Genomic DNA, 56,477 nt, shown 5'->3' with positions numbered 1-56,477 from the left:
CCCACCACCGACACCGTCCGGGAGCAGGCCGCCCGGGCGGCGGCGGTGCTCCGGGTCACCGTTCGCGAACAGGCCCTCCTGTCCGACGGTGTCACCACGACCCGTGGCCTGGTCGCCCGGGTCGACGACGCCATCGCGGGAAGCGCCCCCGAGCGGGCGGCGATCTGGCCCGGCGTCGACACACCGAGCGGCGACGAACTGCTCAGCCGGGAGACGAGCCTGGTGGTCTTCGTGACACCGCACGAACGGCAGACCACGATCGACGGTACGACGATCGTCGGCTACGACATCTCGGGCCCCAACGGCCTGCTCGCGCGTGTCCCCGACGGGCTCGTCCGCGTGTGTAAAGCGGGACAGAGCAGCCCCGCCGATGAATCCGTCCTCGACGGCATCGGCTCATGACGGTGGTCGCCCCTCGGCATCCCGGCGGGCGTTCCGGAGCCACGGGTGACCGTGGCGGTGTGGTTGACTCACCGCCGTGGATCAGCCAATCACCACCCCGATCGCCGACTCGGACGTCGTGGCGTCCCTGTCCGAGCTGCCCGGCCTGGTCGGCGCGTTCGTCGCCCCCGACTCCCCGGGAGTGTCTCGGGTGCCCGAGCCGTGGCAGCCCATCGCCCGGTCGAGCGACCCGGCGAGCCGGTGCGCCACCGCGCTGGCCCGGTGGAACGCGGAGTTCTGCGACAAGGTGCCGACGTTCATGGCCGCGTTCCGCGCCCAGTTGGCCGACGTCCGGGTGTGGCTGACCGACCGGGGCGAGCACCTGCTGGTGTACGTGGTCCGGGACGGCGACTGGCAGGCGTGCTGGATCGGTTGGGACCCGTGGTCGGCCGGGCCGAAGCCGCGCTTCTGGGAGCATTTCCCGGGGTGGTTGCGGGCCTTCCTGGACGAGGTGCACGGCGGGTTCACCCAGCCGTGGGGCAACAGCGGGCCGCTGTCGCGGGAGGACATGCTGACCCTTGCCGAGATCGCGGATGAGCCCGACGGGATCCCGGGTTGGCTGGACGCGTGGGACGACCCGGCCGGCCGCATCTGTTCGACGCGGCTGGTCCGGATCGCCACCAACGGCGGCAACCTGGACTACTGCCTGTCCCCGGACCTCACCCCCGAGCAGGTCGCCCTGGTCTACGAGGGCGACATCGACCCGCAGGACCTCGCATCCGAGCTGGACGACCTGATGTCGCGGGACCTGGACCCGGAGCGGCGGGTCGAACCGATGCGAGCGCTGACACCCGACGAGGCGCGGGCCCGGCAGGAGCAGTGGGACGAACTGCGGGCGTTGATGGACAACATGCCGGAGGCGAGGTACGCCGAGGCGGTGTACGTCACCGACGAGGACGACCGGCGGTAGGTGGTCACACCAGCAGCGTCTCCCGCAGCCTCGCGCCCAGGTTGATCCCGCCGACCATCCGGTGACCGGTCGGGTCGTACACGCCGATGGTGTTGTTGCGACGCATCAGCTCGCGGACCGCGGGCGGCAGCCGCGGCGGATCGTCCATCGCGGCGAGGACCCTTCCGGTCGACGAGACCAGCCGGTCGGCCAGCGTCGCGGCGTCGGTGTCCACCGGCACCCGGCCGTACTCCCAGCCGGCGGCGGTGAGGTCGAACACCTCGAACAGGCGGGTCGCCAGCGGGTCGGGGTCGGTCACCCGGTCGAGCCGGTCGGCCCGGTCGCCGATCACCACGACGGCGGCGGCGAGCTGCGCGTACGGGTGGAAGCCGCACGGCAGCGTGAACAGCGGCCACCGCAGCGCCGGCCCGGCCTCCTTCCACAGCGGCCGGTAGTTGCGGCGGTGGACGATGAGCCGGCGACCGGTGCGCCGGTGCACGTCCTGCGCCTGGGCCTGGAGGTCCGCGTGCGCCTCGTCGGCGACCTCGGCCACGATCCGGGTCGCCACGCACAGGCCGTCGTCACCGTCCAGCACCCGGACGATCGCGTCGACCTGGTCGGGGAACCGGACCTGGACGCGGGCCCCGAACCGGTGCCGGACGTCCCGCAGCAGCGCCTCCTGCCGGCCGGGATCGAGTTGGACCCGCCCGCCACCCAGCAGTTTCCGGAGCCACCGCATCTCGCCTCGATTCCGTCGCCGTTGCGAAACGCGGCTAAGGCTAGTGCGTCGGACGTTCCGCATAGGCTGGTGGGGTGGATGAACGATCTCTGACCTTGATGGCGGTGCACGCGCACCCCGACGACGAGGCGACGAGCACCGGGGGCATCCTGGCCCGGTACGCGGCGGAAGGCGTCACGACGGTTCTCGTGACCTGTACGGACGGTCGGTGTGGCGACGGGCCGGGCGGGGTGAAGCCCGGTGACCCGGCGCACGACCCGGATGCCGTGGTGGCGATGCGTCAGGCCGAGCTGGACGCCAGTTGCAAGGCGTTGCGGGTCACTCACCTGGAGACCCTCGGCTACCACGACTCCGGGATGATGGGCTGGGCGACGAACGACCTGCCCGGCGCGTTCTGGAACACACCGGTCGCGGAGGCGGCCGACCGGTTGGCGGAGCTGATCCGGCGATACCGGCCGGACGTCGTGGTCACCTACGACGAGAACGGTTTCTACGGGCACCCGGATCACATCCAGGCGCACCGGATCACCATGGCCGCTGTCGAGCGGACCGGTATTCCCGCGAAGGTGTACTGGACGACCGTGCCGCGGTCGGCGTTCCAGGAGTTCGGCCGGGTGATGAAGGAGATCGGGGTGGAGTTTCCCGAGCCGGCGGAGTCGGCGGAGATGCCGCAGCTCGGCCTGCCGGACGAGGAGATCACCACCTGGGTGGATACCCGTGACTACGGGGTGCAGAAGTTCGAGTCGCTGGCCGCGCACGCCAGCCAGGCCGAGAACATCTTCTTCCTGCAGCTGGGCCAGGACCGGTTCACCGAGCTGATGGGCACCGAGACGTTCGTGCGGGTCCGGGACACCACCGACGCGGCGACGCCGGAGGACGACCTGTTCGCCGGTCTGCGCTGAGCGGGTCGCGGTTCCGCTTCCCCACCGCGGCCGGGGAGCGCCCGGCCGGGTTCCCACCCGCTCGGCGATGAGTTTCCGGCCGGGCCACCGTCGTATCGGTGGGGGTGGCCGGTGGTCGCCGTGGTCGAGAGCGGAGGTAGGGGCGTGAGCGGGCCGGGTGCGGGGCGGTGCGAGGATCCGGCGGTGGTCGACGCGGTCCGCGCCGGTGACGAGGCGGTGTTCGCCGAGCTGACCGAACGCTACCGGCGGGAGTTGCACGTGCACTGCTACCGGATGCTCGGCTCGTTCGACGACGCCGAGGATCTGGTGCAGGAGACGTTCCTGCGCGGCTGGCGCCGACGCGAGACGTTCCAGGGACGCTCGACCCTGCGGGCCTGGTTGTACCGCATCGCCACCAACGCCTGCCTGGACTTCGCCGAGCGCCACCCGCGCCGGCCGCGCGGCACTCCGACGTCCGACGCGGGGGCGGCGCCGGCCCGGTTTCCGCAGGTGGAGATCCCGTGGCTGCGGCCGTACCCGGACCGGTTGCTGGAGCCGGTGGCCCCCGCCGAGGCGGAGCCCGACACGGCGGTGGTGGCGAAGGAGACCATCGAGCTGGCCTTCCTGGCGGCGATCCAGCACCTGCCGCCCAAGCAGCGGGCGGTGCTCATCCTGCGGGACGTGCTGGGCTGGCCGGCCAGCGACACGGCGGCGCTGCTGAACGGCACCGTGCCGGCGGTCAACAGCGCGCTGCAACGGGCCAGGGTGACGTTGAAGCGGCACCTGCCGAGGCGCCGCAGCGACTGGACCCCGGCGACCGACCCGAACGAGGAGGAACGCGCCGTCCTGCAGCGGTACGTGCGGGCCACCGAGGACGCCGACCTGGCCGGCCTGGCCGAACTGCTGCGGGAGGACGCGCGGTTCACCATGCCGCCCACACCCACCTGGTACGTGGGACGCGCGGCGATCATCGAGGCGTGGACTCCGGTGCTGGTGGGCCCGGACGCCTGGCGTGACTGGCGGCACGTGCCGACCCGGGCCAACCGGCAACCCGCGGTGGCCTGTTACGTCCGCCCGGCGGGCGCGGACCGCTACCAGGCGCTCGGGCTGGACGTGCTGCGGATCGAGGACGGGGCGGTCGCGGAGGTCACGGCGTTCCCAGCGGAGGTCTTCCCCGCGTTCGGTCTGCCGCTCGTCACCGGATGATGGACGACCCGCTGTCCCTCGGGGCCCTGTCCCCCGCGTTCCGGGTGCTGCGGGTGGAGTTGGAGCCCGGCTGCCTGACCACGGTGGACGAGGCGGCGTGGCGGGCGGCGATCGTGGTGGTGGAGCAGGGTGTGATCGAGGCCGACTATCCCGGCGGGGGACGGTTGGTGTTCCGGGGCGGGGATCTGTTGTGGTTCGACGGGGCACCGCCGCTGGCCGTCCGGAACCCGGGTCCCGAGCCGGTGCGGCTCGTCGCGATCTCGCGCCGGGACACCGGCTGAGCGGGTCCGGCCGCGGGCGATGACTTTCCCGGCGGTCCGCCGTCACATGGTCGGTGATGCCGTCCGGCATCCGCCCACGACCGCACGATCGTCGTCCGCGAAGGATTCCCATGGAAAGCACCACCGCAGCGGTGGATCCGCTGCGCGCCACCCGCCGAGAATGGCTCGGGCTCGCCGTTCTCGCGCTGCCCACCCTGCTGCTGTCGGTCGACCTCAGCGCGCTGCACCTGGCGCTGTCCCGGCTCAGCGGCGACCTCGGCGCCAGCAGCGTCGAACAGCTCTGGATCATCGACATCTACGGTTTCATGATCGCCGGTTTCCTGATCACCATGGGTGGCCTCGGGGACCGGATCGGCCGCCGCCGGCTGCTGCTCGTCGGCGCGGCGTGTTTCGCCGTCGCGTCGGTGGCGGCGGCGTTGTCCAGCACACCGGAGCAGCTGATCGTCACCCGGGCGCTGCTCGGCATCGCCGGGGCGACGCTGATGCCGTCCACCCTGGCGCTGATCAGCACCATGTTCCAGGATCCGGCGCAGCGCGGCTCCGCGATCGGCGTGTGGGTCGCCTGTTTCATGGGCGGGATGGTGCTCGGGCCACTGGTCGGCGGCGCCCTGCTCCAGTTCTTCTGGTGGGGCTCAGTGTTCCTGCTCGCCGTACCAGTGATGGCGCTGCTGCTGGTGGCCGGGCCGCTGCTGCTGCCGGAGGCCCGGGACCCGGCCGCCGCACGGCGGTTGGACCCGCTCAGCGTGCTGCTGTCGCTGGCCGCGATCCTGCCGGCCGTCTGGGGCGTCAAGGAGCTGGCGGCCGTCGGGATGGACGTCGTGCCGGTCGTGGCCGTCGCGGTCGGGCTGGTGGCCGGGGTGGTGTTCGTCGTCCGGCAACGTCGCCTCGCCGAGCCGTTGCTTGACGTGCGGCTGTTCGGCGACCGGTCGTTCAGCGGCGCCCTGGTGATCGCGCTGGTCGGTGCGGCCGTCGGCGGCGGCACCATCCTGGTCGTCAACATCTACCTGCAGATGGTGGCGGGCCTCAGTCCGCTGCGCGCCGGCCTGCTGATGTTGCCGTCCGGGGTCGCCCTGGTCGTCGCCGCGATAGTGGCGCCCGCCGTCGCGCGGACGGTGCGGCCGGCGTACGTCATCGCGGGCGGCATGGTCGTCGCCGCTCTCGGCTACCTGCTGCTCACCCAGGTCGACCCGGGTGGTGGGCTGGCGCTCATCGTGGCGGCGGCGGTGCTGACCAGCGCCGGCAGCGGTCCGCAGGCGGCGCTCGGCACCGAGTTGGTGCTGCGGGCCGCGCCGCCAGAGAAGGCCGGGTCGGCGGCGTCGATGTCGGAGACCAGCGGCGAGTTGGGCATGGCGCTGGGGGTGGCCGTCCTGGGCAGCGTCGCCACCGCGGTCTACGGCGCCGGCATCGACGACACCATTCCGGCCGGTACGCCCGAGGAGATCGCCGGCCCGGCCCGGCAGAGCGTCATCGGCGCGGTGACGGCCGGCCAGGATCTCGCGGGGACCGTCGGCGGGCAGCTCGTCGACGCGGCCCGTACCGCGTTCACCGGCGGGCTGCACACGGTCGCCGGGATCAGCGCGGCGCTCCTGGTCCTTCTCGCTGTCGTGGCCGTCGCCTCACTGCGCGGCGCGCCACCTACCGGCGCGGCGGCCGCTGAGCCCCCGGCACCGGCGTCGCCGGACCTGCCGACCGGATCGGATCAGCCGGTGGTGGCGTCGTCGAGTTCGGCGCGACCGTCGGTGGTGGCGTCGTCGAGTTCGGCGATGCCGGCGACGCGGCAGGCAGCCACGGTGGAGGATCACTGACCATGGCAACCTATGCGCTTGTCCCCCCGGCCGGCAGCGGCCCCTGGTACTGGCATCTGCTCACCGCGGAACTGGTGAGCCGGGGCCACGAGGTCATCGCCGTCGACCTGCCGTGCGACGACGATTCGGCCGGTCTCGCCGAGTACGCGGACGTCGCGTTCCGGACCATCGGCCGGGCCCGCGACCTCGTCGTGGTCGGCCAGTCGCTGGGCGCCTTCACCGCCCCGCTGGTGTGTGACCGGCTGCCGGTCGACCTGCTGGTGCTGCTCACCCCCATGGTGCCGAAACCGGGCGAGTCGGCGGGTGAGTGGTGGGCGGCGACCGGACACGCGCAGGCCCGCCGGGCGCAGGCGCAGCGGCAGGGCTGGACGGCCGAGCAGGACCAGGACCCGTCGGTGATCTTCTTCCACGAGCTGCCGCCGGCTCTGGTGGCGGAGGTCGCGGAGCACAGTCGGGACCAGTCCGGTCGGCCGTTCGCCGACCCGTGGCCGTTGGCGGCGTGGCCCGACGTGCCGACCCGGGCGCTGATCTGCGCCGACGACCGGTTCTTCCCGGCCGACTTCGCCCGCCGGCTGGTCCGCGAGCGGCTGGGTATCGAGCCGGACGAGATGGGTGGCGGGCATCCGGTGGCGCTGAGCCGGCCGAAGGAACTCGCCGACCGGCTGGAGGAGATCCGGGCCGGCGGGTAGCGAGCATGGGAGCGAGGACGGCCCCCTTGTCGGCGGCTTGCCGCGCCGGCAAGGGGCCGCCCTCTCCCTAGCCGAGACCCTGCTCCCGGGCCTCCTCGATAATCATCTGGTTGAACCGCTCGTCGCGCTCCCCCTCGGGACGGCGGGCGGTGAAGACGAGGGGATAGCCGTCCGGATCGGTCGTCTTCAGATCCCGGGTGTTCCACGGCGTGTCGTACGGCCCCTCCACCGTGCCGCCACCGTGGGCACGGGCCCGCGCGGCCAGCGCGTCGAGTTCCTCGGCGACCGCCATCACGCTGACCGACCAGCCCTGACCCGGCGGAGTGCCATCCTGACCCGGCGGGATGCCGGGGCGGACCAGGATGTCCTGGTATCGCCAGCGCCGCAGATGCACCACCGCCGGTTGTCCCCCGGGTCCGGGCAGGGTGAACAGGTTGATAAAGCCCAGGCCGTCGACGTACCAGTCGACGGTGCGGGTCACGTCCGCGACGACAAGCGTCACGAACGTGGGCATCGGATAGATGTCCCGGGTGATCTCGGGCGCGATGACGTCCATGGCGACGAACGGTAGAGGCTGACGATACGTGAGGATCAAATGTCTCGACGGCCGGGCCGTCGCATCGACACTCGCCATACCATCTCGGGCTGCCGGGCCGGTACCATCGGCGGAGAACCGGACGGTTCGTGCGCGCCCGTAGCTCAGTGGATAGAGCGGCGGCCCTCGGAGTCGCAGGCGGGTGTTCGACTCACTCCCGGGCGCACGGCGCGGACGGGTGGGCGGGGTGACCCGCCCACCCGGAACCCGTGACCGCTCACCGGCGAAGCAGCAGCCTCAACAGGTTCATCGCCCGTCTGCGGCGCCCGGCGTCAGCCGACCACAGATGCACGGTGACGAGCCCGATGACGGTCAGGCTCAGCGGGAGAAAGCCGATGATCAGAGATCGCATGTGGCCATGCTGGCTGTCAGGCATCGCGGGCCGAAACATCTGTCACCAAGGTCTGACGGTTGACACCATTGTCTGACAACCCGTTCCCTACCGCCGCTGGGACGGTCCTGCAATCCTGTTCGTATGTCTCTCCCCCCGCCTGATCCGCCGTCCGACGGAACCGCCGCGCTGGGAGAACTGCGGCAATGTCTGGAGGATTTGCGCGTCAATTATCGCGGCGGGCGGACGTCGTTGCGGGCCATCGCCCAACGCACCCCGGGCCGGATCAGTTACACCACGGTGGGCGACGTGCTGCGGTGCGACAAGCCGCCGCAGTGGGAGACGCTGAAAGAGGTGGTGATCGCGCTCGATGGTGCGGTGCGGACGTTCCACGCCCTGCACGCGGCCGTCATCCGATCGGGCCGGCCCGAGGCGGCACCGCCGACGATCGGCGCACACCTCCGGATCCCGACCCGTGCGTGGCTTCCCCTGCTGGAACTCGACGGGGTGTCCGAAGGGTTGCTTCGTGGGCGGCCCGCCGCGCAGGTCACCCCCGGTCTCGCCGCCCTGGACGAGTACCTCACCCGGTCGCTGCCGGGAATCAGGGTCGAGGTGGAGGCCGACTTCCGGTCCCGGACGTTCCGCGTCGACTCGGTACGCCAGTTCTGGATCGTCATGCTCGTCGACTCGGTCCTCCACGCCGAGTCGCCCGGCCTCCGGCGCTGGCTGCTCAGCCACACCGACCTGATCCTGCACAAGGAACGGCCGTTCGAGCCGCACCTGTCCGAGGTGTGGCAGTGGATGTTCGACACGTACCTCACGTCCGCCGTGGATTCCGGCCTGTTCGAGACCATCGCGAGTGAGGCGGTGACGGAGGCGGTGACGGCGAACGACCACAACCGTCTCTACCGCACCATCGCCTTTCTGCTCGGCATCGCCGCGGACGACCCGCCGTCGATACGGCTCATCCTGGAGGCGCTGGAGAAACACGACCGGCACCTGCGAAACGTGGGTGGGAGTCCCGCCATGCTGGGCAAGGTGCGGGTCCTGATCGCCGAGGCCGACCACGCGTTGGGCGGCCACGCACCGGGCACCCTGCGGTTCCAGGACGAGGTCGTTCGGTTCCCCGCCGACCCGGGGCGCCGGCCCGGCCGTCTCCTTCCCGCCGGACGCGCGTACGAATTCCGGGCGATGAAGTATCCGCTGACGGTGGGCGATGTCGACGCGATCCTGCACCGACCGCCGAGTCCGGACCGGGCCAAGCCGTTCGTGCTGACCCAGGACCGCACCGACGGCACCGCGTTCGGTGGCCTGTGGCGGGAACTCACCCAGGTCGTCAACTCGGTGCCCCGGTACGTGGACGGCGAGATCTGGCGTTGGGACATCCCCACCGTGGCGGAGTGGCTCGTCCTGTCCGGGTGCCTGGACCAGCCGTACCCGTGGGGCCACGAACCACCGACGCCGGAGCGCGCCAACCTCAAGTTCGACGTCACGAGCCGGCTCAGCCCGGTCGGTACGTTCCTCTCCGGCCGCACGACCACCGATGTGTACGACTGCTGCGGCGGCGTACACGAGATCGTCCGCGAGTTGCCGCACGACCGGTTCGTGTCCGATCTGCGGTTCGAGGGTGCCTTCCGGCTCGCCGGCGGCTCGTACTGGAGCCCGCCGCAGGGCGTCACCTGCCAGCGGTTCCGGCATCTGACCGCGCGCGACCGCGGCGGCAGACCCAGCACGGTCGGCATCCGGCTCGTCGTCTACCGGGAGTCCGACGAGGAGCGACGGTGGGCGGCCCAGCGGACACTACGGCCCCGCAGGCGGAGGTGATCCCGAGCGGCCGTTCGTCGACCACACCTCGTGCGTGGAGTTCCACAAGGTCTCTGGTGCCGACCCCGCCGACGGCACCGTGGAGGCGGCACCAGCTGGCGGCGTCCGACGGGAGGTCGTCGCTGGCGAGGTCATCGACCCGGCACCTGGTCGGGGTGCCGTCGCAGTGTGGATCAAATCGGGAGACATCAAAGCGTCCAATATTCGGACGCCGATGCAACTGATGATTGTCAGTCAGCCTGCGGCGTGATAAGAAGTTTCCACCGGAAACGGTGTCACCACAAAGTTCAATTCACGGGGAGGAATGAGAACATTGGCCACTCGGCAATTAAAGCGAACACTGGGATTGGCGGCGGCATCAGCTACGCTGGCAGCGTCATTCGTCGCCTTTGCGGCCGCTCCTGCCGCCGCGGCCCCGACAGGTTGCAGCACCACCAAATTGTGGGGCCCTCCGGGAGCGGTGTCTGTCTACTGCAGCGGCGGCACAGGTTACTACCGGTCGGTCGCATACTGCTCCCAGACACCCGCGAGCACCTGGGGCGTCTACTACTTCGGTGCGTGGCGCGGGGCCCGGTCAGGTCTGTATTCGCTCGTAGTGTGCGGCAGTAGTTACCCCTACCTGGTTGACGGGACCCGCGAGACCCGATGAGCCAATCCGGGTGTTCGCGAAGCGGTGACACCGTGCGGTTGCGAGCAAGTGCCTTCCGAATTGGGCAGTTGGCCCCCAACGGTCTCACCACCAGTTCGGAAGGCACTTTACCGCGATCCGCCACCACGTCGCCCACCGTGGTGCTGGCCAAGCGAATCCGCGAGCGTACCGGAGCGCCCAGCTCGCCGTGCGACCCGAACTACAGTCCCTGCGTCCCCGTCGCCAGCGACGTCGACTGTGCCGGCGGCAGCAGCAAAGGCCCGGCGTACGTCAAGGGCCCCGTTCGGGTCATCGGCAGTGACATCTACAAACTGGACCGCGACGGTGATGGCATCGGCTGTGACGACTGAGCGGGCACCTGGCCCGCTGTCTGTTCGGGATAATCCGTGTTGCCGCGAACAGATAGAGTCACGGCGCGCGATCGCGTTGGGGAAGGGATCGGGGCATGCCGCTCGAGCCGAGGTTTCGGCGGGTCGCCGCACTGCGCAGGCGCTTCGTCAACCGGGAGTCGATCCTCGCGGCGTACGACGAGGAGCTTGCCCGATCTGGCGAGGGCGTGCGAGTGCTCAACATCGTCGGTGTGGGTGGCATCGGCAAGTCCCGGTTGATTCGCGAACTACGGGACAGGGTGGTCGGCACGCACCGTACCGCGACCCTGGACCTGCAGGTGCCGGCCATGCGGCAGCAGGAGGACGCACTGGCGGTGTTGCGGGTGGAACTGGGCCGGCAGGGTGTGCGGTTCGACCGGTTCGACATCGGCTACGCCGTATTCTGGCAGCGCCTGCATCCGCACCTGCGGCTCTCCCCGAGAGAACTGCCGTTCATCGAGGAGAGCGACGCCCTGTCGTCGATCCTCGGGGACGCTTCGGGTCTTCCGGTGTTCGGCACCGCGGTCGGCCTGGTCAAGCTCGCTGACAGAGCAACGACCGGCGTCCGGCGTTGGCGGCGGGTCAGGGTTGACGACACACTGCAGTCCCTGGACGAGCTGTCCAACGTGGATCTCGCTGACGCCATCACCTATCTGTTCGCCCAGGATCTGCGGGAGGCGAGCAGCGACCACCCATACGTTGTCTTCATCGACGCCTACGAGGCGTTGGTGTCGGCGTCGATCCGGGCCGGTCGATCCTCGATGGTCGACGCCTGGCTCCGGGACCTGGTGGCCCAACTCGACCGTGGCCTCGTGGTGATCGCGAGTCGCGAGCCGCTGGGTTGGCAGGCGTACGACCAGGGTTGGGTGGAGGTGATCCGGCCCTGTCAGGTGAGCGGTCTGCCGATGGAGGCGCGGCTGGAGTTGCTGACCGAGAGCGGGATCACCGATCAGGTGGAGCAGACGGCTATCGCCCAGGCCAGCACCGGCCTGCCGTTCTATCTCCATCTGGCCATCGACACTCGGACCGCCACGGGTGATCCGGGTAGCGCGGTGTCCCCCGAGGAGATCGTGCAACGCTTCGTGCAGCATGTCAGCGGCCAGGAGATCCGCACACTGGAACTGCTGAGCGTGCCGCGGATCTTCGACTTCGAGATCTTCCAGGCGCTCGCCGACGCGTTCGACCTGCCTCCACACCGGCCGGCTTGGGAGTCGCTCACGGCGTACTCGTTCGTCTATCCGGCTGGATTGTCCGCACACCGTCTGCACCAGCTCATGCGCGCGGCGCTGGCCACCCGCGTCTCTCCGGCCACCACCCGTGACGTCCACCGGATCCTGCGCCGCATCTGGGAGAACCGGTCCGGGCAGGCACAACGCACCGAGGACGGGGTGGCGACCAGGGCCCGGGCCATCCGGGAGGCGGCGTACTGCGCGCTGCACGCCGGCGTCGTCGACGGCGAGGGCATCCTCGGGTACGCGGACCGCGCGTTGAACTGCGGCGGCAAGCAGGCGGTCGACGGTGTCCGGCGCGACCTCCAGGAGTTCCTGGACGATTCGGCGGACGATCCCGACCTCGTGGCCACGGCCCGATGCATGGAGGCCGAGGCGGCGATCGTGCTCGGGGACGCGCCGACAGCCATGGCCCTGACTCCGGTGACGGACTGGTCGATGGCGGACGTGGCGGGTGCCCGACTGGCGATTGCCGCCGCGCACGGGCGACGCATCGCCGGAGCGACGGAGGCCGCCCGGGTGTTGTACGCGAAGGTGTGGGAGACGCACACGGGTCCCGTGCGCCACCGCGCCGGTTTCTGCCTCGCCGACATCGAGATGTGGCAGGGCCGGATGCGCGGTGCCTTCGCCATGTCCGGGGAGATCCTCGACGGCTGCCCGCCCGAGGACGCGTTGCTGCGCGGCGACGTCGTCCGGCTGCTGCATCTGGCGCACCGCTTCGTCCTGGACTTCGATGCCTCCTGGCGCGAGTGGCACCGGGCCCGCGAACTGTACGAGCAGGCGGACACCGTCGTGGGGCTGGCCAACCTCAAGACCAACCGAGCCGAGTTGCTGGCCTGGACGGCTCCGGTCGAGGCCGTCGACGCCGCGGCGGAGGCCGTCGAGACGCAGCGTACGATGGGCGCCCAGCACGAGCTTGGCAAGACCTTCACAGCGCTCGCCATCGCGCAGCTCCGGCTGGGTCGCTACGAGGAGTCTGCCGGCTCGTTCCAGGCCGCGGCGACCGCATTGGAGGCCGCCGGCTACCGGTCAGGGCGAGCCCGCGCGGAGCTGTTCCGTGCCTTCCTGTACGCCCGGCAGGGGCGCCGTGACGCCGCTGTGGGCGCCGCCCGGTGGGCGGTGTCGGAGTTCATCGCGGCAGAGGTCTACCCGATGCTGATCGTCCTTGCCGAGCAGTTCCTCGACGTGCTCGGAGCCGAGGACCGGTACGTCAGCGAAGCGGCCCAAGAGGCGCGGACCCGGATCGACGCCCTGGACCCGCTGCCGGCGTTAGAGGAACGTGGCGGTCGGCTGGTGACGACGCTCCTGGAGGAACGGGCATGACGTGGTTGGCGATCTACGAGCAGGCCCGGTCGCGGCTGGACGCCGCGGCCGGCTACTACAACCACAACATCCGGGTCGAGGTTGCGGACGGTCCGGTGATCGTCCGCATCCCGATCCACGGCGCCGACGTGATGGATCTGCGTCTCTGGCGTGAGGAGGAGGTGCTGCCGGCCATCGCGCCGTACGTGAGCCAGGCACCCCGGTTGCTGTTCCTCAGCGAGGAGCCTGCGTTCCAGATCCACCAGTTCATTTGCGGTGCGGTGCTCAACGACATCGCGCCGCGCGGCACCGCCTGCCCGCCGCACGTGCCCGGTGACGTGGCCCGGTTGTTCCGGCAACTCGTCGACGTACCGCGGGACAAGCTGCCGTCGATCCCGGGCGACTGGCCGGCGGACGGCGACAGCGCGGGCTTTGGGCGGCGGCTCACCCGGCTCACCCAGTGGATCTATGACACGTTCGTGGACGACTACCGGCCGTTGTTCGACCGGTTCGGCATCCCGGATCGACCCCTCGCCGGGCTGGCAGACGTCTGGCCCACCCTGACCGACCGGCCGTTCGTGTGCGTGCACGCCGACGTGCACCGTAAGAACATCATCGTGGACGACGGGCGCAGTGTCTTCCTCGACTGGGAGTTGGCCCTGTGGGGCGACCCGGTCTATGACCTGGCCGTCCACCTGCACAAGATGGCCTACCTGCCGGCCGAGGAGGCGGATCTGCTCGACCGCTGGCGGGCGGGCATGCCGGCCGCGCATATGGCCGGCTGGGAGCCGGATCTCGACGCGTACCTCGGCCACGAGCGGATCAAGTCAGCGATCGTGGACACGGTTCGATACTCGCAGCTCTTCGTCGCCGGCGGGCCGTACCCGTACCCGGAATACGACATGGTCGCCTCGATGACCGGCAAGCTTAACGCGGCCCGGCCCCGCTGGGGCGTGACGACGGCCGTCACCCGGGACGAGGTACGCGCCTGCTTCGCCGACTGGGTTGCCGACCGCCGACCGCTCTAGCCTCCCAGTCGTGCCCGCAACGCCTCGGACGCGCCGGGCCGGGGCGCCAGGACCACCACCGCGGTTTCGGATGACCGCCGTGCGGCGTAGCCATCCAGGTTCTTGTCGATCGCACGCCAGCGGGCCCACAGCCGCGACCGTTCGTCGCCCGTCGCGGCATGACCACGCACCTGCCGCGGCCCGTCGACCAGGTCGACGGGTCGCGTCCGGGTGCGCCTGCAGATTGAGCCACCAGGCCGGCTCGGGCTCCCCCACCCGTTCATGGCCAGCGAGACCAGATTGGCGCCGTCCTCGAAGTACCCGAGGATCACGCTGCGCTGCTGACCGGTGCGACGCCCGACGGTGGTCAGGCGCAGCATCCCGTACCGGTTACCGCGCGGACGCGACAGTCCGAGCCGGCCGCCGGAACACCCCCCGATGAGCCGCCCAGAACAGCCGAATGAACCATCGGGGCGGCAACCACGGCTTCTGGACACGGCGCGGATCCGACTCGGTCACTCCCGCATCGTATTGGCCGCTGTCACGCACGAACGTGAGGTGGTGCGTGCGGCGATGGCCGCGTACCTGCGGTCCGGACGATTCCGGGGACTGTTGTCGCAGGCGCTGGAGTCGCGGTCCGTGCCATAACGCCGCTGGCGGACGTCGGCCGCTGCCCGGCACGGCCGCCGGGCGTTCAGCTCGCCCAGGTCAGGTAGTCGAAGCTGACGTCCCTGAATGCCGGCGCGCCTCTTTCCTCCACGGTGCGCACTCTGCTGAGTGTGAGGACACCCAGCCGTTGGCCACTTGTCCGATAACAGACGCTCGATCCGGTCGTCACCTCTGAGGCACGCACGGCGGTGCCGCCACTCTGCTCGATCAATTCACGACAGATATCCTTCGAATGGACCTGGGTACGGTCCAGCACCGCGAGCCGTGTTCCTCCCGATGCTTCGATGGCTTCTTTCGTCAGGCTGATGTCCTCGATGGAGTCGCCGCCACCGTCGGCTCCCAACTCTCCATCGAGATCGTGGCCCCTCGCTGCGACGACGTTGAGGATGTAGGAGGAGTCGGCCCAGACAGGGGCGCTGGAGGCAGGATTGGACGGGTCGTCTCGGGGTGCCGGTCGCGTGGGTGATGCTGCTCCAGCCGATGACGCTTCCGGCGAGCCGGCCGCCCCCGTCGCGCCCGGGCCCGGAGGTCTCTTCTCGGAATCGTCCATGAGGAGCGGCAGCACCGCTGCCACAAGTGTCGCCACGGCCGCTATCGCGGCCACAGTTATCGGCACCACCCACTTGGATAGATCCCGTTCCGGCGGGGAGGTCATTCGGTCATTGTGCACCACCATGACGAATGTCGACCCCGGCGGAAACGGGCACGCCGGTGAATCGGGACGTGGAACGGGTGGCGGTACGCCAAGACCACGCGCCGGCCCCGTCGACGGGGCACGGGTGTCCCGGGCGAACCCGATCGCGGGTTCGCGTGCCGGCATGCGATCGTGGCGGGATGCCTCAACCGATCTTGCGTACCGACCGGCTGCTGCTGGTCCCCCTGGCCGACCGGCATGTCGACCTGGAGATCCGGCTCGACTCCGACGCGGAGGTGCTCCGGTACGTCTTCGGCCGGGCGCGGTCCCGGGACGAGGTGATGGCGTCGCACGCGCAGCGGATGGCCCTGGGCCGCAAGGTGGACGGCCTCGGCTACTGGATGGCGTTCGGCCGTGACGGCGGCGCGCGTGGTTCGACGGCGCCGGAGGGCGAGGACGACGGCGAGTTCCTCGGTCTCATGATGCTGCCGCCGGCGCACGGCCCCGACCAGCCCGACGACCCGACCGTCGCGGAGCTGGGTTACCGCCTGGCCCGCCCGTACTGGCGGCGGGGGCTGGCCAGTGAGGCGTCGCGGGCGCTGCTGCGGCACGCGTTCGACTCCGTCGGGCAGGCCCGGGTGATCGCCCAGACGATGACCGTGAACGTCGGGTCCCGCGGCGTGATGGAGGCGGTCGGTATGCGGTACGTGAGGACCTATTTTCCGCGATGGGATGATCCGCTGCCCGATGCCGAGCAGGGTGAGGTCGAGTACGAGATGACCCGGGAGATGTGGGCGGCGGGCTCCGGGACCCCGTGAGGCCGGCCAGGACCACGAAAGGCGGCGCTGGTCGCTAAGGTCATGCGCCGTGAGCCTGATCGGATTACGCCGAGCCGCCCGCGTCTGCCTCATCGTCATGGCCGTGGCGGCCTTCGCCGCCTTCCTGACCCCCTGGCTCACCCGCCCCAACGGCGACGTGATCTTCGGTGTCGACATCGGCAATCTGGCGTACGGGCTGCGCGAGTATCCGGTGACGCAGCTGTTCACGGAGGTCGCCATCCTGCCGGCGTTCCTCGCGGTGCTCCTGGCCCCGGGGGTCGCGGTGCGGTCCCGGTGGGGACGGTTTGTCGCGGTTGTTCCCGCCGTGCTCGCCGCCGCACTTACCGGGTTCGCGGCGTACGGGTTCCTCGCCGAGATCGAGGACTACTGGGAGCCGCAACGCGTCACGAACTACCAGCTCTTCGCCGCCACGACGGCCGCGGTCGCGGTGCTGGTTCTCGGGCTGGCCGTGGTCCTGGCCGTGGGCCATCTCCGGGCGGGGCTTCGCCGGTTCTATCCGGTGGCGGTCGCGCTGCTGCTGATCGGCGCCGCCGCGTTCCATCTGTACGCGATCGTGACCATCACGTCGCTGGCGTCGGTCGACGTGGAGGTGAGTGTACTGGCCTGGGCGCCGCTTCCGGCGTACCTGCTGGCGGCGCTCAGCGCGGCGGTCGCCGGGTACGCCGACGCGAACGCCACTGGCGACGCGGACGTGCGCGCGGGTGGCGTTGGCGGGGCGGCGAGCGTGGGGCGGCCGACCCTATGATCGCCGACGTGGATTCGCCGGATCACCGACCCGAACCGTCCATGGCCGCTCCCGGTACGACCCGTCGTTCGTTCCTCGGTGTGCCGGTGGAGGGCGACGTGCCGCCCGGGGAGGTGCGCCCCGTTCAGCGTCCGTTGTCCGATCTGGAGCCGCTGCTGCGGGCGATCCTGGACGATGACGGCATCGTCTCGTTCGGCTGGCAGCAGTACACCCCCTACTTCAACGACGGCGATCGGTGCGTATTCGAGGTGGACGAGCCCTGGTTTCGCACGACCGCCGACCCGACGCTCGCCGACGGCGAAGTCGAAGACGAAGACGGCGAGACCGAGGACGAGTTTCTGGCGCTCCGCATCCATCCGACGCTGTCCGGGAAGCGGTACGATCGTTCGGCGGCCGAGTTCGTGCCGGTCGAGCGGGATTCCGAAACGATCCAGCGGTGGACACGATGCCAGGCCCTCGCCGACGCGTTTGCCTCAGGTGCGTTCGACGACGTGTTGCTCGACGCGTTCGGGGACCACGTCCATGTGCGGATCAGCCGCTCGGGGATCATCGTCGATTCGTACGAGCACGACTGATGAACAGCTGGAACCACGCGCAGAGCGCGGCCCGCAAGTGGGGCGGGACGCCGGATCATTACATCGACATCGAGGAGTTCATCGACTCCTCGAAGAAGATCATCGGTGATGTTCGGCACCGGTCGGTGTATCACCACACCGAGGGTGTGTGGTTGTGCCAGCGCGTCTTCGGCCGGGTGCTGGAGATCCCGCGTGCCAGCGGCGAGGGCACGGTCCAGGTGCCGGTGCGGCTGGTCGCCGAGCGGCACATCCTGGAGGATCTCGGCTGGCTGCCCAGCCCCGCCGACTATCTCGAAGGCATGCCGATCAAGACTTGGATGTCCGGCGCGCGGCGCACCGAACTGCCGCTGTCCCATCTCCTCGGTGACAAAGGGCCCTGACGTGAGCGACGACGATCGGTTCTTCCTCGGCCTGCCGGTCACCGGCGAGGAGGCGGACGACGACATTCGATACATCCGCCCCCGCCCGCTGTCCGAGCTGGAGCCGCTGTTCCGGGCGGTCCTCGACGACAAGGGCGTGGCCGAGTTCGGGTGGACGCAGGCCGACGCCTGGGACCGGGTTCGAGCCGGCGAGGAGTACGACCCGTTCGACGCGTACGTGTCGGACGTGTGGTTCCGCGTCGCGACCGACGCTGAGGGTCACCCGCTGGACGAGCACCCCTCGATCGGACCGGGTGACCGGTACGACCGGTGTGCCGCACTCGCCAAGGCGCTGGGGTCCGGCGGGTTCGACGACGAACTGCGGGCGGCACACGGCGACTGGTGCGACGTCCGGGTGAACCGCACAGTCATCACCGTGAGCGAACCAGTTAACGGCTGAACAGGACGAACTGATCTCCCGTCGTGGCGATCGTTCCCGAGGTCCGCTTCAGATCGTGATGACGATCTTTCCGGCGGGATGGCCGTCCCTCAGGTGCCGGATCGCGTCGGCCGCCTCGGCGAGGGGGTAGGTGCGGTCGACCGCCGGGATGAGCGCGCTGGACTCGATGAGCTTTCCCAGTTCGTCCAGGTCCTCGGCCCGCTCCACGGCGCTGACGCTGCGCAGCCGTTGGCCGACGAACAGGGACAGCAGCGGCGCGCGGACGATCTGCCGGTCGTAGCCGCTGAGCACCGGGCCCTTGGTGTACGCGCCGCCGACCAGCGCCAGCGTCCCGCGTGGGGTGAGGGCGCGGCGCAGCAACGAGAAGGGCCGGTCGCCGCCGGTGTCGATGACCACGTCGTAGACCGGGCCGTCGCGGTCGACCTCCTCCCTGGTGTAGTCGAGGACGTCGTCGGCGCCGAGGGAACGTACGAAATCCGTCCGGGTCGGCGCGCAGACGGCGGTGACCGTCGCCCCGTACGCCTTGGCGATCTGCACGGCGTGGGACCCGACCCCGCCGGACGCGCCGATGACCAGGACCCGGTGCCCGGCGCGGACCTGGCCGCGGTCGCGGACCGCCCGCAGCGCGGTGAGCCCGGAGACCGGGGCCGCGGCGGCCTGTGCGAATGACAGGTTGGCCGGCTTGTGGGCCAGTCGCCGCTGCGGCGCGCTGGCGCATTCGGCGTACGAGCCGCGCAGGCAGGTGCCGTAGACCTCGTCGCCCGGCCGGAACCGGGTCACCCGGGTGCCGACGGTGGTCACCACGCCGGCCAGGTCCCGGCCGAGCACCGGCACCCGGGGCTTACGCAAGCCGCTGGCCAGTCGCGCCAGGTAGGGGCGGCCGGTCATGAAGATCCATACTCCGGGGTCGACCGCGGCGGCGCGGACCTGGACCAGGACGTCGTCGTCGCCGACGGTCGGCTTGTCGATGTCGCGGAGCTGGAGCAGGTTGGCCGGGCCGTAGGTGTCGTGGACGATCGCCTTCACGGTGCTGCCTCCTCGGGGTACTGGAACACGTCGTCGAGCCGTGCGTCGAACACGCGGGCGATGCGGAAGGCCATCTCCAGCGAGGGCGAGTAGCGGCCCTGTTCGATGGCGATGACGGTCTGCCGGGTCACGCCGATCCGCTCGGCCAGGTCGGCCTGGGTCATTTCGTCATGCGCGAAGCGCAGCGCGCGGATGTTATTGGTGACGCGGGTCGGCTTCACCACCGCGGGACACCCCTGCGGTAGACGATCACCTTCGCCAGGGAGCCGACCACCGCCGACAGGACGAAGCACAGGTAGATGACGTTGGCGATCCAGAACCAGTCCCACTCGGCCAGTGCCATGAGTAGCGCCGACACGGCGCCGATGACGACGAACGCCTGGCCGATGTGGTCGCCGAGCCGTCCGATCTCCCGGTCGCGGACGTCCTTGACCCGGGACGCCCGGGGGTTCACGACGCTCATGGCGATCTCGGCGACAATGCTCGCCACGATGGCGCCGCCGATCGTCCACAGCAGAACGCCGACGTAGGGGGTGGCGGCGAGTGGCTCGCCGTCGACCCGGCTCAGCACGACGGCCGCGTAGACGGCGTAGCCGACGGCGCTGACCACCAGCATGATCCAGGAGCGTTTCTCCTCGTGCGTCATGACGGACTCCCCATGTAAAGGATTCTTGACATGACTAGAGTAAGACATCCTTGACAGCATGTCGAGAAAACTTTACATCGGTGGGCTGCTCGCTTCAGTGGCGCAGCCGGCGGGCGCAGTCGCCGTCGTGGCCGTGCCGCAGCACGCACCGCCGGCCACCGGGCAGCCGGGCGTCACAGAACACCCAGTGTCGTACGTGTTGAGCGTCCTCCTCGGACACCGTCGTGCCGCCCGGCTCCACCTGCGACAGCCGGGCCACCCAACGGGCCAGCACCCGCGCGAACCGCACCGCGGCCGGCAGGTCCGATGCGGTGAACGGCAGATGCACCACGTACCGCCGGGTCATCGCCAACCCCGCTCGTCGCGGCGGCCCGCGTGCTCGACCGCCCGGTGCCGCGCCGGCCGCGCACCCCGGCTGCGCGCCACCTCGACGATGCGCGCGTTCTCCTGCCGGGCAGCGGCCAGGGCGTTGTAGGCGGCGGCCAGGTCACCGGCGACCCGGTCGAGAAACGCAGCGACATCCTCGGGGTCCAGGCCGCGACGCCCGAACCGGGCGGCCTTGAAGCGACGCTCCCGCACCTGCCACGGCAGCAGCCAGGTGTACGCGGTGGAGCGGTCCTGGCGCATCGCTGGCTCCCGCCTGTCGGTCGTGGATGGGGTGGGCCGTCCGCTGGGGACGGCCCACCCCGGCCCTGGCACCGCAGCCTCACCCCTGCGGTACGGCACCAGAGCGGCTCAATCGGTCGGTGCGGCGTCGTGGCGCGGCGGCCGAGCCGGGGGGGGTTCCGACCGCCGCACCGGGACCATCCTGTGCCGTTGACCAGCGGAGACTCAACGATTCCGGTGGACAACGTTGGCACGGGTACGGCCTTTCTTCGCCGCAACATTCCGGTGTTCCACGGTGTGACGCCGCCAGCGGACGGCGGCGCCCGCGTTCCGCCACCACCGGCTACCCGGACGCAACCACCATCGGTTAGGCGGACCCACCCCGGGCGGCGACATGGCCGGTTCGACGCAGGTCCGCGACCGGTCGGTGACCGTCGTTCAATACGGTGGCCGGATGCGACGTACCGGGGTCCGGGTGGTGATCTGCGCCTTGGTGGTGTTCGGGCTTTCCGGGTGCCAACCCGCGACTGAGGGTGTCCTCGGCGTACGGCTTGACGCGCAGGGCCGACTGGTCGGGGTGTTCGACTGGTGTGACGGCAAGGCTGGAGCCAGGATCATCGTCCTCCACCTCAGCGGCGACGACGGTGGGGCCACCGATGAGGTGGTCCGGCTCGATCGGGTTCCAGGTCGTCGCGCCCGCGCCGCCGAGGAGGTTGTGATCCTCGATCCGTCCGACGACTGGCGTTCCACGCTGACACCGACCGCACTGGGCGATGATCGGACCTACAACCTGGACGCGTGGAACAAGGACGACGGGATGGCGCACGGCTTCCCGTTCGAGATCGGTGAGCTACGCGCCCGGGCCGACTCCGGGGCGATCCTCACCAAGCAGTGGCGGCACCAGGAAGGCCGCTACATCGCCACGTTCCACACGCCGGAGAGCTTCGCCCGCCATGCCGACGCGGTGTGCCGCGACGGATGAGGCCACACATGGTTATCCCGGGAGCCGGCGGCGAAGCTGAGACGGCCAGGCTATGCAGGCGGAAGCGGGTCGTTCGTGGCCATCAGGGCGGATCACGACCTCTGTCGTGCTACGTGTTGATGGTCACGAATCGCGTGGGCATTGCGAGAACGGTGCTACTGCCGGCGAAGTCGGCGAGCCGGGCCGCGATGGTCGCCACTGCCAGTCGTTCCGGCAGGGCAGCGCTGAATTTCAGGCCGCGGACAGCGCGTTCGTTGACCTCGGGGAGGCAGAGTCGTTGGGCTGCGTCGCTGGTGAGCGTCCGCCATTCGTCGGGGGTCAGGTCGGCGCGGAGCCGGACGGCGAAGTCGTCGAATCGCTGCGCCGGGTCCACCACCTCTCCCAGGGTGGCGGTGAGGGTGGCGTTGGCACGTAACCCGGCCCAGGTCCACCAGCGGAGGTCGCCTTTGGCGTCGCGGACGATGACACTGCCGCCGGGGTGAATCAGCGACATCCACTCCTCACGCCGTTGCCGCAGCCGCTCGCTTGCCCGGCCGGTAAGCCGGACCGGTGGGTCGGCACCGAGCAGCACCTCCCGCATCGCCTGCACAAGTTCGAATCCGAAGCCCGACCAGCCGCCGGTGGTCCAGCGGGCGCGTCCGCCGGCGTCGGCCGGCTCCACGAAACATCGACGTCGGCGCCAGTCGACGTAGGTGACACGCCAACTGCGGCCGCCGAGCAGCAGGAGCCGGGGGCCCCGCACCTTCTCGGTCAGCAGGTCGGGGCTGATTCGCCCCAGTTCGGCCCGGCCGTGCAGGGTGGTGAACTCCGGTGGTCCGGTGAAGACGGCGGTGAGTTCCATGAAGTGTCGTCGCCCGAACTGCCGCTCTGCCTCGCTGCCGATGAACAGCAGGCCACCGTCGTGGTCGAGGTAGCCGTGTTCGGTGAGGTGCCGGAGGATCGGTTCGGCGCCTCGCCCGAAGGGGCTCAGGTCGTTCCACCAGTGCTCCCACAGTCGGTCGCCGACTGCACGTTCCTGCAGGCACAGCGCCATGATCTGCTGGGCCACGATGTGTCGCGGCTCGGGCGGCGGCTGGACGGGTTCGACCCAGCCGCTCCCCCACCGGTGCAGCAGGCCGGCGGCGGCGACCAGCGTGTCGGCGGTGCGGCACAGGAAGAGGCAGTTGCGGGTGCTGCTGGCGCGGCGGCCGGTGCGGCCGAGTCGTTGCAGGAACGACGCCACGGTCAGTGGCGTGTCGATCTGGATGACCCGGTCGAGATCGCCGACGTCGATGCCGAGTTCCAGCGTGCTGGTGGAGACGATGACGCAGTCCCGGGCCTCGGCGAACGCCTGCTCTGATCGTCGCCGTTCGGCGGGGGCGAGCGAGGCGTGGGACAGGAACGTCGTCACGCCCTTCTCCCGCAGGAGCTGACCGAGTTCCTCGACCGTTTGCCGGGATTCGCAGAAGACCAGGCGTTTCTCGCCGGCGTGCAGGGCGGCGATGACGGTGGCCGCGTTTGCCAGCGATCCGACGTAGTCGAGTTCGATGTCACCGGGCGGGGACGCAACGGCAACCGACTGCACCCCCGTCGTGGGCGCGGTGGTCGATTCGGGAGCGACCACGCGCGCAGGTCGGCTGCCAGCCCCCGACCCCTGTAGCCACCGCAGCAGGTGGTCCGGATTGCCGACGGTCGCGGACAGCCCGACGCGTTGCACCGGGCGGCCGATCGCGTGGGTGAGCCGTTCCAGAACGGCGAGCAGATGCCAGCCCCGGTCGTCACCGGCGAAGGCGTGGATTTCGTCCACCACGATCGCCCGCAGTCCGGCGAAGAACTGCCGGTGATCCACCTTGGTGCTGACCAGCATGGATTCCAGTGACTCCGGGGTGGTGAGCAGGATGTCGGGGCGCTGCCAGAGGATCGCCTGGCGGGTGGAGGCGGTCACGTCTCCGTGCCAGAGCGCCGCCGTGCGGCCCAGCCAGCCGGCGTACCGCTCCAGCCGGGGGTGCAGGTTGTTCAGTAGGGCCTTGAGCGGGCAAAGGTAAAGCAGGGAGGTGCCGGTCCAGCCGTCGCGGGACATCCGGGACAGCAGGGGGAAGACCGCGGCCTCGGTCTTCCCGCCGGCCGTGGGCGCCAGCAGCAGGGCGTCCTCCCCGGTGAGGAGGGGGTCGATAGCGTCGCGTTGCAGCGGCCGCAGGTCCGGCCAGCCGAGGCTGTTGACGACGTGGTGCAGCACCACCGGATCGAGCGTGGCCTCTTCGTTCACATCGGCAGCTCGATTTCGTCGGCGGAACCGGGCACGGCAGCCGCCACACCGCCGGCAGCCGTCCCGCCCGGAGCGGCCGAGCGAGCTGCCGCGTTGCGTTCGACCTGGGTCAGCTCGTCGGCCCGCAGGGTCGGTTGGTACTGCCGACGGGGGTCCCAGTCGTCGAACTGGTCCACCCGGTCGAACACGTCGGCCACCAGCTTCTTGAGATAGAGCCGGGGGGCCACCCCGACCTGTCCGCCGAGCCGGCCGGCCACGGCCCGGGCCAGTTCGCCGAGGTACGCGTCGTCGACTCGTCGGGCGACCTGTTCGCTTCCGTAGATGTCCCGCACCCGCATGCCGAGTTCCACCAACGCCTCCTGGCTGAACCCGGGCAGCCGGAGTTGAGTGGCGCGCGGGTTGTCCCAGCGGGGATCAGACCCGAAGTCGGTGGCGAGCCGCTGGGCGAGCGGCGCCAACCGTTGCACGCCCTGTTGCCCGTCGAAGAAGGCCGGCGTACCCGTGATCATCAGGAACAGCCCGGGGAACCGGCCGGCGTAGACGTCGTCGACCAGTTGTCGCAGGGCGTTGAGGGCCTTGTCCCGGGCGTCGGACCGGACCCGCTGCAACGTCTCCACCTCGTCGAGCACCAGCAGCAGGCCGCGGTGCCCGCTGTCGGACAGCACGGTCAGCAGTCCTTGCAGGAAGCTGAGCGCACCGAAGTGGTCGAGGTCGCCCTTCACGCCGGCGGCCCGTCGGGCGGTGGCCGCGACGTGCGGTTGGCCGCCGAGCCAGGCCGCCAGTCCGTCCGCGGTCGGCTGGTCGCCTCGACTCGTCGCCGTACGGTATCCGCGTAGGGCCGCCGCGAAGCCCGGAGTCCGGCGGGAGATCTCGGCCAGTCGTCGTTCCAGCAGGTCGCCGACGGCCGAGTCGAGGCCGTGCGGGTCGTCCTCGGCGACCGTGCCGGCGGCGAGCACGTCCTCTTCGAGGGCGTAGATCCAGGCGTCCAGCACGGGACGCAACGCGCTCGGGGTGAACTGTTCGGTGGCCAGTTGCTCGACCAGCCGCCGGTAGACGGTTTCCATCCGGTGCAGCGGGGTTTCCAGCTCGGAGATCTGCACCTCGGCGACGGCGAATCCGCGCCGCTTGGCCCGCTCCCCCAGCCATCGGGTGAAGAAGGTTTTCCCGGCGCCGTATTCGCCCCGGACGGCCTTGAAGACGCTGCCGCCGCCGGCCACTCGGTCGAGGTCGTCGTCCAGGGCGCGGGTGAACCGGCCGAGCCCGACCGCCAGGGCGTCGAGACCGTTGGTGGGCACGACGCCGCGGCGCAACGCGTCGATGATGTCCCGGCGGCGGCGGGCGGAGATCTCGACGGTCATGACGACTCCAGGCCGAACTGCTCCACCAGCAGCGGGATGTCGAGTTTCGCGGTGTGACCGTCGGCGTCCAGCACCAGCACCGGATAGCCCTCCACCTGCAGCAGCCGCTGCAACGCGGTCAGGATGCCCCGGATCCGGTACGCCGGCACGTCGGCGCGGGTGGCGAGGGTGTCGAGGGTGGCCCTGCCGTTGCCGGCGACGAGGGCGCCGACCAGGGCCGCGACCCGGGCGTCCGGCAGCGGCGCCCGGGCGTCCCGCCGGTCGGCGTACACCGGGCTGGCCAGCAACGCCGCGACCAGCGCCGCCTCCCGGTCCCCCGGCCCGGCGGGCGACGGGGCCGCCGGCCGGGGTGCCGAGGTGGCCTGCGTATCCGGCACCGGCAGCTCGAACAGGCTCTCGTCCTGGGCAGGCGGCCGCTGCCGGCGGTTCGGCCGGCCACCGGCGCCGGTGGTCACGGTCGCGTCGGCCGGTTGGGCGGCGACGGACGGTTCGGCAAGCGACTCCCGCCACCACTGCGGGCTGGCGACCGGCGCGCCGGCCCACCCCGGCACCGCGTTGTCGTCGTACGCGCTGAACACCAGCAGCGGGATCACCGCCTCGGCAGGCGACGCGCCGCCGTGGTAGCCGGCCTTGCGGGGGCCATATCGCAGGTTTTCCCGCCAGGGCAGCACGACCCGGCCGCCGTAGGCGACGCGGCTGCCGGCGAACTCGAGTTCGCCCTCCCCCACCGGTTCGGTGGCCGGCCGCCACCGGTTGTCGCTTCCGCTCGACGGGCGCACGACGCTGTCTGGTCCCGGGTCCACGACGTGGCCGTGGTCGGAGACGATCACCACCACCCGGTCGTGGGTGACAGCGAGCAGGGAACGCAACGCGCCCACGGTTTCGGTGCCCCATTCGATGAGACCGGGGTCGCTGCGGTCGAGCGCGTCGTCGATGGTGTTGATGACGGCCGCCACCACGGGGACCGTGGGGTCGTCCAACGCGTCGGTGACCTCGGTGTCGACGGCGGCACCCGCGACGGCTCGCAGCCGGCCCTTGTGCAGCAGCAGACCGTCCGGGAAGCGTTCGGTGAACGCCTTCGTCTCGGCGCTCCGGTCACCCACTCCGATCCGGCCGGCGAGCAGGCTGTACCTGCTCACCTCGGTGACGGTCGGCAGGGCGGCGAGCACCCCGGTCCGGGGGCCGCCGCCGGGGGTCAGCTCCAGCCAGCCCGTGCCGCGGGCCACCGACTCGGCGATCTCGGCGCTGGCCGCGGTGCTCATCCCGTCCAGGATCAGCAGCAGCACCCGGCGGCCGGCGTCGAGGATCGGCTGGACCACCCGGTCGAGGACGTCCTCGACGCGCAGCAGCGCACCGGGTTCCCGTTCGGCGGCGGTCATGTCCTGCAGCAGGTCGGCGAACTGGTGGTCGTGCCGGGACCGCCGGGCCTCGACCGCCCGGTGCAACGCCTGGTATGCCTGGGCGACCTGCCCGTCCGGATCGCCGGCGACGATGTCGAGACGGGCCCGGTCCACCCACGCGTCCTCGCGGACCTGACGCAGGGTCGCGTCCAGCAGCGTCGCCGGGGGCGCCGGCTCCGCCGTGACGAGCCAGCGGAGCAGCCGTACGGCCATCCGTGCGGTCTCCACCCGGATCCGGTCGGCGGCCCGGTGCTCCTCGACCCGGGCCAGCAGGTTCTGCGCCTTGCCGACCAGGCCGGCGGCCGGCGGGGTGCCGGGCGTGGTGGGCACCGCGAGCCGGACGGCGGCGGCGAACTCCCGCATCCGCTGGGCGAAGCCGCTGGGCAGCAGCACCGAGGCGGCCAGCCGGCGGGACACGTCGATCTCGGCGGCGATCTCCTCGGCCCGGTGCAGCATCCGGCGCGCCTCCCGGCGCGTCGCCTCGTCGCCGTCCAGCGCCCGGTAGAGCCACGCCTCGGCGGCGTCAAGGAAGGCCGCGGCCTGCGTGCCGGTCAGTCGGGTCCCGCCGAACCGCGGCTCCAGCCGGGTCCGCGCGACGGCGATCTCCACGTCCGGCCGGCCGCTTTCGCCGCGCGGCCACAGCACTCCCGCCAGCAACCCCAGCGGTACGACGTCGACGCCGTGACCCGCCCGGACCGCGGTCAGCACGGGAACCGCCGCCGGTCCGGCCACCTCGTCGAGGAAGGCGGCGATCCCGTCGGCCCAGTCGGCGGGCAGGTTGACGAACCGCAGTTGTGCCGGGGCATTGGTGCTCCACTGCAGCAGACCGGCGCCGTCCAGCACGTCCGGGGCGAGACCGAGCAGTTCACCGGCGAGGTGTCGGAGCGCGTACTCGCGGGTGAGGATGGTGCCCTGGGGCGGCGGCCAGCCGTCCATCGGCGCCAGCTCGGTGAGCGCGTCCGCCACCCACCGGCCGACCCGGATCAGTCCCTGGTCGGGCTTCACCTCGTTGCCGAACGCCTGCCGGACCAGGTCCCACGGATCCACGCTGCGGGTGGTCTGGCGGCTGAGATGGGCCAGCAGGCCGTCTCCCAGGTCCGCGTCGGTGAGCGGGGTGAGCAGGACCAGGCGTTCCGGCTCGGCCCGGTCGGCCAGCGCCGCCCTGGCGGCGATGGGGGTCGGGCAGGGCACCACCCGCACGGGCGTGCCGGCGACGGTCAGCACCGGGTCACCGGTCCACTCCGGGCGGGCGCGCAGCGCGATCGCCGGCGCGTCGTCCCGTTCGGCCAGCCAGGACTCGACCTTGCGTCGGACCGCTGCCGGTCGGACCGCCGGGTGTGCCACGGTCACGCCTGGTCCTGCCGGGACACGACCGTCCAGGTGACGGAGACCTGCCGCCCGGCGTCCAGCTCGGACCGGACCGCGGCGACGAGCGAGTCGAGGTCCGCGGGGTCGCGGACGACCGTCTCGGCACCGGCGTCGCCGGCCGGCAGCGACAGGTCGCCGTCAGAATCGGACGCCCGGCCGCAAACGGAGTCGTCGCCATGTGTCGGCCGGTATTCGGGCCGCCGTTGGGCCGGGATCGTCCGCTGGTCGATCCGCGACGGGTGGTCCGGTTCCGGATCCGGTCGGGCGATCACCGTCTCCGGCTTGGGGTGCTGCTCGGCCAGCAGCGCGGCCGAGGCCGCCACCGCCTCGTCCAAGGCCGTCCGTAAGTCGCTGGCGTGGTGCTCGCGGCGGGCAGCGTCGTGCAACTGTTCAAGGATCACGGAGGCCCGTTCGTCGGTTTCTGCCCGTACGGAAATCGCCTTGAGCAACGACCACTGCGTACCGGCGAGCGCCCCCACCAGGTCGCGAGCCTGCTTGTAGACGGTGCTCGCCGCCAGCGGGTCGAGGTTGCCGAGCCGGTTCGGCCCATCCGCAACCACCTTCGCCAACACCACGTCGTCGGTCTCGTGCGCCACGGCGGTCAGTAGCTCGGTGACCCGCCGGGCGGTGACCAGCCGGCCGGTCTGCGCATCGGGTTCGATGTCGAGCAGCTCGGCGTGGTTGACCAGTGCGGTGACGAGCTGCCCGGCGATGTTCACGTACTGGCGGGCAACGCCCCGTACGGCGGCGGCGAGCGCGGCGAGGTTCGCCGGATTGCGAAACAGCGGCAGCGGTTCGCCGAAGAACGGCTGGCCGAACTGCACGGCGGCTTTCCAGGTCCGCTCGTCCGGCAGCGGCGGATGCCGCAACGCGAACCGGTCCTCGACGCCCTGTACGGCGGCCACTGACACCTTGCCGTCGCCGTCGTACCAACCGAGCTGCTGCTCCAGGGCGAAGACGGCGATGATCAGGTTCTGCAGGTCGCGGTCGAAGCCACGCGCCTTCGGCTTGTCCAGCAGGTCCCGGAGCACGTGCACCGGCCAGTGGTCCCGGTAGTCCTGCTTCGCGGACTCCTGGAGCAGGTGACGGCTCCAGAAGGAGGTGGTGATGTCCAGGACGTAGCGGTGGTCGACCAGCTCGCCGAGTTGCAGGTTGTTGCAGATCCGGCGGAGCAGCTTGTGGTCGGCCGGCGGCACCGAGATGCCGTGGGTCGGGTCGGCGGCGGCCTGCCGGGCGTACTCGTAGACCTTGTTGAGTTCGGCCCGGGTGACGGGTTTCTCGTCGACCGGCAACGCCGGGGTGCCCGGGTAGGACCAGTCGAGCAGGTCGCCGCTGAGGTTGCGAAAGGCGTCGGCGAGCGTGCCGCCGCGCGGGTCGCCGAGGCGCAGCCCGTCGGCGAGGGTGTGCAGCACCCCGACGGTGTCCTCGTGGACGTCGGACCGTTGCGGATTGGCGGCGCCGTACGCCTGCTTGAGGGCCGTCACGATGCCTTCGCGCAACTGGCTCTGTCGTTGTTGCAGGTAGACGCGGCCCTGCTGGCGGTCGGCCTTGGGCCAGTCGGCGGCGAGCGTGTTGAGCCGTTCGCCGGCTCCCCCGACGCCGAGCAGATAGTTGATTTTCGCGAGCTGGGCGACCCGGCCCATCATGTCCTCGGTCAGATACAGCGGCAGCCAGAAGACGGTGTTGGAGCCGCGGTCGAGTTCCTCGATGCGGGCCCGGTCGGCGCTGCGCGGGTAGTCCTGCGGGTCGAACGGGTAGTCGATGACGATGCGCCATGACTCGCCGGGCGCGATCAGCGCGGCGACCGGCATGGTGTCGGGGTCGCGGACGTTGCCGAACTTGACCTGCACGACATGCGCCCGGCCCCGCCAGGGGCGGGTGTGCAGCAGTTCGCCGTGCGACCCCTCGCTCGTCCCGAGGCCCATCTCGGCGATGATCAGCTCGCGGAGGAGCTGCTGCCGGACGCCGGCCGAGGTCTCGTTGTGCGGCACCAGGTCGAGCAGCTTGTCGAAGTCGACGGTGTGCAGCTTGAGCGAGACGACGGGGTCGTGGTCGTCCGTCAGGTGCAGCTCGCCGGCGTCCTGCTCGATCTTGCGGAGCCGGTTCAGCACCATGGTGTTCTCGTAGCCGGGGATCGGCGCGGAGATGGAGCCGAAGTTCAGCGCGTGCAGCTTGGCGGCGGTGAGGTTGTGCAGCGCCGGCACGTCGGGCACCAGCGCGCCGAGCAGGATCGTCTTGACCAGCTTGTCGTCGAGCTGGAACTGGGTGTGCCCGGCGGCCTGCTCGTCCGTGATGCCGTTGAGGGCCAGCAGGATGGGTCGCAGCTTGCGCAGGTAGAGGGTGCGGGCGGCCTCGAACTGCTGGCGCAGCTTGGGCCGGTCGGGCAGTTCGCCGTGCAGCACCAGCGGGTCGAACAGGGCGGCCACGCCGATCAGATCGTTGACTCGCAGGGCGTCGCGGCGGGCCACCAGCAGCTCGGTCATCACCTTCAGCGCGGTGCGTTCCCGCTGCAACGCCTGGGACAGCGCCACCAGCGTCGCCACCAGGGCCGGAGAGAACGGGTAGAGCTGCCGGAAGGCGGTGGCGTCGGAGCCGATGCCGGCGTCGCCGTACTGGGCGCCGAGCAGCAGCGTGTCCCACACGTCGCGGTTGTGTTTGACGGCCGCGAAGGCGTTGTCGATGATCCGGCGGGCGGCGTCGTCGTTGGGTTTGAGCAGCCGCTTCTCGGTGATCTCGGGCAGGTTGGTGTCGGCCAGCACAATCTCGCCGAGTCGGCCCTGCACGCTGCGCATCACGTGTGCGAGGGCCTCCCGTTCGGTGCCGCCGACCTGCGGGCCGAGGAACTCCTCCAGGTTTCGCTGCCGGGCCACGAACGACACAAGCGGCAGCGGGCGGGCGGTGTCGGCGGACTCGATCAGCTTGTTGAGCTTCGCGCCCTCGGTGTTGACGAAGGTGTGGTCGGTGATCCGGCCGGACAGCCAGAGGATCAGCTCGTCCAGGAACAGGACGATGGCGTCGTAACCGAGGCTCGTGGCGTGCCGGGTGATGACCGCGAGGCCGGTGTCCAGGTCGAGGTATTCGCCGCTGTGCACCGCGCCCCGGAAGAAGGTCTCGGTCAGCGCGCTGACCAGCGCGTCGCGGTCCTTGGTGCCGGGCGGCTGGGCGGCGGCTTCGGCGTACCGCTGCGGGGTCCAGCCCTCGGCGCGGGCCCGCAGCGCGGCCAGGCCGGTGCCGCCCGCGCCGGGCCCGGCGCTGCCGCCGCGCAGCTCGGCGAAGAACGCGTCGTCGCCGAGCGTCCGACGCAGGCCGGCGGCGTTCTCCAGCAGCGCGTCCGAGCGGTGTACGGCCGGGACAGGCGCATCCGGGTGCGCGGCGGTGACGTGCCGCAGGTAGCCCTCCAGGACGGCCTGCTCGACCGAGCGGGCGTCGAGCATGTGCAGCGTCAGGCTGAGGAAAGTCCGGCCGGGCAGCCAGGAGTCGGCCGCCAGGATCGGCTGGGCCAGGCCGCGGATCTCGCGGGCGGCCGGGTTGTGGGCAAGGATCTCCCGGAGTACGGCCATGAAGTGCGACTTGCCGGAGCCGAACGAGCCGTGCAGGAACATCGCCTGGGAGCGACCGGTGGTGACGGCGTGCCCGATGCGCCGCAGCGCGTCGGCGAAGTTGTCCCGCAACTGGTCGGTGACGACGTACCGGTCGAGATCCGCGCCTTCGGCGGCCTTGACGACGAAGTCGCCTTCGCTCACCGACACCGGGATGTCGATCAGTTCGCGCAGCAGGGTCACGCCACTTCCTCCATTGCCTTTTCCGGAATGGGACACGCTACCGACGGGCGGGAACGTTGAGAAGAACGTTCATGATCGGAAGGTGCGGCCCGTGGGCGGGACCGCGGGAGCGTCTGGTGCGCCACCATGGCCGGACGGCGGAACCCTTGCAGGTCAACCGTTTCCGGCCAGCCGACTGTCGCGCCGCAGAGCATTGAAAGAGTCAGCTTGCCGACAGTTCGCTGCTGCCCGTACGTCACACCGGCCTCCTGCTCGCCTGGCTGATGTGCCGATATTGGTGGACCGACCGGCGATTCCGTCACCGTGTCGAGTTGGTGACTGAGGGTGTGACCAATCGGATCGCCGGAATTGGCGAGCGAGCATACAAACTGCTCCGGTGCGATGAGGGGATGTCGAACTAGCTGATGAAGGCCACCATTCGGCACCTGAGATCGCCATAACCGGCTCGCGTGCGTACCCGATTCGCGGATAGATCGGCTCGGATCGGGATCGGCGCGGCAGTTCCGGATCGTGCCTTCCGCTCGACCGACTCGCGAAGGGGTGTTGCCGGTGGCGGACTCGCTCAGCTCGGTAGGATGCTGGCATGAGCGCTGAGGCCGTCGGCATGCACATGCCCGCCGTCGTCACGCTCGACGATCTCGGCTCCATGATCGCCGCAGATCCGCACGGGCACCGGTACGAGACCAGCCCTGAGGGGGTTCTGTCCGTCATGCCGCCGCCCGACTCGGAGCATGCCGCCATTGCCAGCCGCCTGCTGGTCTGGCTCGCTCTCGGCGGCTGGCCGGCCGAACAGATCCTGCAGGCGGCCGGCGTCCGGATTCCGGGGCCAGCCGGGGACGGTGGCCGGATCCCGGACCTGAGCGTGTGGTCCGCGCCGCAACCACGCAGCGTGTGGCTGGCTGTCACCGACCTCCTGCTCGTGATCGAGATCGTGTCGCCGGGCTCCGAGGCAATGGACGCCATGGTCAAGCACCAGGAGTACGCCCGGGCCGGCATCCCGCGTTACTGGGTGGTGGACCGAGATGCTGGCCAGACCGTAACCATGCATCGACTCAGCGATGCCGGCGAATACGAAATCACGACGAAATTGCCGTTGGCTTGGCTGCTCAACACCGCGCCCGCCGAACACCTCGGTTGATCAATAGCGGCCCGTCGTCCGCAGCCACGAGTCGCGATGTCGCTCGCAGATGAGCGCGGCACCGCACATCGACCGGATCTGCCAGAGACGACAGTGTTCATGGACGCCGGCAGAAGGGTCGGTCCTCGGCGAGGACCATGCATTCCCAGCTGTTGTCGCGTCGGCCGGGGCGGGGTTGCGGGCCGTTGAACTGGCTGAGTAGTGCTGGCCCCCCAAAGCGGCGGATGTCGCTGTTCACGGCGACCTCGTTGCCGCACCAGGTGAGTTCGTCGCCGGCATCGAACAAGGCCCGCGAGGTGCCGGTCAGCACCAGCGTCTCCGCGTGTTCGACGACTGACAGTTGAAGCTGCTTCCAATCCCAGTCCGGCAGGTCAGAGATTCGGCGCTCGCGGGGGGCCGGTGCGCGCGTCGTCGCTGGTGTCCCGGCGCGCGGGCCACGCCGGATCCGGGCGCGGATCGCCGGCCAGTCCGATGCCCGGAGCGGTATGTCGCGGCGCGCGATGAGCAGATCTGCGAGCCCTTGCTGTTCAGCCCACCACGCCGCCGCCGCGCCCTCCTCCACGGGGTTCGTCCCGCGCCAGGGCTGCGGCGTGAGCGGTTACATCCTCGATGAGCTCGCTTTGATAGCCGGACTCACCGCCCAAGGTGAGGAGCACCACCGCCTTGAACTGTCTCGGCTGCTGATCGCCGCAATCGACAGCGGCCCCTCCATCGGCGTTCCGGCATTGTGCCTGGCTGTTGCCGCAGTACGCCGGCCGGCGTTGCCTGGCCACCTGGCCGAGTTGGTCACCGGTGGTCCGCCAGGTGCCATCGAGATCATCGGGCTCAGACGCACGCCCGATGTCGTCCTGTTGCGTGCCGAACATCCGGGCATCGAGTGGCCCGTCCTGCACGCAGCGAGCACGGCTAGCCAAAGCCAGGTGCCGATCGTGACAACCGCTCCGGGCCGCTACACCGAAACAGTCGTCGAAGCTATCCGACTCTGACCAAGCGACGCCGTGTGCGGCGGCTCGCCGGCGGAAGGTCGGCGAGCACGCGCTCCATGCGGCCAGGAGCGCGATCCACGCACGGACGCTACAGCTCTCAGTCGGATCAGCGGCAGGATGGAGGTGATCACGGTGACAGTGGGTTAACGTGCCGACACCTTGTGGATGCGCGCAGCCGTCGAGGAGGACTCCGTGAGTGACGCCGAGATCGGACCCGCCGCCGTCACTCCCCCATCCACCTGCCCGATCGGCTGGCAGCCCAGCGCCCTCGCGCCCGTCTTCTGGGGCGTGCGGGAGTACGGGCCGGCCGACGGGGCGCCGACCCGTATCCGGGTGTACCACCCGAGTATCGACTCCACCCCGGACACCGCGGCGATGCTCACCGGCTGCGGGAAGTACCCGCTCATCGTCTTCGCGCATGGGCACTGCGACCAGGACGACGACCACTTCCGGCGGTGGCACCGCACCCCGGCGGCGCTGGCTCGCTCCGGGTACGTGGTGGCCGTACCCGATCTGCCGGACATCGACATGCATCCGGCGGTGAGCCAGTCGACGCAGCAGGCGCTCGCCAGCACCGTGAGCTGGATGCGGCAGGGCTGGACCGGCAAGGCCGCGCTGCTGCCGGCCGCCAGGACCGGCCTGGCCGGCCACTCGTACGGGGCGCTGCACGCCGGGATCCTCGCCACCCGCATCCCGGTCGCCGCCGTCGCCTCGATCAGCGGGGTGTGGAACGACTGGCAGCCAAACTACGGCACCAAGCCCATCCACCAGAACGCGGTGCCCCGCCTGCTGACCTGGGGCACCATCGACCCCGACGCCACGCTGGGCGCCCCCGACTGGAACGCCATCGCCAAGCCCCGACACCGGGCGGTGTTCGACAACGCTGAGCACTACGACTACTTCCCGTACCAGCAGAATGTGCCCTGCCGCCCGGTCGGCGGCGGCGGACCGTGCCCGCATGTCGGCATCGCCACCGATGACCTGCTCATCATGTTCTTCGCCAACTACCTGCCGCCGGAGCTGTGGCCCGACCTGCCGAGCCGGATCCCGAACAATCTCGTTCCGCCGCCGCTGAACCTCACCCCGGAGCAACGCTTCTTCGCCGGCGCGCATCTCGTCGGGCTGTCCACGTTCAACGCGACATCGTCGTGCGACGTGTCCATCTCCGTCGATCTGCCGCTGGACAAGACCGTCCCGCACGTCCGCGAGATGCTGCGCCCGCAGGCCGACCAGGCGGTACGCGGCGCGGGCCTGGTGCCGAAGTTCACCGGCTCGACGAGTCTGAGCGCCTGGGTGGCGAGCCAGTCACCGGCGGGCGGGACGAACGTCGCGGCGGAAACCACGGTCACCATGACCATGCAGACCGGCCCAATCCCGTAGGCCGGACAGCGGGGCTGGTCGCGCGGGTCAACGCGACCGCGAGCGGTCCGGCGGTGTCACCCGTCGAGACCGGCATAATTCTGTAGCTCCTCGTGCGTCGTCGGCAGGCCGTGTTGGCGCAGCGGACCTTGTGGACCCGAGGACCCGAACACGTGCGGGTTGTCGAGCAGCCAGGTGACCACCGCCCGCTGCGCCGCCGTCAGTTCCTCGAAGGCGCGGCCGTGATCCGATTCCATCCGCGGAAACGCGCACCCCAGCACCACGTTGAAGTGGTTGTGCCAGTTCGATGTGGGTTCCTCGGCAAGCACCGCCGCGACCAGGTCCGACCGCACCTCCTCAGCCACCGGCGCGGCGAAGGCGTCGAGCAGTCCGAGTGCCACATGGCTGGGGCTCGCGTCCCAGATTGTCCGCCCGGACTCCTTCCGGCGGCTGGCCCATCCCCGCAGCTCGGCCAGCACCGAGTCCGGCATCCGCTCACCCGCCAGCTGCGCCCACGCCACGGCGGCCGCCCACCTCAGGTCCCGGTCTGCCCCGGCGAGGTTCCTGGCGAGCAGATCCGTCACCGGTTGCGTCAACGCGCCGCCGACCAGCCCCAACGCGACAAGCGCCGCGCCCGCGACCGGCACCGGGCGTTGCTCGTCGGTGGCGATCTCGATCAGGCGGGGGCGGATCGACGTCACCTCCTCCGGAAACCAGGCCAGGGCATGAATCGCCTCCCCGACCACCTCGGCGTCCGCGTCGTCCAGGCAGGTCAACAGCAGCGGGACGCCGGCCCGGACGGCATCGTACGCGGCGAGCCCGTAACGATCTCCGAAGGAACCAGCTATTACCCGGGCAGCAGCAGCCATGGCATCCAACAAGTGCCGCTCATGCTCGGTCAGCGGAGACGCTTGCCGCTGTCTTGGGGCTACCGCCTCACGCCACTCCTGCAACTCTTGCGACCAGCGGCGCCAGTCCTCCTCCGAAATCTCGGCCATGTCGTCGCGCAGTTCGGCGACGGAGAACCCTCCGGCGGGTACGGAGTGGGCGGCATCGCCGACCGCAAGGCAGGTGAGCAGATGGATGACTATGTGCCGGTCGGGAGTGGCGGGGTCGGCCAGCAGATCCAGCAGGAACGGCACCGCGTACGCGCTGGCCTCGTAGCGGGTGCCCTGGTGGTGAATGTTGCCGTACAGCTCGTACATCGCTTCGCCACGGACCTCGGCATCGGAGGACCGCAGGTCGCGGAGCAGGTCGGGAACGTCCTCGGCACTTCCGTACGCGTGCGTCAGCGACGCCCAGTCGACGCTGTCCAGATCAAGATGCACCCGCGCATTCTCCACGAGGTGCGACCCACCATGGGGCCTCTGCTGTACGGCGCCGGTGCATGCGCCGCTCAGGTTCCGTACACGGCTTTGAATGTGAAGTCGGTGAGTCGGACCGGCGTGGCGAGGGTGACGCCGTTCGACTCGGTCATGGTGATCGCCTGGCCCGAGGTCAGTGACCGGCTGCCAGCGGTCGTGTAGGCGCTGATCTCGTCGAAGTAGACGACGCCGAACTGGGCCAGCGGATGGACCGGCAGGTTGAGGTCGCCGCGGGAGACGCCGGCGTTCACGGTCACGGCGGGCGGGAACCCGGTGTCGACCGAGAAGTTCATCGTCTGCCGGCTGGTCTCGTTTGTGAAGAAGTAGCTCGCGGTGCCGGCCGGGTTCGTGTTCAGGCACAGCGAGGCACTCATCACGTCGCCGGGGCGGACCGGCAGGTTGACGTTGCCCACGCTCTGCGCCCACAACTGGCTGGTGACCTGCTGGGCGGAGTCGACGGTCATCTCGACGTGGACGTCGAGGAAGCCCAGCCCGGCGAAGGTGCGGAACCGGTTCACGCCGAACGGGCTGGCGGCGAAGCGCAGGCTCGGCACCGTCCAGGTGACGAACAGAATGGTGAACGGCGCCGACGCACTGGTGGTCAACTGGTAGCCGCACGACTCGATCGGATCCGGTCCGAGCGCACGGTCGGCGGTCGCGGTCCGGTCCGCCGTCGTGGGGTCGAACTCCGGATCGAGATGGCCGAAATCCTTATAGCGGCGCGCCTGGCGGTCCCACAGCTCGGCCTCGCCAGGTCGGGTCCGCTGGTCGGGGCGTGGCGGCAGACCGTACCGGATCAGATCGTGCTGCGCGGCGGTGAACGGGTCGAAGTGCTTCGGCGGAGGCGGGCAGCGCCGCACCCCAGTCCTTCCACGGGCTTCCTGTGCGGTCATGAGGCCCCCATCGTCGGTAGGTCCGCGTGCCGGTCGTGCGCCGGGTTCGCCTGGCGCCGTGCCGCCACCCTGATGAGAAACTGACACACGATCGCCGCCGGGCGCAGCCACCAAGCCGACAGCCCGGCTCGCGCCGCAGCCGCTACACGCGATGAAACTGGCTCAATTGAACCCTCCGCGCGAGGTGCGATAGGGCCATTCACTCGTACCTGGGTGGCGCCTTGACGACTGTGCGTCGCGTCGGAAGGGTGAGGGACATGTCGGACGCCGCACCCTCCCCATTCTCGTCAGCGCTTGCGCGGGAGGTGCTCGGCAAGGCGTGTGAGACCGTCGGGCTGTCCGCCGACGATGCCCGGCTCGTCCGGCTCGGTTCTAACGCGATCTTCGAGCTGCGGCGTACGCCGGTGGTGGTCCGGATCGGCCGGTCCGCCGAGCGAATGCCGATCTTCGGTCGGGAGTTGTGTGTGGCTCGGTGGCTCGACGATCGGTCAGTGCCGGCGGTGCGGCCCTATGACGAGGTGGAGCAGCCGTTGGATGTGAACGGTCATCCGGTGTCGTTCTGGCGTCGGGTGGATCAGGGTGAGCCGCCGCCCGATGCCGCCGACCTGGCGGATCTGTTGCGGCGGTTCCACGCGGCCGGTGATGCGCCGTGTGACCTGCCCGCGTTCGATCCGCTCCGGGAGGTTGGCGGTCGGATCGACGCGGCGGTCGATGTCGATGAGGACGACCGGGACTTCCTCCGCCGACACGAGGCGCAGTTGCGGGAGCGGTACGACGACCTGGTCTTCGAGCTGCCGTCCGGGCCGCTGCACGGGGACGCGTACGTGGGGAATCTGCTCGGCCGCAAGGGTGCCGCGGTGCTGCTGGACTTCGAGGCGACGTCCGTTGGGCCGCGCGAATGGGACCTCACCCCCGTGGCCGTCGCGAACCGCCGCGTCGGCCTGCCGGATGCCGAGTATCGGGCGTTCGCCGACGCCTACGGCTACGACGTGACCGAGTGGGACGGCTTCCCGGTGTTGCGCGGCATCCGCGAGGTCGCCATGACCACTTGGCTCATGCAGAACGTCGCGGAGGGGCCGGAGGTGGCGGCCGAGTTCGCGTTGCGGGTGCGATCGATGCGGGACGGGGACGAGACGGTTGAGTGGCACGCCTTCTGAGCCGGCCGGCGCGGGGCTGAAGTTTGATCCGCCGGTGAGCCGGCAGGCCGTCCGCATCACCAACATCTACGGCACCCGGTGGGAGAACGTGCGGCATCCCGGGGACGCCGGGACACTGAGCCGGCACCTGCGATTCGGCCGGCTGGGTCGCTATGTCGACCAGGCCCAGGACCAGCTCCCGTACGTGGCGGAGCGCCTGGTGCTCGATCCGGCCCGGCTGTCGTTCCAGCGCTGGACGGCCGACGGTCGGCTCACCGGCGCTCGGCTGTGGTCGGTGTACCTGCCGTCCGGCCAGGCGGTCATCGCGCTCACGCTCGACGTGACGGCGGGACCGGTGGAAACGATCGAGCTGCTGGAGGACTGCTACTACCTGGACGTGACGGTCGACGGCACCCGGCTGGAGTCGTTCGCGTGCGAGCGGGCCACCGACGATGGAGTGTCCTGCCCGAGCCAGACGTTCGAGCCGGAGCGGCACCAGATCGTCTTCGCCGACACCTTCCCGGGTGACGAGGCCGAGGACATCACGCAGAAGCTCATCTATCGCAGTGACCTGCCGTACCGGCGGGAGTTCAGCGCCATCACCTACCCGGCCGAGTTGAACCGCCGGCCCGGCACGACCGTCGCCGTCGGGCCCTATGTCAGTGTGCTGACCGGCCAGCAGGATTACATCGAGAACTGCGCCTTCGTGTCGGCCGCTCAGGCGGTGGGAAGTTGGGTGCGGCTGCGGTGGATCCGCGACGACGCGTACGAGGATCTGCGGCTGTTCCGTCGGTCGGAGCCGGGCCGGCGGAGCCTGGCCAACCGTCGCCGGACCCTGGAGCGGATGGCCAACCAGCTCGGGGAACTGGAGCTGGAGCTGAGTTACAGCGTCGAGTCGACCGCCGACCTGGAGATCCTGGTGCCGTCGCTACGGGTCGCCGGCTATCACAACGCCCTGTTCGACTGCATGGGGCTGCGGCAGAAGGCCGATACGGTCGGGCGGATGCTGCAACGGCTGGACCGGACCATCCGGGCCGAACTGACCGCCATCGAGAGTATCGAGCGGCGCGCCGACGACGAGCGCCGGCTGCGGTGGGCGATCGCGGTCGGTTTCCTCAGTACGGTGGGTCTGCCGGTCACCCTGGTGCTGGCGTTTTTCGGAGTCAACGCTAAGGAGGTCGACGCCCGGTTCTCGATGTTCGACCCGCGGTACCTGCCGCTGTATCTCTTCGTCGGGTCGGTGGTGTCGCTCGGTGTGGCGCTCGCGTTCGGCACGTATTTCTGGCGCCTGCTGTCCCCCCGGCGGCGGGGTGACACGTCAGTCGGACCGGTGCCGACGATTCCGCGACAGATGGCCGTCACGCCACCCGTCGACCTCAGTCACGAGAGCCGACGGTAACCGTAACGTCACGATCCGCCAGTGCTCGGCTCATGCCAGTCGCTTGCTGTGCGGCTCGGACAGGTCGTCAATGGAAGGGAGGTGACCGGCCTCGATCTGGGCCCAGAACCGCTCGGCGGCGGCGAGGTCGACGTCGGACAGATGCGGGTTGATGCGCTCTCGTACGTACCTGGTGGCGGCCTCGGCTCGGGCTTGCAGTTCGTCCGCCGTCGGGGTGCTGTCGGGCGAGGTTGGCGAGTTGGCATCCATCAGCGGCGCAGCCGGCGGGCACATTCGCCATCGTGGCCGTACCGCAGCACGCACCGCCGGCCACCGGGCATCAGGGCGTCACAGAATACCCAGTGTCGTACGTGTTGGGCATCCTCCTCGGACACCGTGGTGCCGCCCGGTTCGACGGGCGAGAGGCGGGCGACGCAGCGGGCCAGCACCCGGGCGAGCCGCAGCGCGGCCGGCAGGTCCGCCGCGGTAAACGGCAGATGCACCACGTACCGCTGCGTCATCGCCGGCCCCGCTCGTCGGCGTTGACGCCGCGGCGCCCGAACCGGGCGGGTTTGAATAGGCATTCCCGCACCTGCCACGGCAGCAGCCAGGTGTACGCGGTGGAGCGGTTGTGGCGCATCGTTGACTCCCGCTTGTGGTGGAAGGGGTGGGCCGTTCGCCCGTCCCGGCGGGCAGCCCACCCCGGCCCTGGCGCCGCAGCCTCACCCCTGCGGTACGGCGCCAGAGCGGCTCAATCGGCGGGTGCGACTGAGCAGCGCGGCGGTCGCCGGGGCAATCGATCCGACCGCCGCACCGGCACCCATCCTGTGCTGTTGACCAGCGGAAACTCAACGATTCCGGTGGATAACGTTGGCACGCCTACGATCTTCCTTCGTCGCAACGATCCGATGTTCCAGCGCGTGACGCGATGTCGTTCCACCACGGAACCCGACCGGTTGACGCCCCGTGCTCGACTGGCGGCGACGAATGCAGTCGATCACCCGTCCGGGTGGTCGCGCACCGCGCCGTGGCTTGACTTCGCCTACGGAACGCCATAGACGTTCAGTAGGCGTTCCATCACGGAACCTGGGGGGATCCAGTGCCAGACGACATTGGCTCGACCGTGCCACGCCGGCAGCTCGGCCGGCTGCTGCGACAGTTCCGCACCGAGGCCGGCGTCACGCTCGACGCCGCCGCCGACGCGCTCGAATACAGCCGGCAGAAGGTCTGGCGCATCGAGTCCGGCTTCGGCCCGGTGCGGGTGCTGGACGTCAAGGCCATGTGCGAGCTGTACGACGTGGCGCCCGAGATGACCGAGGCGATGCGCGGCCTGGCCGCCGAAACCAAGTCCAAGGGCTGGTGGCACGCCTACGGCGACGCCATCCCGAGCTGGTTCGAGCTGTACGTCGGCCTGGAGTCCGCCGCCGCACACCTCCGCCGGTACGAGCAGACTCTCGTTCCGGGCCTGCTTCAAACACGGGAGTACGCACGGGTGCTCGCCAAGACGGATAGACCCAGCGTGGGCGAGGCTGATCGGGAGCGGGCAGTTGAGGTACGTATGCAACGGCAATCGTTGCTCACAAGACGGGTACCTAAGCCGCCTCGACTCGAAGCGATCCTGTCCGAGGCGGTGCTTCTCCGTCAGGTCGGCGAGCGCACCACCATGGCCAGCCAACTCGATCAGTTGCAAAAGGCGGCAGAGCTGACCAATGTGACGGTTCGTGTCGTGCCACTCGCCGCCGGACCGCACTGGGGCGCGGAAGCCGGGTCCTTCATCATCCTTGACTTCCCCGCTACCAGGAGCGGTCGGGCTGCCCCCGAGCCTCCAGTGGTCTACAGCGAGTCGTTGACAGGTGCGTTGTACCTCGACAAGCCCGAGGAACTGGCCGCCTATCGAGACGCCTGGCGCAGCCTGGAGGAGCTAGCCCTCGATGAGGCACAATCTAAGCTCCTGATCAGTAAGATCTTGAGGGAGATCTACCATGGCTGATCTCATCGGTGCACAGTGGCACAAGAGCACCCGCAGCGGCGGCAACGGCGGCGAGTGCGTCGAGGTCGCCACCAACCTACCCGGCCTCGTCGCCGTCCGCGACTCTAAGAACCCGTCCGGCCCGACTCTGACCTTCTCTCATCCCGCATGGATGATCTTCCTTCGACTTAACTGCTATAAATGGCAAGGACCGCACCCTTCGACAACATATCTTTCGGATACCTTCGCTAGCCTTGGCGACCCAACGAGCTGAGCGCTTGTCTAGCATCTCTAAGTGCCTCGGATGTTAGACGATAACCTCCGGTCTGATCGAATAGTAACAGCCGAGAGATCAGCTCGTAGCCCCGTCTTGACAGGTTGCGCTTAGCCAGAATATCCAGGTCGCACATCGACGCGTCGTCGAGGCGATTGCCAGCAGCCAATTGGAGAAGAGTAGCGCCCAACTGATACAAATCCACCTCGTGCGACCAACTGTTCAGTAAAAGAGCAGGAGGCAAGTAACCGGGCGTAGCAGAGACAGTCTTAACTGGATCACCGGCTCTGACAGAGATGTTGAAATCGATTAGGACAGGCCCGCGACTCTTATGTAGAATCACGTTTTCGGGTTTGATGTCTCGATGAATGACCCCGTGCTGTGCCTCAAAAATAGCCTGCACCACATCACCATCAAGCTCGTCATGCTGTTTACGAATTTCTTCAACTTGAGTCGGACGAGGATGTATTGATTCCAATGCGGATAATAGATCTACCGCCCATCGCAATAAAGCATGTTCGGTAGGACGACTCGATGCGTCACAGAAATCTGCCAGAGTGGGACCCTCGACGTACTCCATAACGAGGAAAGGGTTTCCGTCATCGAGGATCCCCGCCTCTATCACTTTTACTATATTTCGATGGGTGATCGTTTGCAGGATGTCAAGTTCCCTTTGAACAGTACTTAGTTTACCGCTTCTGACCACTTTGATTGCGACCGTTTCTTTGGTTCCCACATTTCGCCCCTTGTAGACAGTGGCCAATCCGCCACGTCTACCAACTTGCCCCTCGATTAAATAGTCACTTACCGATTCGCCAGCTTCAAGGACATCTCGGCGAGAACGATCAGGGCGCTGCTGCGAAAGCTGTCGTTGCAAGTAGGTTTGCAGGATTCGGATTCCTAGCCGGGGAACGCCACTTAACTCACTGCATATCCCATAACCAACAAGGTGGGCTATATCGCTCGGAAACTCGGAGGCCAGCTCCTTGAAGTCGTGTACACGACCCTGCGCCAGCAGGGATAGCAAGTAATACTCATCTGCGTATTCGTCTTTTAGCGTCGAGACGAGCTGCGCCAGTAACGGCGCACGCTCTACAAGTAGGACTTGACTCACGTTACGGACTTCATCCCTACCGACTGCCACCTGCCTACGCCTATTAAGGTTCTGGCGGTGCACTATCGATCCCATGGCACGGAGCAGCGCCGGATGACCACCCGTCTGAGCAAAAGCCTCTGACACGCTAAGTGTTGGCCATTCTATGCCAATTTTATGGCCAATTGAGTTAAGCAGGTCACCTGCTTCACCTAAAGATAGAGGTTTCAGATACTCGCGCGTGAAGTAATTGTAGATGGGGTTATCTTCATCTCCGACCTTGGCATCTTCCACACACTTCGGATTAGTGCCAGATATTACAAAAGAAAGCCGGTTGGGAAGCTGCTGATCCAGTCCACGGAGCACGCGCCATAACCTTACAAACTCCTGCTCTAAACGCGCATTCCCGGTCGGAGGAAGTATCCGCTCGATCTCATCTAGGATAACGACTATCCGCCTCTTACGAACCGCCAACACCTGACGCAAGTCATGGTCAAACAACTCGTACACCGACTCAGTAGGCTCGATGTCAGAAAACAGCTCGTAACGGCCAAACATACGTAATGACCGGATGTCCCGGATATGTCGATGAGAGTCGTATATAGCTTGACCAATCGACCACATAATGTACTGGGCATCGGGCCTAATGGCGGCTGCACGTTGTAAATCAATCTGCGCTACAAAGCATCGTCCGTCTTCTCGAACCAGTTGTGCGAGCCGGTTTACGAGGGAGGTCTTACCGATCTTCCGCAGTCCGAATATGCCCTGGTGCGCCGATCCCATAGCAATTTCCTGCTTAAGTCGCTCAACAAGGCGTCGCCGACCAAAAAAGTCGCGACTTCGCGTGACTGCCCCTGGTAAGTCGTATAGATCTCGCCCATACGCTTGTGCCTGAAGTAGAATTCTGAAGTCATCCTCGCCTAGCGGTCGGCACGTTCTTATTCGGTCGATGCTAAAGCCAATGAAGAATGTTTCGCTTTCTTCGCCGACCTCCATTACTTGTTCACCGGTGCGCTTGTCAGCCGTCAGGATTACACCTATCGATCGACTAAGCCTTGCTCCTTGGTCCCTGACTAGCTCAGAGGCTCGATCAATTTCTCGCGCTTGGAACTTCCCGTACTCAGCGACGTACACCAACAGTTCTCGAGACTCACCGAGGGCGACCTGCAGATCATCGGGCATGCGTACGAATAGCGCCCATACTTTCGCATCTCTAGTTTCATGAACATACTCGACCGTCATGCCCGCAGTCGATAGCGCCTGACAAATGTGCCGACGAGCCTCGCTTGTCGAGACAAAGTCTTTAAGGATTCGATCGTGAACCGACACTACGTCTCCCGTTCAAGCAATAGAAGTCGTCACACCTAACTGTCGGCCTACCAAACCATAGATAATGACCCAAGGTCTGAACGGCTAACTCTGCCAAATGCAAGTTCCGAGTCGAGGAGGTCAGTGACAAACTGGGCTGGTGACCCGGGGAAGCCGGGGCGTTCGTCGGTGTACCACTGGTGAAGCCATGGCTCCAGGTCGGCGATGCCGGCGAGCAGCGGAAGCAGGCGCTCGGCCGGCCAGACGGCCTGGGTCTTGCGGTCGAGGTAGACGGTGGCGAGGGCCTGCGCCTGATGCAGGTGATCCCAACCGGCCCAGCCGAGCAGCTCAGTCGGATCGCCATCCCGGCCCGCCCTCGGATAGGAGATGAATCGTTCCTTGGGCACGTCGAGCTTGCCACGGTTGCGCCAGTACGACGGCTTGGCAAAGTCGGCCGAGGTGTACTTGGGCGGGACCGGGACCTGGATGCCCTCCTCACCCTGGTCCTCCAGCCGCTGCAGCTCCCAGGTCCGCTCCCACTGCGCCCGCTTGCGCAGTCCCGACGGCTTGTAGCGGTACACCGGCAGGTACGGCACGTGCTCCTCAGCGACGAGCTTGCTGAGCGTCTTGGTCAGGTCGTAGTCGTCCCGGCCGACCCACAGTTCAAGCACGGCACGGAAGTCCTCGTCGTGCCGCACCTTGTCGGCCAACTGCGCGACGGACTGCGGCACCGGGCGGTCACCCCACAGCTCGGGCGCCTCTAACCGATCCAGCAGCCAGTCCCGCAGCGCCTTAGCCTGCATGGCGTCCCAGCCCTCGGTGGCCCAGCGACGCTTGCACTCCGGGCGCTCGATAAGCGCAATGTTGCGGTCCGACTCGATAACCGCGATCCGCCGTTCCACAAGCCGCCGGTAGTCGTCCGGCCAGTGCGCCGGCAGCTCGGTGATCGGTATCGACCCGTGCCGCGCGAACCACTGCGTCTCGACCTCGCCGGCCGCCATCTTCCGAGCCAGCACGATCTCGAAGGCCCGCTCTCCCAGTTTCAGCTCCAGCGGCTCGGGCGTGGTCAGGTCATCATCCAGTAGCCCGTAGAGCCGGTAGACCTCCCAGTCCAACTCCTCCTGCGCCGCGATCATTTGCGCATGGGTAGATTCATAACCTGCTCGCGCAGCACGCAGCCGCTCCAGAGTCGGCACACCGGACTCTGCGACCGCCGTCGGAGTCGCAGCGGTAAGCCGCTGCGCCAGCGAATCGAGCAACCGGGCTCGCTCCAGCGGATACGCCTGTGGCAGCGGGAACTCTTCGAGTTTCGTCCCTGTAAACTCGTATCGTTCGTACCATGGCTCTGGGCTCAAACGGTTACCCCCGCCGCTGGAGTTTGCGGTGCCCGCCTTCGGTTGGCTAACTTGCTTCAGCCAGAAGCAAGCTGCCGAGCTATTGAGCAGACCCAGAATGCGCAAATAATGCTCATCCGTCCCACCCTCCTTCAGTTTGACAACAGGCGCCGATCGATTAAAGATTGCACCGGCTCGACCAAGGACGAAATGGTTATGTGTCGCAACGAAGGCAAAGGAAACACAGGTTGCTGTCTTTAGCTTTTCGCGATACAACTCGCGAATGTCGTACCACCGCAAGTACTCGATTGTCTCGACCGGCTTCCCGAATCGCCGCCTTACCTCCAGCACCCTCCTCGCTGGCCACAAGAATCGGATGGTCTTGGGGACTGCCTGCGGATCGTATCGTTCAAGTCTGTCGTCATAGGGAAAAAGACAGTGCAAGGTCTCTATGACACTGTAATCGCGAACAGCTTCTCCTCGCACAGCGGGCTTAGCAACCTCGATGCCGTGGCGACGAACGGCACCTGAGTTTATAAGGAAGGCATCATCCTCACCGGTAATCGCCACGAACCCCATGTTGACTTGATCTCCGAGGATGTCTCCGACCCGGCCAAGGATCGTCATTAGCCCAACAGCGCCACCTCCGGATAGACTCCACGGATGGCGAAGGAACTGTCGGCGCGAAAGGTCGGCTACGCTTATCCAAGCGGACTCTGACCCGGGGTAATCCACCTGGCCGATAATCGCCCGCCAAACCTGTCCTTGGACAGGGTCCTCTGGCGTGGATTGTTCACCGCGCACGCCGAGAATCGTCCGCACAACTTCAGAGCGGCGACGGAAATTGGCTCGACCAATCAAGATCACGGTAGGAGTTCCGTGGCCCGGAATAAAGGCACCGGACGTGTCGATCACCTCGGTCAACTCCACCTGGTGGGCGAAGTAGTCCTCGATGAGTTTCTTGCCGAACTCTCGCTTCATGAAAGCGTTGCCGGTGATCTGGCCGACGTGCCCCGCCCCCTCGCCGTACTCGTCGGAGCGCTTGGCCAAGTCGAAGAACCGCTTTGCGAACGGCACTGTCAACGCATACTGCCGGTGACACACGTCCGGGTAGATCTCCCGGTAGAGCTTGTTGCGGGCCGGGTCCGACACCGTGATGTAGGGCGGGTTGCCCACCACCACGGTGTATTGACCTTCGCGCAGGTACTCACCCAGCACGTCTGCGTCCTCGGTCGCGTACGCGAAGCCGCTCCCGCCCTCCAGCAGGTCCAGTATGTCGCCTTGGTGGCTCGACCGTTCGTCCCAACGCAGCAGCGAGTCGCCCGTCGCCACCCGCACGGGCCACCATGGCGTGCGTTCCAGCGACGTCAGCCCACACTCCTTCATGGCTGCGATCAGCAGCCGGAACCGGGCAATCGCCACGGCGAACGGGTTGATATCCACGCCAGTCACCTGGCTCAGCGCCCGCTCGACAAGCACCCGCGGGTCCCCCAGCGGCTCCCGCGCCCGCCACAACGTCACGAGCCGCGAGAACGCCCCGAGCAGGAAGTGCCCCGACCCACAGGTCGGGTCGATGACCGACGTCTCCGACAGGCCGAACTCGTCGACGGCTGGCTTGAACGTCCGGTCGAGGATGAACTCCTCCACGAACTCGGGCGTCTGGAGCAGCGCGTACGTCTTCTTGGCGTGTGTGGAGAGATCCTGGTAGAGGTCGCCGAGGAACCGGGTGTCCAGGTCGTCCTTGCGCAGCGACACCAGCCCCGGTCCGCGCCGGAAGAACTCGGACAGCTTCTCGGCGGCCTCACCGGAGATGTCGAACCGCCAGATCGGGTTGTGCTCGTCGAAGACCTTGCCAGTGGCGCGCAACCCACGCAGATATCCGAACGCCTCGCGCAGCCACTCGCGGTCGTTGTGCCGAGGGTTCTCGATCAGGTACTGCTGCCGGTGCTGCATCGCCCTACCCACCGGGGCGGCCGGCTCGGGGCCGCCGATCCACAGTGGCTCAACCAGGTCGTTGTCCTCGCAGAAGCGGACGAACACGCACCCCAGCACCCACGCCACGGCGGCCTGGTCGAGCACATCCTCCAGCCATGTCTCGAACGTCGCCGCGGTCCGCTTCGCCGAGGTCGCCTGGCCGTGCTCCTTCTCCAGCGCCGATCTCAACGACGAGTCCCGCCCGACCTGTGTGCGCAGGTCGTCGGTGAGGGCGGTGACCTGGCCTTGCAGCGCCTTGAGGGCGATCATCGGGGGGTGGTCCTCTCCAGGGCGGGGGTGATCCAGTCGTCGGGCAGCCACATCGACTGGGCGGCCGGCGAGGTGAGGGGAAGCTGGACGTTGTCGAGCATCGCCGGCACCTCCCGGCGGGCCGGCACCAGCAGCAGTCGGGCCGCCGGCCGCGCCCGGGTGGGGTCGGACAGCTCCTGGACGAGCCGGAGTTGTCCGTAGCGGGCCAGCGGTGCGGCCTCGGTGAGCAGCACCGGTCCGCCGGCCGCCGCAAGCGCTTCCTCGACGGCGGGTACGACCTCGTGCTGCACCAACTCGACAAGACTGCGGAAGTCGGGGTCGGTCGGCGAGCCGTTGTCGGCGGCGACAAGTGCCTCCCACGGAAAGCCCTGGGACCGCAGCCGGTCGAGCAGGATCGCGGTGACGTCGACCTCGGTCAGGTCGAACCTGTCGAGCAGCGCCCGGCGGGCGGCGGTGAGCCGGCGGATCGGGGCGAGCACCACCAGGAACGCCGCGCGATCGACCGCGCCGGTCAGCCGGGCCTGGGCGTCGCCGGCCGCGTCGGGGCCGAGGATCGGGCCGGTGGTGCTGGCGACCCGGGTGCCGGTGAGCGACGAACCGTGGCCCGGTGGGGTGTAGCAGCCGGCCGCCGGGTCCCAGGTGAGTGGCACGTCGCGGAGCAGCCCGTCGAGGGCCGGCCGGTCCGGCAGTTCGGTGGCCCGGGGAAACCGGGTGCGCACTCTGGTGCGTACCGCGTCGGGGGGCAGTTTCTGGCCAACCAGCGCGCCCACGGCCAGGCGCAGCGCGCGCTCGGCGGGCATCCCCGTGGGATAGAGCTGGCCCTGGGCGTTGACGTAGACGGCGCCGTCGCTGCCGGCGGCGGCGAGCTGCAGCAGCCGCAGGTCGGTGAGGGTCGACATGCCGGCCGGTGGGGTCTCCAGGGCCCGCAGGTCTTCGACGGCGCGTTGCCGGCTGGGCAGCGGGTCGGTGGCGGCCAGCGCGACCGCCCGGCGGCCCAGCCGGACCACGTACCCGAGCAGGTCGGCGGCGGTCCGTTCGGTGGCCGGGTCGTCCGGTTCCCGGCCGATCAGCACGGTGGTCCAGCCGCGGCCGCGGTGCATCGCCACCCGGGCGTCGCCGCCCCGGGCGAGTTCGGTCTCGACGGCGGCCCGGACCAGGCCGACGGCCTGGGCGGTGCGTTTCGGCTCGGCCGTGTAGGAGCCGCGGGCGGCGATCAGCGCCTCGCCGATCTCCTCGGCGGACATCACGCCGCCCCGGGTGTCGAGCAGCGCGACCACCTCGTCGCGCAGCAGCAGTAGCGCCATGTTGTCCCGCCAGTCCTTGGCGGTGTGGCGGCGCAGCAGGGTGGAGATCTGCGGCTGTAGCTTGCCCACGGCTCGGGCCACGTCGGCCTGCGACGGCCAGTGCAGGAAGTGTCCGTCGTCGGTGGCGGCCTGGCCGAGCAGCACCTGCAGCGCAGTGCGCTGCCAGCTCGTCCGGCCCGAAGGCGCCGGCAGCAGGGTGCCGCAGAGCGCCTCGATGCCCTGGGCGAGCGGCCGGTCGGCGGGTCTCGGCTCGGGATCCGGGTCGGCGAACTGTTCGCGGAGGGTGCGGGTGCGGGCCAGGATCTCCTTGCGGGTGGCGTCCGGGATGCCGCGCGCGCGGGTGAGCGCCGACGGTTCGGCGTCGAGCAGCTCCCCCACGGTGAGGATGCCGAGCCGTTCCAGGCCCGAACGGGCCCGTGGCGTCAGGCCGGCCGCGTCCAACGGCGAGATCAGAGTCAGCGGTACGGCGGCGCCGGTGTGGTCGGTGGCGGCGGGTGGTTCCGGGATCTCGCGGAACACGGCCCGCCAGGCGTCGAGCATCTCGTCGACGGTGTCGAACCGGTCGGCGGTGTCCCGGGCGAGGGCCTTGCGGAAGAAGGCCACCAGCCGGTCCGCCACCGACGGGTCGAACGCGCCCGGGTCGAGGGTGACCTCGTCGGGGACCACGGCCGGGTTGGCGCCGCCGGCCCACCGGGGCAGCGTGCCGGTGGCCATCTCGAACAGGGTGACGGCTGCCGAGAACCGTTCGGCGGCGGCGTCGTACCGCAGCCGGCGCGGCGGGCCGAGAAACGGGTCCAGGTAGGCGGCGGTCCCGGCGGTGAGCTGGTCGGCCGGGACGGCGGCCAGCGAGAAGTCGAAAACGCAGAGGTGGAGTTCCTTGTCCTTGGGCCGGGGCCGGGACGCCAGGTTTGCCGGCTTGATGTCCCGGTGCCACACCCCCTGGCCGTCCAGGAACGCCACGATTTCCAGCAGGTCGCGGCCGTACCGTTCCAGCAGGCCCAGAGCGAGCCGGCCGCCACGCAGATCCTCGGCCAGGGTCTGCGATCCGGCGCTCTCCAACAGCAGGGCGGTCCGGCCGCCGACCCGGATCGGCCCGTCGACAAGTGCGGCCACCCGGGCGTCGCGGAGCTGTTCGACGGTACGCGCCTCGGCGGCGAACCGGTCGGCGAACTGCTCGTCGCGGGCCACCTTGAGCACGAGTTCCCGCCGGCCTTCCGGGGTTTCCCGGGCGACCAGCAGCGCGGTGGCGGTGGCGCCGGTGCCCAGCCGCTTGACCACCTCCAGACCGTTGTCCAGAACATCGCCACGGTGCGCCTGGAGCGGGTCGACCACCGGTTCCGGGTCGGGGGCGGTCAGCTCCTCCCAGACCAGCTCGATCCAGGCGCGGAAGTCGCTGACCTTGCGGGTGCGGTGCGCCGGGTCGCCCCGGGTGGCGTCGTAGATCGCCTCCACGAGGGCCACCGGCATGCCGTCCGCCACCGCCTCCAGGTGCAGGCCGCCGCCGGCGACCGCGGCCACCAGTTCCTCGGCGGTTGCGGCCGGGTCGAGGCCGGCGAAGATGCGGTACGCCAGAGCGCCGAGCGAGAACACGTCGAGCTGCGGCCCGGGGAGGTCGTCCAACGTGGACGCCTCGGGGGCCTGGTAGCGGCGGACGCTGTCGTCGAAGAACAGCTCCAAACTGGCCGGGTCGGTGGGTGACGGGGTGCGGGTCAGCCGGGTGGTGGCGAGCCGGCCGCCGGTCTGCCAGTCGGTCACCACCAGCGACGGTCGGGTGCTCTCCGGGTCGGCCACGAAGATCGCCCGGGGGTGTAGGGCCCGGTGGGACAGTCGTCGGGAGTGCGCGTAGTCGACGATCTCGGCGAGGTCCTGGACGAGTTGCAGGCGTTGGGCGAGTTGGAGTTTGCCGTCGCGTTCGGCGAGCCACTGGTCGAGACGTACCCAGTCGGGGTGGTGGTCGAAGACGACCGCCGGCCCCCACGGATGCTCGACCAGGTCCAACGCCCGGGCGATGCCCGGGTGGTGGATGCCCTGCAGCAGCCGGAACTCGCGCTCGGCGGCCTTCTTGATGGCCGGCACGTCCTCCTCGGCGGCGCGGCTCGCGAGATAGAACCGGATCCGGCGGAGCAGGCCCGTCTGGACGGTGTGGTCGGCGAGGAAGTCCTGCCAGCCGAGGCCCTCGGCGACCGGTCGCTGGTGCAGGACGAGCTGGTTGATCCGGCGGTCGGCCACCGAGGGGCGCAGATTGGCACCGCGGACCAGGTCGACGATCTGCCGGGCGCGCACGGCGTCGACCCGCTGGCGCGGACTGTCCGGCTGTGCGGTCAGCAGGTCCTTGAGGCTGGGCAGGCCGGAAGTGTCGCCGTCGAGGCCGTAGACGTGCTGGCGGCCGATGTCGTCGAGGGTGCAACGCATGCCGCCGGCGTGCAGGAAGATGGCGGCGTGCACGTGCGGGATCGGGGTCCCGGGTTTGGCGTAGCGCTTCAGCAGTCCCTTCAGCCGCTTGGCCTTGAGGTTGGCCAGCAGGAGCGGGTTGTCCCTGGGCCAGGCGATCCGCCGGTTACCGGCGCGTCGGGTCCACTGGGTCCCGGTGCCACCGATCTCACCGGTCCAGTGCTTCAACTCCAGCAGGTAGAGCCCGGTCCGGGTGAGCACCAGCGCGTCGACCTCGTTGATCGAGCCGTCGGTCGCGACGAACTCCACATTGGCCCAGACGTGGAACGGCTCCACATCGGGCAGATAGGACGCCAGATTGCGCAGGCCGTCCTTCTCGTGCTCGAAGGCGCTCGGATTGATCTGCTCCCAGCGCGGCGAATCCTCACGCATGCGGCGACCGTCACTCCCCCGGGCAAATTGGCTGTCAACGGTCCGATGGACGGTACCGGCGGTGACGCCCTGTGCCCAGACTCCGTACGGAGGAAGGGCATTTGTCGGTTCGGCGGGCGCGATCGGTCGACCGGCAACAAGAAGCGTCACCTGCCTCTTCCTGCGTATCCGCGACGAGCTGATGAAGTCGGGCAGCTCGCGTCCGATATCTGACAATGGACGTCCTGCGTACACCCGACGGATGGTTATAGTCCCCGCTCCGCGCCGGTCTGCTTGCCGAGTTGGTGAGCACCGGCCGGTCCGGGTCGCTCCCGATCGCCTGCAACAGAGACGAGACCTTTGAGGAACTCCTGGGTCTCGGGATCGACCGAGTAGATCAGGCACCCGCGGAGTCCACGGGTGAGCAGCACCTTGTAGGCATTGCGGATCAGCCGGTGCGGGTTCGCTGGCCTCGGCTTTCCGGGCCCTCCGGTGATGTCCAGGTCACGGGACGCCTCGGGGTAGGTGGCAAGTCGCCCACCGCGTAGAACAAGATCCTGGCCGAAGATTACCCCGGCCCAGTCGTACTCGAATCCCTGGGCGGTGTACGCGCAGCCGACCTGGCCGAATCCACCCGGGTCGGTCGCCCAGTAGGCGCTCGACGGTATCCCGCGTGGCGGATGAGTGGCGTAGGCATTCCACGGCTTCGACCAGTCCCCGATCCTGACATCGTCGACGAGTCGGCCGTTCTTCGTCTGTCTGGTCCAGTCCCAGCAGAAGCCCGCCGTTATACGCGCCGACTCACCAAGGGACCGGCGTTGGGCGAGAAACCGTTCCATCTCCTCCGGTGAGTCCGCGACCCTGAGCTGGAAGGTGTCATCGCCGTCCCATCGGACAGGACCGTCGGGGCCGACCTCCAAAAGCCGGTCAACCCACCATTCGAACAGAGGGCTACCCCCGCAGCGGAACTGTCCACCCAAGGTGATGAGCTCAGGCTCGCAACCATGACGCAGTGCCGCATCGTGAATGGCCTCTACCGTGCCGACCTCGTTCGACCGCAACGCCTGATGACCGTCGAGCAGGAAGACCGCCACCTTGGCAACATTAATCAACTCATCGACCTGCGGAATCTTTCCGAAGACACCACCGCGGTCCGACCGGGTCCTGATCCGGTGTGCCTCGTCGCAGATCAGCACGTCGATGCTGTCCGGTGGGTCGTTCGCGAAGTCTCGGAAGTAGTTGAACAGCGGGTTTGTCCGCTGCCGGGGGTCGCGTGGGTCCCTGCGTGCATATCGCCGCAGGGTGGAGGTGAATGCCCTGGAACCGGTGGCGTGGGCGATGGTGACGTCCTGCCCAGCCAGCTTCGCCAGCAGGGACAGCGCGATGGCGCTCTTACCGGTGCCCGGACCGCCGGACACGATGACCACCCTCTTGCGACGTCCCCGCCGCGCCCACCGCACGCCCCGCATCACCAGCCCCAAGGCGGTCCGCTGTTGGTCCAGCAGCACGAAGTGCCGACGGTTGCCCAGCTCTTCCGCCGCGTACCTCAACAGGTGTTCACTGGCTCGGACCTCACTTCTCAGCAGTCGATCCGCCGCTGGCCGGCCGCTGGCCGGCAGGAAACGTCCGTCGAGGTAGGCGGCGAACCGCTCGCTCTGCTCAGGCGTGTAGATCATCCGTTTGAATCCCCTACGCCCGGAACGTAGGTGACCCACCTGGGCCTCGGTCGTGGCCAACGCCGACAGATCCCCGGTGCGGTCGCGTTGTGCATGTACACCAGGCCGTGCACGGCATCCGGCCGTTCCAGCAGGACCCGCACCATGTCTTCCAGGTAGGCGCAGTACGCCTCGACCTGCGCACCGGGGTGTAGCTGCGCCTCCTTCGTCCACGGAACGCTTACCAGGTCCTCTTCCCTGTCGAGCCAGGTTGCCTCGCTCCATTGCTTGAGTTCGACCACCAGATAGACATCGCGACCGTTCGGATGAGTGCCGGCGACGATGGCGTCCACCCGCCGATCGCTGCGGGGCAGCCGGTACTCCGTCAAGACGCTGAGGTCACCGAAGCCGAGGGCGCACAGGCGCCGCGCGAGTTCGGGAAGGCTGTTTCTCCAGGACCGTCGTTCCCGGTCATCTATGCGGTATCCGGCCGCGACAAGGTGACGCCCCACCTCGCGGACCAGGGTTCCGGCTGCTTCCAGCTCCAGAATTCGTTTCGGCGTGGTGTGGAACGCGCGCAATGACCTGCCCCCGAGGCACGAGAAACTCGTGCGGTGGGGGCATGTCCCTCAGTCGGGGAAGCCCGTCGTTCCGCGAAACTGACGGCAACTGTAGTGATACGTGTAGGTTTGTCGCTACCCGTCGTTCGGTTCCTCGTACCGGGTCTCCACGGGACGCTCCGGCCGCACCAGCCGGGCCAGGAAGTCGCGGGTCTCCGGATCGGTGGAAACGATGGCGGTGCCGCGCATGCCGCGGGTCAGCAGCACCTTGTAGGTGTTGCGGATCAACCGGTCCGCCTCGTCATCACTAACCGCCTTACGGCTGCGGAACGCCGGATCCTTCGACTCGGCGCGCCGCGTCACCAGCCGGCCGTCCCGGGCCACCAGGTCGGGGCCGATGATGACGCCGGACCAGTCGTATTCGAAGCCCTGCGCGGTGTAGACGCAGCCCACCTGACCGAAGCCGTTCGGGTCGGTGGCCCAGAAGGCACTGCCCGGCGCGTCGCCGACGCTGCGGTCACTGTTGACGTTCCACGGCCGGGCCCAGTCACCGACCACCACGTCCGGCACCAGGGTGCCGTCGGGTCGTGGTTTGCTCCACGGCCAGCAGTAGCCGGCGGACATCCGCGCCGTCTGCCCCGCCCGGCCGTCGACACCGGACCGCTGCCGGCTGCGCAGGAAGGCTTCCAACTGCTCGGGTGACTCGGCGAGCCGCAGGTCGAACCGGCCGTCCCCGGCCCACACCACAGGCTCGCCGCCGTCGAGGCCGAGCAGGTCGAGGACCCACTGCTCGTACGCCTCGCTGCCGCCGCACCGGAACTGGTCGTGCAGCGGCACCAGCTCGACATCGAGGCCCAGGCTCTCCGCGTACGCAGAGATGATCTCGACGTTGCCCAACTCCCCCGGCTTGACCACCTGGTGCTCGTCGAGCAGGAACACCGGCACCCGGGCGGCCGCGATCAGCTCCTCGAGCTGCGGCCGGGCCCGGTCGCGCCTGGCCTTCGTCGTGTAGCGGTTGACCGACGTCTCCCGGATCCGGTGCGCCTCGTCGCAGAGCAGCACCTCGATGTCCTGGGGATCGGCGTCCATGAAGCTGTTGAAGTACTTGAACATGTCCCGCATCCGGGTGGACCCGCGGCCGGCGTAACGGCGCATGGTCTGGGTGAACGACCGCGAGCCGGTGGCATGCAGCACCGGCCGGTTACGGCGGGCCAACTCCCCCATCACCGACAAGGCGATGACGCTCTTGCCGCTGCCCGGCCCGCCGGCCACGATCACCGCACGCCGGCGATTGGCCGTCCGGGCCCGCTCGATCGCGTGCATCACCATCTCGTACGCGACATGCTGCTCGTCCAGCAGGGTGAAGTGCGACCGTTCCCTCAGCTCCTGCTGGGCGTACCGGAGAAGGTGTTTGCTGGGCCGGACCGGGCTGGTGAGGAACCGGTCGGCGGCGCCGGCGCCGGACTTCGGCGCGAACCGTGAGCGGAGGTAGTCGAGCCACTGGCCACGGCGCTGCCCGGTGAACAGCCGGCTCTGCTCGGTGGCCGGCCGGTCCAGCAGGTCGGTGACGTCGCGGTCGACGGCGTTGTGCAGGTACGCGGCACCGCGCAGCGTCGTCTTCAGGTGGCCGAGCGCGCCGAGGAAGTCGGTGAGGTACTCGCAGTAGTCGGCGACCTGGACGCCGGGATGCAGGCGCGGCCCGCGCGCGTGTTCGACGGCGACGAGGGTGTCCGAGTCCTCGTACGCGGTG

General features: G+C 69.1%; 52 protein-coding genes and 1 tRNA gene (2 of these 53 only partly in view). 26 read left to right on the top strand and 27 right to left on the bottom strand.

The features are described from left to right. Together ACFQUZ_RS21885 and ACFQUZ_RS21880 are read left to right on the top strand one after the other, a co-directional pair. A protein-coding gene (locus ACFQUZ_RS21885; protein WP_377445280.1) for a hypothetical protein crosses the window boundary here: on the top strand, positions 1-402 show its 3' portion. 90 nt of this gene lie to the left of the window's left edge; 402 of the gene's 492 nt are visible here — the last part of the coding sequence; the start codon falls outside the window, past its left edge; its stop codon occupies positions 400-402. 76 nt (positions 403-478) lie between these two features. Then, on the top strand, positions 479-1,351 hold the full coding sequence (locus ACFQUZ_RS21880; RefSeq protein WP_377445277.1) for a hypothetical protein: 873 nt from the start codon (positions 479-481) through the stop codon (positions 1,349-1,351). A 4-nt stretch (positions 1,352-1,355) separates the two neighbouring features. On the opposite strand, the gene ACFQUZ_RS21875 is transcribed toward ACFQUZ_RS21880, so the two are convergent. Continuing rightward, positions 1,356-2,069 carry a hypothetical protein gene (locus ACFQUZ_RS21875; protein WP_377445275.1) on the bottom strand — a complete coding sequence of 238 codons (714 nt, stop codon included), beginning with the start codon at positions 2,067-2,069 and terminating at the stop codon, positions 1,356-1,358. A gap of 74 nt (positions 2,070-2,143) precedes the next feature. On the opposite strand from ACFQUZ_RS21875, the gene ACFQUZ_RS21870 reads away from it, so the two are divergent. The 5 genes from ACFQUZ_RS21870 (at position 2,144) to ACFQUZ_RS21850 (ending at position 6,931) form a co-directional block, all read left to right on the top strand. Continuing rightward, positions 2,144-2,971, top strand: a complete 828-nt coding sequence (locus ACFQUZ_RS21870; protein ID WP_377445274.1) for a PIG-L family deacetylase — start codon at positions 2,144-2,146, stop codon at positions 2,969-2,971. Between the two features lie 144 nt (positions 2,972-3,115). Then, a complete protein-coding gene (locus ACFQUZ_RS21865; RefSeq protein ID WP_377445271.1) occupies positions 3,116-4,156 on the top strand; it encodes a sigma-70 family RNA polymerase sigma factor in 1,041 nt (346 codons plus the stop codon). Beyond that, positions 4,153-4,437, top strand: coding sequence for a hypothetical protein (locus ACFQUZ_RS21860; protein WP_377445268.1), 285 nt, complete (start codon positions 4,153-4,155; stop codon positions 4,435-4,437). The genes ACFQUZ_RS21865 and ACFQUZ_RS21860 overlap by 4 nt, the downstream gene beginning before the upstream one ends. A gap of 110 nt (positions 4,438-4,547) precedes the next feature. Beyond that, positions 4,548-6,242, top strand: coding sequence for an MFS transporter (locus tag ACFQUZ_RS21855; protein ID WP_377445265.1), 1,695 nt, complete (start codon positions 4,548-4,550; stop codon positions 6,240-6,242). A 2-nt stretch (positions 6,243-6,244) separates the two neighbouring features. Further along, positions 6,245-6,931 carry an alpha/beta hydrolase gene (locus ACFQUZ_RS21850; RefSeq protein WP_377445263.1) on the top strand — a complete coding sequence of 229 codons (687 nt, stop codon included), beginning with the start codon at positions 6,245-6,247 and terminating at the stop codon, positions 6,929-6,931. A gap of 67 nt (positions 6,932-6,998) precedes the next feature. Here the strand turns inward: ACFQUZ_RS21850 and ACFQUZ_RS21845 are convergent, their stop codons facing one another. Further along, positions 6,999-7,487, bottom strand: coding sequence for a VOC family protein (locus tag ACFQUZ_RS21845; RefSeq protein ID WP_377445260.1), 489 nt, complete (start codon positions 7,485-7,487; stop codon positions 6,999-7,001). Between the two features lie 132 nt (positions 7,488-7,619). Between ACFQUZ_RS21845 and ACFQUZ_RS21840 the strand changes: the two genes are divergently transcribed. Continuing rightward, a tRNA-Arg gene (locus ACFQUZ_RS21840) sits at positions 7,620-7,692 on the top strand. Between the two features lie 51 nt (positions 7,693-7,743). Here the strand turns inward: ACFQUZ_RS21840 and ACFQUZ_RS21835 are convergent. Further along, a complete protein-coding gene (locus ACFQUZ_RS21835; protein WP_377445258.1) occupies positions 7,744-7,878 on the bottom strand; it encodes a hypothetical protein in 135 nt (44 codons plus the stop codon). A gap of 123 nt (positions 7,879-8,001) precedes the next feature. On the opposite strand from ACFQUZ_RS21835, the gene ACFQUZ_RS21830 reads away from it, so the two are divergent. Together ACFQUZ_RS21830 and ACFQUZ_RS21825 are read left to right on the top strand one after the other, a co-directional pair. After that, the gene (locus ACFQUZ_RS21830; RefSeq protein ID WP_377445255.1) at positions 8,002-9,681 is read left to right on the top strand and encodes a hypothetical protein; all 1,680 of its coding nucleotides are present in this window, start codon (positions 8,002-8,004) and stop codon (positions 9,679-9,681) included. Positions 9,682-9,715: 34 nt separating this feature from the next. Next, a complete protein-coding gene (locus ACFQUZ_RS21825) occupies positions 9,716-9,931 on the top strand; it encodes a hypothetical protein (protein ID WP_377445253.1) in 216 nt (71 codons plus the stop codon). On the opposite strand, the gene ACFQUZ_RS21820 is transcribed toward ACFQUZ_RS21825, so the two are convergent. Next, the gene (locus ACFQUZ_RS21820) at positions 9,916-10,113 is read right to left on the bottom strand and encodes a hypothetical protein (protein ID WP_377445250.1); all 198 of its coding nucleotides are present in this window, start codon (positions 10,111-10,113) and stop codon (positions 9,916-9,918) included. The genes ACFQUZ_RS21825 and ACFQUZ_RS21820 overlap by 16 nt on opposite strands. 354 nt (positions 10,114-10,467) lie before the next feature. On the opposite strand from ACFQUZ_RS21820, the gene ACFQUZ_RS21815 reads away from it, so the two are divergent. The 3 genes from ACFQUZ_RS21815 (at position 10,468) to ACFQUZ_RS21805 (ending at position 14,257) form a co-directional block, all read left to right on the top strand. Then, positions 10,468-10,680: a hypothetical protein gene (locus ACFQUZ_RS21815; protein WP_377445247.1), complete on the top strand. Its 213-nt coding sequence runs from the start codon at positions 10,468-10,470 to the stop codon at positions 10,678-10,680. 95 nt (positions 10,681-10,775) lie between these two features. Next, positions 10,776-13,250, top strand: coding sequence for a hypothetical protein (locus ACFQUZ_RS21810; RefSeq protein ID WP_377445244.1), 2,475 nt, complete (start codon positions 10,776-10,778; stop codon positions 13,248-13,250). Then, positions 13,247-14,257, top strand: a complete 1,011-nt coding sequence (locus tag ACFQUZ_RS21805; RefSeq protein WP_377445241.1) for a phosphotransferase family protein — start codon at positions 13,247-13,249, stop codon at positions 14,255-14,257. Before ACFQUZ_RS21810 ends, ACFQUZ_RS21805 begins: the two co-directional genes overlap by 4 nt. Here ACFQUZ_RS21805 and ACFQUZ_RS21800 read toward each other — a convergent pair. Next, a complete protein-coding gene (locus tag ACFQUZ_RS21800; RefSeq protein WP_377445238.1) occupies positions 14,254-14,616 on the bottom strand; it encodes a nitroreductase/quinone reductase family protein in 363 nt (120 codons plus the stop codon). The genes ACFQUZ_RS21805 and ACFQUZ_RS21800 overlap by 4 nt on opposite strands. A 314-nt stretch (positions 14,617-14,930) precedes the next feature. Next, positions 14,931-15,560: a hypothetical protein gene (locus tag ACFQUZ_RS21795; RefSeq protein WP_377445236.1), complete on the bottom strand. Its 630-nt coding sequence runs from the start codon at positions 15,558-15,560 to the stop codon at positions 14,931-14,933. A 179-nt stretch (positions 15,561-15,739) separates the two neighbouring features. Here ACFQUZ_RS21795 and ACFQUZ_RS21790 point away from each other — a divergent pair, with 179 nt between their 5' ends. The 5 genes from ACFQUZ_RS21790 to ACFQUZ_RS21770 all read left to right on the top strand — a co-directional run bounded on the left by ACFQUZ_RS21790 (position 15,740) and on the right by ACFQUZ_RS21770 (position 18,517). Next, entirely contained in the window at positions 15,740-16,357 is a 618-nt protein-coding gene (locus ACFQUZ_RS21790) for a GNAT family N-acetyltransferase (protein WP_377445233.1), read from the top strand. A gap of 49 nt (positions 16,358-16,406) precedes the next feature. Then, entirely contained in the window at positions 16,407-17,123 is a 717-nt protein-coding gene (locus ACFQUZ_RS21785; RefSeq protein ID WP_377445230.1) for a hypothetical protein, read from the top strand. An 86-nt stretch (positions 17,124-17,209) separates the two neighbouring features. Then, positions 17,210-17,698, top strand: coding sequence for a hypothetical protein (locus ACFQUZ_RS21780; protein WP_377445227.1), 489 nt, complete (start codon positions 17,210-17,212; stop codon positions 17,696-17,698). Beyond that, complete coding sequence (locus ACFQUZ_RS21775) at positions 17,698-18,078, top strand: DUF6915 family protein (RefSeq protein ID WP_377445224.1); 381 nt, start codon at positions 17,698-17,700, stop codon at positions 18,076-18,078. Before ACFQUZ_RS21780 ends, ACFQUZ_RS21775 begins: the two co-directional genes overlap by 1 nt. A 1-nt stretch (position 18,079) precedes the next feature. Beyond that, positions 18,080-18,517 carry a hypothetical protein gene (locus ACFQUZ_RS21770; RefSeq protein ID WP_377445221.1) on the top strand — a complete coding sequence of 146 codons (438 nt, stop codon included), beginning with the start codon at positions 18,080-18,082 and terminating at the stop codon, positions 18,515-18,517. A 48-nt stretch (positions 18,518-18,565) separates the two neighbouring features. Here the strand turns inward: ACFQUZ_RS21770 and ACFQUZ_RS21765 are convergent, their stop codons facing one another. The 5 genes from ACFQUZ_RS21765 to ACFQUZ_RS21745 form a co-directional block, all read right to left on the bottom strand. Beyond that, complete coding sequence (locus tag ACFQUZ_RS21765) at positions 18,566-19,543, bottom strand: NAD(P)-dependent alcohol dehydrogenase (RefSeq protein WP_377445218.1); 978 nt, start codon at positions 19,541-19,543, stop codon at positions 18,566-18,568. After that, positions 19,540-19,737 carry a helix-turn-helix transcriptional regulator gene (locus tag ACFQUZ_RS21760; RefSeq protein ID WP_377445340.1) on the bottom strand — a complete coding sequence of 66 codons (198 nt, stop codon included), beginning with the start codon at positions 19,735-19,737 and terminating at the stop codon, positions 19,540-19,542. Before ACFQUZ_RS21760 ends, ACFQUZ_RS21765 begins: the two co-directional genes overlap by 4 nt. Positions 19,738-19,760: 23 nt before the next feature. Continuing rightward, a complete protein-coding gene (locus tag ACFQUZ_RS21755; protein WP_377445216.1) occupies positions 19,761-20,189 on the bottom strand; it encodes a hypothetical protein in 429 nt (142 codons plus the stop codon). A 94-nt stretch (positions 20,190-20,283) separates the two neighbouring features. Continuing rightward, positions 20,284-20,535 (bottom strand): hypothetical protein, encoded by a 252-nt coding sequence (locus ACFQUZ_RS21750; RefSeq protein WP_377445213.1) that lies wholly within the window; start codon positions 20,533-20,535, stop codon positions 20,284-20,286. Beyond that, positions 20,532-20,816: a DivIVA domain-containing protein gene (locus tag ACFQUZ_RS21745; protein WP_377445211.1), complete on the bottom strand. Its 285-nt coding sequence runs from the start codon at positions 20,814-20,816 to the stop codon at positions 20,532-20,534. Before ACFQUZ_RS21745 ends, ACFQUZ_RS21750 begins: the two co-directional genes overlap by 4 nt. 433 nt (positions 20,817-21,249) lie before the next feature. Between ACFQUZ_RS21745 and ACFQUZ_RS21740 the strand changes: the two genes are divergently transcribed. Continuing rightward, positions 21,250-21,777 (top strand): hypothetical protein, encoded by a 528-nt coding sequence (locus ACFQUZ_RS21740; RefSeq protein ID WP_377445208.1) that lies wholly within the window; start codon positions 21,250-21,252, stop codon positions 21,775-21,777. 109 nt (positions 21,778-21,886) lie between these two features. Here the strand turns inward: ACFQUZ_RS21740 and ACFQUZ_RS21735 are convergent, their stop codons facing one another. Genes ACFQUZ_RS21735 through ACFQUZ_RS21720 form a run of 4 tightly spaced genes read right to left on the bottom strand, consistent with a single transcriptional unit; the run spans position 21,887 to position 31,930 of the window. Beyond that, entirely contained in the window at positions 21,887-24,022 is a 2,136-nt protein-coding gene (locus ACFQUZ_RS21735) for a DEAD/DEAH box helicase (protein ID WP_377445205.1), read from the bottom strand. After that, a complete protein-coding gene (gene brxD / locus ACFQUZ_RS21730) occupies positions 24,019-25,380 on the bottom strand; it encodes a BREX system ATP-binding protein BrxD (protein WP_377445203.1) in 1,362 nt (453 codons plus the stop codon). The genes ACFQUZ_RS21735 and brxD overlap by 4 nt, the downstream gene beginning before the upstream one ends. Continuing rightward, positions 25,377-28,130, bottom strand: coding sequence for a BREX-2 system phosphatase PglZ (gene pglZ, locus ACFQUZ_RS21725; protein WP_377445200.1), 2,754 nt, complete (start codon positions 28,128-28,130; stop codon positions 25,377-25,379). The genes brxD and pglZ overlap by 4 nt, the downstream gene beginning before the upstream one ends. Next, complete coding sequence (locus tag ACFQUZ_RS21720) at positions 28,127-31,930, bottom strand: phage resistance protein (protein ID WP_377445197.1); 3,804 nt, start codon at positions 31,928-31,930, stop codon at positions 28,127-28,129. Before ACFQUZ_RS21720 ends, pglZ begins: the two co-directional genes overlap by 4 nt. Positions 31,931-32,513: 583 nt before the next feature. On the opposite strand from ACFQUZ_RS21720, the gene ACFQUZ_RS21715 reads away from it, so the two are divergent. Beyond that, a complete protein-coding gene (locus tag ACFQUZ_RS21715; RefSeq protein WP_377445194.1) occupies positions 32,514-33,068 on the top strand; it encodes a Uma2 family endonuclease in 555 nt (184 codons plus the stop codon). 97 nt (positions 33,069-33,165) lie between these two features. Here the strand turns inward: ACFQUZ_RS21715 and ACFQUZ_RS21710 are convergent, their stop codons facing one another. Continuing rightward, positions 33,166-33,630, bottom strand: coding sequence for a hypothetical protein (locus ACFQUZ_RS21710; RefSeq protein WP_377445192.1), 465 nt, complete (start codon positions 33,628-33,630; stop codon positions 33,166-33,168). Positions 33,631-33,658: 28 nt separating this feature from the next. Between ACFQUZ_RS21710 and ACFQUZ_RS21705 the strand changes: the two genes are divergently transcribed. Together ACFQUZ_RS21705 and ACFQUZ_RS21700 are read left to right on the top strand one after the other, a co-directional pair. Beyond that, the gene (locus ACFQUZ_RS21705; protein ID WP_377445189.1) at positions 33,659-34,054 is read left to right on the top strand and encodes a hypothetical protein; all 396 of its coding nucleotides are present in this window, start codon (positions 33,659-33,661) and stop codon (positions 34,052-34,054) included. Positions 34,055-34,246: 192 nt separating this feature from the next. Continuing rightward, positions 34,247-35,434: a PASTA domain-containing protein gene (locus ACFQUZ_RS21700; protein ID WP_377445186.1), complete on the top strand. Its 1,188-nt coding sequence runs from the start codon at positions 34,247-34,249 to the stop codon at positions 35,432-35,434. A 56-nt stretch (positions 35,435-35,490) separates the two neighbouring features. Here ACFQUZ_RS21700 and ACFQUZ_RS21695 read toward each other — a convergent pair whose 3' ends face one another. Further along, a complete protein-coding gene (locus ACFQUZ_RS21695; protein ID WP_377445183.1) occupies positions 35,491-36,741 on the bottom strand; it encodes a hypothetical protein in 1,251 nt (416 codons plus the stop codon). 68 nt (positions 36,742-36,809) lie between these two features. Further along, positions 36,810-37,670 carry a G1 family glutamic endopeptidase gene (locus ACFQUZ_RS21690; protein ID WP_377445180.1) on the bottom strand — a complete coding sequence of 287 codons (861 nt, stop codon included), beginning with the start codon at positions 37,668-37,670 and terminating at the stop codon, positions 36,810-36,812. A 257-nt stretch (positions 37,671-37,927) separates the two neighbouring features. Between ACFQUZ_RS21690 and ACFQUZ_RS21685 the strand changes: the two genes are divergently transcribed. Both ACFQUZ_RS21685 and ACFQUZ_RS21680 read left to right on the top strand, forming a co-directional pair. Continuing rightward, complete coding sequence (locus ACFQUZ_RS21685) at positions 37,928-38,827, top strand: phosphotransferase enzyme family protein (RefSeq protein WP_377445177.1); 900 nt, start codon at positions 37,928-37,930, stop codon at positions 38,825-38,827. A gap of 34 nt (positions 38,828-38,861) precedes the next feature. Next, the gene (locus ACFQUZ_RS21680; RefSeq protein ID WP_377445174.1) at positions 38,862-40,205 is read left to right on the top strand and encodes a hypothetical protein; all 1,344 of its coding nucleotides are present in this window, start codon (positions 38,862-38,864) and stop codon (positions 40,203-40,205) included. 30 nt (positions 40,206-40,235) lie between these two features. Here the strand turns inward: ACFQUZ_RS21680 and ACFQUZ_RS21675 are convergent, their stop codons facing one another. The 3 genes from ACFQUZ_RS21675 to ACFQUZ_RS21665 are packed head-to-tail and all read right to left on the bottom strand — an operon-like array spanning position 40,236 to position 40,824. Beyond that, entirely contained in the window at positions 40,236-40,454 is a 219-nt protein-coding gene (locus tag ACFQUZ_RS21675; RefSeq protein ID WP_377445172.1) for a hypothetical protein, read from the bottom strand. After that, entirely contained in the window at positions 40,454-40,705 is a 252-nt protein-coding gene (locus ACFQUZ_RS21670; RefSeq protein WP_377445169.1) for a hypothetical protein, read from the bottom strand. The genes ACFQUZ_RS21675 and ACFQUZ_RS21670 overlap by 1 nt, the downstream gene beginning before the upstream one ends. Then, positions 40,702-40,824 (bottom strand): hypothetical protein, encoded by a 123-nt coding sequence (locus tag ACFQUZ_RS21665; protein WP_377445166.1) that lies wholly within the window; start codon positions 40,822-40,824, stop codon positions 40,702-40,704. Before ACFQUZ_RS21665 ends, ACFQUZ_RS21670 begins: the two co-directional genes overlap by 4 nt. A 459-nt stretch (positions 40,825-41,283) precedes the next feature. On the opposite strand from ACFQUZ_RS21665, the gene ACFQUZ_RS21660 reads away from it, so the two are divergent. Both ACFQUZ_RS21660 and ACFQUZ_RS21655 read left to right on the top strand, forming a co-directional pair. Next, positions 41,284-42,174 carry a helix-turn-helix domain-containing protein gene (locus ACFQUZ_RS21660; protein ID WP_377445163.1) on the top strand — a complete coding sequence of 297 codons (891 nt, stop codon included), beginning with the start codon at positions 41,284-41,286 and terminating at the stop codon, positions 42,172-42,174. Further along, positions 42,167-42,427, top strand: coding sequence for a DUF397 domain-containing protein (locus tag ACFQUZ_RS21655; RefSeq protein ID WP_377445160.1), 261 nt, complete (start codon positions 42,167-42,169; stop codon positions 42,425-42,427). Before ACFQUZ_RS21660 ends, ACFQUZ_RS21655 begins: the two co-directional genes overlap by 8 nt. Here the strand turns inward: ACFQUZ_RS21655 and ACFQUZ_RS21650 are convergent. The 6 genes from ACFQUZ_RS21650 to ACFQUZ_RS21625 all read right to left on the bottom strand — a co-directional run. After that, positions 42,402-44,762, bottom strand: coding sequence for a phosphotransferase (locus ACFQUZ_RS21650; RefSeq protein WP_377445157.1), 2,361 nt, complete (start codon positions 44,760-44,762; stop codon positions 42,402-42,404). The two genes, ACFQUZ_RS21655 and ACFQUZ_RS21650, sit on opposite strands and share 26 nt — an antisense overlap. Positions 44,763-44,896: 134 nt before the next feature. Then, complete coding sequence (pglX, locus tag ACFQUZ_RS21645) at positions 44,897-48,406, bottom strand: BREX-2 system adenine-specific DNA-methyltransferase PglX (RefSeq protein WP_377445155.1); 3,510 nt, start codon at positions 48,404-48,406, stop codon at positions 44,897-44,899. Then, positions 48,403-52,533 (bottom strand): BREX system serine/threonine kinase PglW, encoded by a 4,131-nt coding sequence (gene pglW, locus ACFQUZ_RS21640; protein ID WP_377445152.1) that lies wholly within the window; start codon positions 52,531-52,533, stop codon positions 48,403-48,405. The genes pglX and pglW overlap by 4 nt, the downstream gene beginning before the upstream one ends. A gap of 245 nt (positions 52,534-52,778) precedes the next feature. Then, positions 52,779-54,188, bottom strand: coding sequence for a DNA/RNA helicase domain-containing protein (locus ACFQUZ_RS21635; RefSeq protein ID WP_377445149.1), 1,410 nt, complete (start codon positions 54,186-54,188; stop codon positions 52,779-52,781). Continuing rightward, positions 54,185-54,748, bottom strand: coding sequence for a hypothetical protein (locus ACFQUZ_RS21630; RefSeq protein ID WP_377445147.1), 564 nt, complete (start codon positions 54,746-54,748; stop codon positions 54,185-54,187). Before ACFQUZ_RS21630 ends, ACFQUZ_RS21635 begins: the two co-directional genes overlap by 4 nt. A gap of 114 nt (positions 54,749-54,862) precedes the next feature. After that, positions 54,863-56,477, bottom strand: the 3' portion of a protein-coding gene (locus ACFQUZ_RS21625) for a DNA/RNA helicase domain-containing protein (protein ID WP_377445144.1). It continues 311 nt past the right edge of the window; only the last 1,615 of its 1,926 coding nucleotides appear in the window; the start codon falls outside the window, past its right edge; the stop codon is at positions 54,863-54,865.

Origin of the sequence: Plantactinospora sp. GCM10030261, assembly GCF_042666615.1 — a bacterium.
Lineage (GTDB): Bacteria > Actinomycetota > Actinomycetes > Mycobacteriales > Micromonosporaceae > KBS50.
Note: the sequence above shows the minus strand (reverse complement) of the source record. Positions and strands in the feature narration are given on the sequence as shown.

What these genes read in the sequence shown, in the direction of transcription:
- ACFQUZ_RS21750 (WP_377445213.1), bottom strand. Translation starts at nt 20,535, where the DNA reads ATGACCCGGCGGTACGTGGTGCATCTGCCGTTCACCGCATCGGACCTG.
- ACFQUZ_RS21650 (WP_377445157.1), bottom strand. Translation starts at nt 44,762, where the DNA reads ATGACGGTCGAGTATGTTCATGAAACTAGAGATGCGAAAGTATGGGCG.
- ACFQUZ_RS21775 (WP_377445224.1), top strand. Translation starts at nt 17,698, where the DNA reads ATGAACAGCTGGAACCACGCGCAGAGCGCGGCCCGCAAGTGGGGCGGG.
- pglX (WP_377445155.1), bottom strand. Translation starts at nt 48,406, where the DNA reads ATGATCGCCCTCAAGGCGCTGCAAGGCCAGGTCACCGCCCTCACCGAC.
- ACFQUZ_RS21690 (WP_377445180.1), bottom strand. Translation starts at nt 37,670, where the DNA reads ATGACCGCACAGGAAGCCCGTGGAAGGACTGGGGTGCGGCGCTGCCCG.
- ACFQUZ_RS21810 (WP_377445244.1), top strand. Translation starts at nt 10,776, where the DNA reads ATGCCGCTCGAGCCGAGGTTTCGGCGGGTCGCCGCACTGCGCAGGCGC.
- ACFQUZ_RS21745 (WP_377445211.1), bottom strand. Translation starts at nt 20,816, where the DNA reads ATGCGCCAGGACCGCTCCACCGCGTACACCTGGCTGCTGCCGTGGCAG.
- ACFQUZ_RS21875 (WP_377445275.1), bottom strand. Translation starts at nt 2,069, where the DNA reads ATGCGGTGGCTCCGGAAACTGCTGGGTGGCGGGCGGGTCCAACTCGAT.
- ACFQUZ_RS21755 (WP_377445216.1), bottom strand. Translation starts at nt 20,189, where the DNA reads ATGACGCACGAGGAGAAACGCTCCTGGATCATGCTGGTGGTCAGCGCC.
- ACFQUZ_RS21805 (WP_377445241.1), top strand. Translation starts at nt 13,247, where the DNA reads ATGACGTGGTTGGCGATCTACGAGCAGGCCCGGTCGCGGCTGGACGCC.
- ACFQUZ_RS21795 (WP_377445236.1), bottom strand. Translation starts at nt 15,560, where the DNA reads ATGACCTCCCCGCCGGAACGGGATCTATCCAAGTGGGTGGTGCCGATA.
- ACFQUZ_RS21835 (WP_377445258.1), bottom strand. Translation starts at nt 7,878, where the DNA reads ATGCGATCTCTGATCATCGGCTTTCTCCCGCTGAGCCTGACCGTCATC.
- ACFQUZ_RS21855 (WP_377445265.1), top strand. Translation starts at nt 4,548, where the DNA reads ATGGAAAGCACCACCGCAGCGGTGGATCCGCTGCGCGCCACCCGCCGA.
- ACFQUZ_RS21655 (WP_377445160.1), top strand. Translation starts at nt 42,167, where the DNA reads ATGGCTGATCTCATCGGTGCACAGTGGCACAAGAGCACCCGCAGCGGC.
- ACFQUZ_RS21800 (WP_377445238.1), bottom strand. Translation starts at nt 14,616, where the DNA reads ATGCTGCGCCTGACCACCGTCGGGCGTCGCACCGGTCAGCAGCGCAGC.
- pglW (WP_377445152.1), bottom strand. Translation starts at nt 52,533, where the DNA reads ATGCGTGAGGATTCGCCGCGCTGGGAGCAGATCAATCCGAGCGCCTTC.
- ACFQUZ_RS21675 (WP_377445172.1), bottom strand. Translation starts at nt 40,454, where the DNA reads ATGGATGCCAACTCGCCAACCTCGCCCGACAGCACCCCGACGGCGGAC.
- ACFQUZ_RS21665 (WP_377445166.1), bottom strand. Translation starts at nt 40,824, where the DNA reads ATGCGCCACAACCGCTCCACCGCGTACACCTGGCTGCTGCCGTGGCAG.
- brxD (WP_377445203.1), bottom strand. Translation starts at nt 25,380, where the DNA reads ATGACCGTCGAGATCTCCGCCCGCCGCCGCCGGGACATCATCGACGCG.
- ACFQUZ_RS21790 (WP_377445233.1), top strand. Translation starts at nt 15,740, where the DNA reads ATGCCTCAACCGATCTTGCGTACCGACCGGCTGCTGCTGGTCCCCCTG.
- ACFQUZ_RS21740 (WP_377445208.1), top strand. Translation starts at nt 21,250, where the DNA reads ATGCGACGTACCGGGGTCCGGGTGGTGATCTGCGCCTTGGTGGTGTTC.
- ACFQUZ_RS21850 (WP_377445263.1), top strand. Translation starts at nt 6,245, where the DNA reads ATGGCAACCTATGCGCTTGTCCCCCCGGCCGGCAGCGGCCCCTGGTAC.
- ACFQUZ_RS21830 (WP_377445255.1), top strand. Translation starts at nt 8,002, where the DNA reads ATGTCTCTCCCCCCGCCTGATCCGCCGTCCGACGGAACCGCCGCGCTG.
- ACFQUZ_RS21860 (WP_377445268.1), top strand. Translation starts at nt 4,153, where the DNA reads ATGATGGACGACCCGCTGTCCCTCGGGGCCCTGTCCCCCGCGTTCCGG.
- ACFQUZ_RS21715 (WP_377445194.1), top strand. Translation starts at nt 32,514, where the DNA reads ATGAGCGCTGAGGCCGTCGGCATGCACATGCCCGCCGTCGTCACGCTC.
- ACFQUZ_RS21670 (WP_377445169.1), bottom strand. Translation starts at nt 40,705, where the DNA reads ATGACGCAGCGGTACGTGGTGCATCTGCCGTTTACCGCGGCGGACCTG.
- ACFQUZ_RS21845 (WP_377445260.1), bottom strand. Translation starts at nt 7,487, where the DNA reads ATGGACGTCATCGCGCCCGAGATCACCCGGGACATCTATCCGATGCCC.
- ACFQUZ_RS21685 (WP_377445177.1), top strand. Translation starts at nt 37,928, where the DNA reads ATGTCGGACGCCGCACCCTCCCCATTCTCGTCAGCGCTTGCGCGGGAG.
- ACFQUZ_RS21635 (WP_377445149.1), bottom strand. Translation starts at nt 54,188, where the DNA reads ATGATCTACACGCCTGAGCAGAGCGAGCGGTTCGCCGCCTACCTCGAC.